This is a genomic window from Vibrio sp. Vf1514 (assembly GCF_052076135.1).
Lineage (GTDB): Bacteria > Pseudomonadota > Gammaproteobacteria > Enterobacterales > Vibrionaceae > Vibrio > Vibrio furnissii.
Map to the genome: position 1 here is coordinate 1,267,701 of NZ_CP197268.1, position 57,671 is coordinate 1,325,371.

The 57,671-nt window shown below is 50.3% G+C and carries 51 protein-coding genes and 1 pseudogene (2 of these 52 cut by a window edge); 22 read left to right on the forward strand and 30 right to left on the reverse strand.

The window, feature by feature from the left end:
- Window positions 1-28, reverse strand: the beginning of a protein-coding gene (ectA, locus tag ACS18Q_RS20595; protein ID WP_041943219.1) for a diaminobutyrate acetyltransferase. It extends 539 nt beyond the left edge of the window; the window shows 28 of its 567 coding nt (coding positions 1-28); it begins with the start codon at window positions 26-28; the stop codon falls past the left edge of the window.
- Window positions 29-630: 602 nt separating this feature from the next.
- Between ectA and ACS18Q_RS20600 the strand changes: the two genes are divergently transcribed.
- Window positions 631-1,530 (forward strand): AraC family transcriptional regulator, encoded by a 900-nt coding sequence (locus tag ACS18Q_RS20600; protein ID WP_014257625.1) that lies wholly within the window; start codon window positions 631-633, stop codon window positions 1,528-1,530.
- A 100-nt stretch (window positions 1,531-1,630) separates the two neighbouring features.
- Here ACS18Q_RS20600 and ACS18Q_RS20605 read toward each other — a convergent pair whose 3' ends face one another.
- Both ACS18Q_RS20605 and ACS18Q_RS20610 read right to left on the reverse strand, forming a co-directional pair.
- Complete coding sequence (locus ACS18Q_RS20605; RefSeq protein ID WP_004727080.1) at window positions 1,631-2,398, reverse strand: TerC family protein; 768 nt, start codon at window positions 2,396-2,398, stop codon at window positions 1,631-1,633.
- A gap of 197 nt (window positions 2,399-2,595) precedes the next feature.
- Window positions 2,596-3,453: an AraC family transcriptional regulator gene (locus tag ACS18Q_RS20610; protein ID WP_158141724.1), complete on the reverse strand. Its 858-nt coding sequence runs from the start codon at window positions 3,451-3,453 to the stop codon at window positions 2,596-2,598.
- 97 nt (window positions 3,454-3,550) lie between these two features.
- Between ACS18Q_RS20610 and ACS18Q_RS20615 the strand changes: the two genes are divergently transcribed.
- Entirely contained in the window at window positions 3,551-4,954 is a 1,404-nt protein-coding gene (locus ACS18Q_RS20615) for an MATE family efflux transporter (RefSeq protein WP_441257798.1), read from the forward strand.
- Window positions 4,955-5,074: 120 nt separating this feature from the next.
- Here the strand turns inward: ACS18Q_RS20615 and ACS18Q_RS20620 are convergent, their stop codons facing one another.
- Entirely contained in the window at window positions 5,075-5,419 is a 345-nt protein-coding gene (locus ACS18Q_RS20620) for a 4a-hydroxytetrahydrobiopterin dehydratase (protein ID WP_014257629.1), read from the reverse strand.
- Window positions 5,412-6,203, reverse strand: coding sequence for a phenylalanine 4-monooxygenase (phhA, locus tag ACS18Q_RS20625; protein ID WP_158141722.1), 792 nt, complete (start codon window positions 6,201-6,203; stop codon window positions 5,412-5,414). The genes ACS18Q_RS20620 and phhA overlap by 8 nt, the downstream gene beginning before the upstream one ends.
- Before the next feature lie 229 nt (window positions 6,204-6,432).
- Between phhA and ACS18Q_RS20630 the strand changes: the two genes are divergently transcribed.
- Together ACS18Q_RS20630 and ACS18Q_RS20635 are read left to right on the forward strand one after the other, a co-directional pair.
- Window positions 6,433-8,418 carry an acetoacetate--CoA ligase gene (locus ACS18Q_RS20630; protein ID WP_441257799.1) on the forward strand — a complete coding sequence of 662 codons (1,986 nt, stop codon included), beginning with the start codon at window positions 6,433-6,435 and terminating at the stop codon, window positions 8,416-8,418.
- 117 nt (window positions 8,419-8,535) lie between these two features.
- Window positions 8,536-9,459, forward strand: coding sequence for a LysR family transcriptional regulator (locus ACS18Q_RS20635; RefSeq protein ID WP_014257632.1), 924 nt, complete (start codon window positions 8,536-8,538; stop codon window positions 9,457-9,459).
- 248 nt (window positions 9,460-9,707) lie between these two features.
- Here ACS18Q_RS20635 and ACS18Q_RS20640 read toward each other — a convergent pair whose 3' ends face one another.
- The 8 genes from ACS18Q_RS20640 to ACS18Q_RS20675 all read right to left on the reverse strand — a co-directional run bounded on the left by ACS18Q_RS20640 (window position 9,708) and on the right by ACS18Q_RS20675 (window position 16,845).
- On the reverse strand, window positions 9,708-11,126 hold the full coding sequence (locus ACS18Q_RS20640) for an ATP-binding protein (protein ID WP_441257800.1): 1,419 nt from the start codon (window positions 11,124-11,126) through the stop codon (window positions 9,708-9,710).
- Complete coding sequence (locus tag ACS18Q_RS20645; protein WP_395212447.1) at window positions 11,116-11,772, reverse strand: response regulator; 657 nt, start codon at window positions 11,770-11,772, stop codon at window positions 11,116-11,118. Before ACS18Q_RS20645 ends, ACS18Q_RS20640 begins: the two co-directional genes overlap by 11 nt.
- Before the next feature lie 2 nt (window positions 11,773-11,774).
- Window positions 11,775-12,410 carry a tetratricopeptide repeat protein gene (locus tag ACS18Q_RS20650; RefSeq protein WP_014257634.1) on the reverse strand — a complete coding sequence of 212 codons (636 nt, stop codon included), beginning with the start codon at window positions 12,408-12,410 and terminating at the stop codon, window positions 11,775-11,777.
- Complete coding sequence (locus ACS18Q_RS20655; protein ID WP_014257635.1) at window positions 12,407-13,252, reverse strand: SDR family oxidoreductase; 846 nt, start codon at window positions 13,250-13,252, stop codon at window positions 12,407-12,409. Before ACS18Q_RS20655 ends, ACS18Q_RS20650 begins: the two co-directional genes overlap by 4 nt.
- Before the next feature lie 10 nt (window positions 13,253-13,262).
- Window positions 13,263-13,946 carry a TenA family transcriptional regulator gene (locus ACS18Q_RS20660; RefSeq protein WP_441257801.1) on the reverse strand — a complete coding sequence of 228 codons (684 nt, stop codon included), beginning with the start codon at window positions 13,944-13,946 and terminating at the stop codon, window positions 13,263-13,265.
- A gap of 48 nt (window positions 13,947-13,994) precedes the next feature.
- On the reverse strand, window positions 13,995-15,518 hold the full coding sequence (locus ACS18Q_RS20665) for an AMP-binding protein (RefSeq protein ID WP_441257802.1): 1,524 nt from the start codon (window positions 15,516-15,518) through the stop codon (window positions 13,995-13,997).
- Window positions 15,518-16,135: a thermostable hemolysin gene (locus ACS18Q_RS20670; protein ID WP_004727093.1), complete on the reverse strand. Its 618-nt coding sequence runs from the start codon at window positions 16,133-16,135 to the stop codon at window positions 15,518-15,520. The genes ACS18Q_RS20665 and ACS18Q_RS20670 overlap by 1 nt, the downstream gene beginning before the upstream one ends.
- A gap of 128 nt (window positions 16,136-16,263) precedes the next feature.
- Window positions 16,264-16,845: a class I SAM-dependent DNA methyltransferase gene (locus tag ACS18Q_RS20675; protein ID WP_004727094.1), complete on the reverse strand. Its 582-nt coding sequence runs from the start codon at window positions 16,843-16,845 to the stop codon at window positions 16,264-16,266.
- Window positions 16,846-17,125: 280 nt separating this feature from the next.
- Here ACS18Q_RS20675 and ACS18Q_RS20680 point away from each other — a divergent pair, with 280 nt between their 5' ends.
- The 3 genes from ACS18Q_RS20680 (at window position 17,126) to ACS18Q_RS20690 (ending at window position 20,189) form a co-directional block, all read left to right on the forward strand.
- Window positions 17,126-18,004: a LysR family transcriptional regulator gene (locus ACS18Q_RS20680; protein ID WP_004727095.1), complete on the forward strand. Its 879-nt coding sequence runs from the start codon at window positions 17,126-17,128 to the stop codon at window positions 18,002-18,004.
- A gap of 202 nt (window positions 18,005-18,206) precedes the next feature.
- Window positions 18,207-19,106 (forward strand): cation diffusion facilitator family transporter, encoded by a 900-nt coding sequence (locus tag ACS18Q_RS20685; RefSeq protein ID WP_038151678.1) that lies wholly within the window; start codon window positions 18,207-18,209, stop codon window positions 19,104-19,106.
- Window positions 19,107-19,664: 558 nt separating this feature from the next.
- Window positions 19,665-20,189: an SHOCT domain-containing protein gene (locus tag ACS18Q_RS20690; protein ID WP_202983425.1), complete on the forward strand. Its 525-nt coding sequence runs from the start codon at window positions 19,665-19,667 to the stop codon at window positions 20,187-20,189.
- 164 nt (window positions 20,190-20,353) lie between these two features.
- Here ACS18Q_RS20690 and ACS18Q_RS20695 read toward each other — a convergent pair whose 3' ends face one another.
- Window positions 20,354-21,397 carry a GMP reductase gene (locus tag ACS18Q_RS20695; RefSeq protein ID WP_004727097.1) on the reverse strand — a complete coding sequence of 348 codons (1,044 nt, stop codon included), beginning with the start codon at window positions 21,395-21,397 and terminating at the stop codon, window positions 20,354-20,356.
- A 566-nt stretch (window positions 21,398-21,963) separates the two neighbouring features.
- Between ACS18Q_RS20695 and ACS18Q_RS20700 the strand changes: the two genes are divergently transcribed.
- Both ACS18Q_RS20700 and ACS18Q_RS20705 read left to right on the forward strand, forming a co-directional pair.
- The gene (locus ACS18Q_RS20700) at window positions 21,964-22,521 is read left to right on the forward strand and encodes an outer membrane beta-barrel protein (protein ID WP_038151681.1); all 558 of its coding nucleotides are present in this window, start codon (window positions 21,964-21,966) and stop codon (window positions 22,519-22,521) included.
- A gap of 144 nt (window positions 22,522-22,665) precedes the next feature.
- Complete coding sequence (locus ACS18Q_RS20705; RefSeq protein ID WP_004727099.1) at window positions 22,666-23,661, forward strand: 2-hydroxyacid dehydrogenase; 996 nt, start codon at window positions 22,666-22,668, stop codon at window positions 23,659-23,661.
- Here the strand turns inward: ACS18Q_RS20705 and ACS18Q_RS20710 are convergent.
- The gene (locus ACS18Q_RS20710) at window positions 23,650-25,122 is read right to left on the reverse strand and encodes an NAD(P)H-hydrate dehydratase (protein WP_441257803.1); all 1,473 of its coding nucleotides are present in this window, start codon (window positions 25,120-25,122) and stop codon (window positions 23,650-23,652) included. The genes ACS18Q_RS20705 and ACS18Q_RS20710 overlap by 12 nt on opposite strands.
- Before the next feature lie 216 nt (window positions 25,123-25,338).
- Window positions 25,339-26,013 (reverse strand): response regulator transcription factor, encoded by a 675-nt coding sequence (locus ACS18Q_RS20715; RefSeq protein WP_014257641.1) that lies wholly within the window; start codon window positions 26,011-26,013, stop codon window positions 25,339-25,341.
- A 578-nt stretch (window positions 26,014-26,591) separates the two neighbouring features.
- On the opposite strand from ACS18Q_RS20715, the gene ACS18Q_RS20720 reads away from it, so the two are divergent.
- Both ACS18Q_RS20720 and ACS18Q_RS20725 read left to right on the forward strand, forming a co-directional pair.
- Window positions 26,592-27,215 (forward strand): response regulator transcription factor, encoded by a 624-nt coding sequence (locus ACS18Q_RS20720; protein WP_014257642.1) that lies wholly within the window; start codon window positions 26,592-26,594, stop codon window positions 27,213-27,215.
- Window positions 27,216-27,218: 3 nt separating this feature from the next.
- On the forward strand, window positions 27,219-30,791 hold the full coding sequence (locus tag ACS18Q_RS20725; RefSeq protein WP_441257804.1) for an ATP-binding protein: 3,573 nt from the start codon (window positions 27,219-27,221) through the stop codon (window positions 30,789-30,791).
- Window positions 30,792-30,848: 57 nt separating this feature from the next.
- Here the strand turns inward: ACS18Q_RS20725 and ACS18Q_RS20730 are convergent, their stop codons facing one another.
- From ACS18Q_RS20730 to ACS18Q_RS20750, 5 genes are all read right to left on the reverse strand, one after another.
- Complete coding sequence (locus ACS18Q_RS20730) at window positions 30,849-32,021, reverse strand: EAL domain-containing protein (RefSeq protein WP_014257644.1); 1,173 nt, start codon at window positions 32,019-32,021, stop codon at window positions 30,849-30,851.
- Window positions 32,022-32,228: 207 nt separating this feature from the next.
- Entirely contained in the window at window positions 32,229-32,669 is a 441-nt protein-coding gene (locus ACS18Q_RS20735; RefSeq protein WP_004727104.1) for a PAS domain-containing protein, read from the reverse strand.
- Window positions 32,669-33,673, reverse strand: a complete 1,005-nt coding sequence (locus ACS18Q_RS20740; RefSeq protein ID WP_004727105.1) for a response regulator — start codon at window positions 33,671-33,673, stop codon at window positions 32,669-32,671. Before ACS18Q_RS20740 ends, ACS18Q_RS20735 begins: the two co-directional genes overlap by 1 nt.
- Window positions 33,674-33,785: 112 nt before the next feature.
- Window positions 33,786-34,025, reverse strand: coding sequence for a hypothetical protein (locus ACS18Q_RS20745; RefSeq protein WP_055465582.1), 240 nt, complete (start codon window positions 34,023-34,025; stop codon window positions 33,786-33,788).
- A 184-nt stretch (window positions 34,026-34,209) separates the two neighbouring features.
- Window positions 34,210-34,566 (reverse strand): hypothetical protein, encoded by a 357-nt coding sequence (locus tag ACS18Q_RS20750; RefSeq protein ID WP_004727107.1) that lies wholly within the window; start codon window positions 34,564-34,566, stop codon window positions 34,210-34,212.
- A 491-nt stretch (window positions 34,567-35,057) separates the two neighbouring features.
- Between ACS18Q_RS20750 and ACS18Q_RS20755 the strand changes: the two genes are divergently transcribed.
- A complete protein-coding gene (locus ACS18Q_RS20755) occupies window positions 35,058-36,221 on the forward strand; it encodes a threonine/serine exporter family protein (RefSeq protein ID WP_004727108.1) in 1,164 nt (387 codons plus the stop codon).
- Between the two features lie 149 nt (window positions 36,222-36,370).
- On the opposite strand, the pseudogene ACS18Q_RS20760 reads toward ACS18Q_RS20755, so the two are convergent.
- A pseudogene (locus ACS18Q_RS20760) lies at window positions 36,371-36,568 on the reverse strand (alternative ribosome-rescue factor A); the annotation flags it as partial.
- A 408-nt stretch (window positions 36,569-36,976) separates the two neighbouring features.
- On the opposite strand from ACS18Q_RS20760, the gene ACS18Q_RS20765 reads away from it, so the two are divergent.
- From ACS18Q_RS20765 to ACS18Q_RS20775, 3 genes are all read left to right on the forward strand, one after another.
- The gene (locus ACS18Q_RS20765) at window positions 36,977-37,186 is read left to right on the forward strand and encodes a cold-shock protein (protein WP_004727110.1); all 210 of its coding nucleotides are present in this window, start codon (window positions 36,977-36,979) and stop codon (window positions 37,184-37,186) included.
- A gap of 114 nt (window positions 37,187-37,300) precedes the next feature.
- A complete protein-coding gene (locus ACS18Q_RS20770; RefSeq protein ID WP_004727111.1) occupies window positions 37,301-37,843 on the forward strand; it encodes a YaeQ family protein in 543 nt (180 codons plus the stop codon).
- Window positions 37,844-38,041: 198 nt separating this feature from the next.
- Entirely contained in the window at window positions 38,042-39,106 is a 1,065-nt protein-coding gene (locus ACS18Q_RS20775; protein WP_441257805.1) for a GGDEF domain-containing protein, read from the forward strand.
- Between the two features lie 157 nt (window positions 39,107-39,263).
- On the opposite strand, the gene hmpA is transcribed toward ACS18Q_RS20775, so the two are convergent.
- Entirely contained in the window at window positions 39,264-40,448 is a 1,185-nt protein-coding gene (hmpA, locus tag ACS18Q_RS20780; protein WP_441257806.1) for an NO-inducible flavohemoprotein, read from the reverse strand.
- A 242-nt stretch (window positions 40,449-40,690) separates the two neighbouring features.
- Here hmpA and norR point away from each other — a divergent pair, with 242 nt between their 5' ends.
- Window positions 40,691-42,277, forward strand: a complete 1,587-nt coding sequence (norR, locus tag ACS18Q_RS20785) for a nitric oxide reductase transcriptional regulator NorR (protein ID WP_441257807.1) — start codon at window positions 40,691-40,693, stop codon at window positions 42,275-42,277.
- Window positions 42,278-42,337: 60 nt separating this feature from the next.
- Here norR and ACS18Q_RS20790 read toward each other — a convergent pair whose 3' ends face one another.
- The 5 genes from ACS18Q_RS20790 to ACS18Q_RS20810 form a co-directional block, all read right to left on the reverse strand.
- Window positions 42,338-43,207 carry a mechanosensitive ion channel family protein gene (locus ACS18Q_RS20790; RefSeq protein ID WP_004727115.1) on the reverse strand — a complete coding sequence of 290 codons (870 nt, stop codon included), beginning with the start codon at window positions 43,205-43,207 and terminating at the stop codon, window positions 42,338-42,340.
- 277 nt (window positions 43,208-43,484) lie between these two features.
- Window positions 43,485-44,720 (reverse strand): peptidase T, encoded by a 1,236-nt coding sequence (gene pepT / locus ACS18Q_RS20795; RefSeq protein WP_004727116.1) that lies wholly within the window; start codon window positions 44,718-44,720, stop codon window positions 43,485-43,487.
- Window positions 44,721-44,933: 213 nt separating this feature from the next.
- A complete protein-coding gene (locus tag ACS18Q_RS20800) occupies window positions 44,934-46,142 on the reverse strand; it encodes a NupC/NupG family nucleoside CNT transporter (protein WP_014257652.1) in 1,209 nt (402 codons plus the stop codon).
- Window positions 46,143-46,771: 629 nt separating this feature from the next.
- Complete coding sequence (locus tag ACS18Q_RS20805) at window positions 46,772-47,731, reverse strand: DUF4382 domain-containing protein (protein WP_441257808.1); 960 nt, start codon at window positions 47,729-47,731, stop codon at window positions 46,772-46,774.
- Between the two features lie 240 nt (window positions 47,732-47,971).
- On the reverse strand, window positions 47,972-49,345 hold the full coding sequence (locus tag ACS18Q_RS20810; protein WP_441257809.1) for an alpha-amylase family glycosyl hydrolase: 1,374 nt from the start codon (window positions 49,343-49,345) through the stop codon (window positions 47,972-47,974).
- Window positions 49,346-49,660: 315 nt separating this feature from the next.
- Here ACS18Q_RS20810 and ACS18Q_RS20815 point away from each other — a divergent pair, with 315 nt between their 5' ends.
- Window positions 49,661-50,314: a DsbA family oxidoreductase gene (locus ACS18Q_RS20815; protein ID WP_004727121.1), complete on the forward strand. Its 654-nt coding sequence runs from the start codon at window positions 49,661-49,663 to the stop codon at window positions 50,312-50,314.
- Between the two features lie 93 nt (window positions 50,315-50,407).
- On the opposite strand, the gene ACS18Q_RS20820 is transcribed toward ACS18Q_RS20815, so the two are convergent.
- Complete coding sequence (locus ACS18Q_RS20820) at window positions 50,408-50,608, reverse strand: restriction endonuclease subunit S (RefSeq protein WP_004727123.1); 201 nt, start codon at window positions 50,606-50,608, stop codon at window positions 50,408-50,410.
- Window positions 50,609-50,670: 62 nt separating this feature from the next.
- Entirely contained in the window at window positions 50,671-52,587 is a 1,917-nt protein-coding gene (locus ACS18Q_RS20825; RefSeq protein WP_014257655.1) for a methyl-accepting chemotaxis protein, read from the reverse strand.
- A 301-nt stretch (window positions 52,588-52,888) separates the two neighbouring features.
- Here ACS18Q_RS20825 and ACS18Q_RS20830 point away from each other — a divergent pair, with 301 nt between their 5' ends.
- The 5 genes in view from ACS18Q_RS20830 to ACS18Q_RS20850 are tightly spaced (at most 9 nt apart) and all read left to right on the forward strand, a layout consistent with a single transcriptional unit that may run on beyond the window.
- Entirely contained in the window at window positions 52,889-53,845 is a 957-nt protein-coding gene (locus tag ACS18Q_RS20830; RefSeq protein WP_014257656.1) for an AAA family ATPase, read from the forward strand.
- A 9-nt stretch (window positions 53,846-53,854) separates the two neighbouring features.
- Entirely contained in the window at window positions 53,855-54,778 is a 924-nt protein-coding gene (locus ACS18Q_RS20835; RefSeq protein WP_206980854.1) for a DUF58 domain-containing protein, read from the forward strand.
- 7 nt (window positions 54,779-54,785) lie between these two features.
- Window positions 54,786-55,271: a DUF4381 domain-containing protein gene (locus ACS18Q_RS20840; RefSeq protein WP_014257658.1), complete on the forward strand. Its 486-nt coding sequence runs from the start codon at window positions 54,786-54,788 to the stop codon at window positions 55,269-55,271.
- Window positions 55,258-56,226, forward strand: a complete 969-nt coding sequence (locus ACS18Q_RS20845; protein ID WP_004727128.1) for a vWA domain-containing protein — start codon at window positions 55,258-55,260, stop codon at window positions 56,224-56,226. The genes ACS18Q_RS20840 and ACS18Q_RS20845 overlap by 14 nt, the downstream gene beginning before the upstream one ends.
- Window positions 56,219-57,671, forward strand: the 5' portion of a protein-coding gene (locus tag ACS18Q_RS20850; protein WP_441257810.1) for a VWA domain-containing protein. It continues 479 nt past the right edge of the window; the window shows 1,453 of its 1,932 coding nt (coding positions 1-1,453); the start codon lies at window positions 56,219-56,221; its stop codon lies off the right edge, out of view. Before ACS18Q_RS20845 ends, ACS18Q_RS20850 begins: the two co-directional genes overlap by 8 nt.

The following is a 57,671-nucleotide window of genomic DNA, read 5'->3' on the forward strand; positions in this document are numbered from 1 at the left end:
GTGCTGCTGTAATCATTGTCTGCCACATATCAATTCAATTAGAACTCTAAACAAATTCCTTTTATAAACTAACAGCTCAAATGATTATTTCAACCCCACGATATAAAAAATAACAATGAATCATTCAATAAAACCACCCTAATCAATCGATTAGCCCATATGATTTAATATATCGGACACAACAAAAATAGTTAGACATGTAATCAAAATGACAATCACATAACAATACGATGTCAAAGTGATTAAGTTACATTGCTATCACTAGCAATTTGAACGCAATTCGCATTTTGCATTCGCATAATGCAATTGATTGAACAAAAATAGGGCTTGAATCGACCAAAATCGTTCAATATATAGTCAAAACAGTGCTCTGAAAGTTGGCACATATACTGCATTATATTAGTCGACCCTTATTAAGCCGAGGGTCACCTAGCCAACTGACGTTGTTAGTGAATACATTTTGTTCACACTATATATCAGCCAATCGTGCTCATTACGATTGGCTATTTTTTTGCCTGCAATTCGCGATTGAGATCGTGGCTGAGAGCTTTGGCACACTTCTTAACACAGCGCTTTACCTCCTCAATTTCCACAGTAAAGTAAACACGTCAATGATCATCAGAATTGCCCATGAAAACGGACTATCAAAAACGCTTACTGCCCGTCATTCGCTTTCTCGAAACGAACTTCGATCAGCCCTTTAATTTGGAAGCGGTCGCGCGTATGGCGTGTCTCTCCCCTTATCATTTTCATCGTATTTTTAAGGCGGTGGTTGGCGAAACGCTCAACGACTATCTGCGCCGTTTGAGAATGGAAAAAGCCGCCAACCAGCTATTTTATAAAAAGAAAACGGTGGTTGAAGTGGCTTTGTCTATGGGCTTTTCCAGCTCGCAGGCGTTTGCCAAAGCGTTCAAACAACATTTTGGCCTGACCGCCAGCCAGGTGCGTGAATGCAACAATTTGGAGGCGTTTACCCTGTTGCTGAAAAATAGCAAGATAGGACACACATTGCGCAAGGATGGACACGCTTTCGATGCGCCGGGCACGTATCATGACCAAACATTGAACACAAGGAGTCAGCACATGGAGCTACACACTTTTGAACCCAGCGGATTGGCATTCGTGCGCGTGACCGGGCCGTATGGCGAAAACTACGATCCCGCCATTGGCACGCTGTATGGTTGGGCAGGCCCGGCCGGATTGGCGCACCACACATCAATTTTCATTTATCACGATAACCCAGAGCTCACGCCCGCCGACAAATGTCGTACCGACATCTGCCTGCAAGTGCCCGCAGGCACCGACGTGCCAGCGCATATCGAATACACTGAGTTTACGGGTGGGAAGTACGCGACGATTCGCCGCACCGTGACGGACAAATCTCAATATGTGCAGTATTGGAATGAGTTGATGGAGAACGTGGTTGAACAAGGCCTCGATTGCGACGATCGGCCGTGCTTTGAGCTGTATCACGACTGCAACTTAGAAACGGGCGTCGCCGATGTGAGTTTCTGTACCGCCATTCGCTAGCTTCATCCATCGCGCTGTTTAGAAACCATCAGGGGAAGCCAACGCTTCCCCTTTTTTGACGTTTGTTCTGTCGAATGAATTGCCATTGATGTTGACGGGCTTAACGCAGCAACATCTGACGCCCGTCCATGCGCAGTGGTCGCACGCGCTGAATGCTCAGTGCCTGTTTTTTCTTCCACTGAATGTGGCACAGCTCCATCACCAGACCAAACGCCATGGCAAAGTAAACGTAGCCTTTGTTGATATGCAGTTCAAACCCTTCAGCCATCAACAGGCCGCCCAGCAATACCAAGAACAGCAGTGCCAAAGTTTTGAAACCGGGGTAACGGCTAACCAAAGCGTTAATCTTGGCAGCGGTTAACATCATGATCACCGCAGAGACCAGAATCGCCGCCACCATCACCGGAATATCGTTGGTCAAACCGACGGCCGTGATCACCGAGTCCATCGAGAACACCGCATCCACCGCCACAATTTGCAGCAGCACCACCGTCAACCCAGCGCTCACGTTGGCACGGGCGTGCTGCTCGACTTCAGTCAGCCAAGACCACAGCTCTTTCGCTGCCTTGACAAGCAGAAAGGCGCCACCGCCAATCAAAATGAAATCACGGCCAGAGAACGCGTTCCCCAAAACCGTCACGATAGGGCTGGTCAAAGACATCACCCAACTGATCGAAAACACCAAACCGATTCGCGCGGTCACGGCCAGCGCAATACCTAAATTGCGCGCCAGTGCTCGCTGATGCAGCGGCAAGCGTTCACACAGTACGGAAATAAACACCACGTTATCGACACCCAATACCACTTCCAATGCCAGTAGTGTGGCGAAGATGGCCCAGGTTTCAGGTTGGAGAAACAGTTCTAACACGCGGCCTCCTGAGAAAAGGAAGCGGAGTTAAGGGAAAAAAGAAGTGAAGTTGGTCGCCTTAAGGGGTCGTCCATTCGTTGTTATAACCTCTATGACTTAGGAGGCATCAGTAAATCATTGCGCCCTTTTTTGAGCAAGATCTCCATTTGTAACAAGCTGTAAAACAGCCTATTTTCGGCATACTGCGACGTGGAAAATTATAGTTTGGCGCCGTTTTGATACTCATAACGATGTTGGCGGGGCGTTTTTCCGCTCCAGCGTTTAAAGCGTGTACTGAAGTTGGCGCTGTTGGGGTAACCCACCATTTCGCCGATATGTTGCACCGACCAATCGGAGCGCGCGAGCAAACGAGCAGCATACTCCATGCGCAGCCGCGTCAAGTGCGCTTTGGGGCTGTGATGATAGTAAGTTTGACTCAAACGATGCAGGTGCGGCACGGAACACGGCACCAAGGCCGCCAGTTGTTCCACGCTCCATTCACGATGCAGTTGCTTTTGCACCTGCTCAAACGCGCGATTCAATCGCACTGCCATGCGTGGCTGAGGATGGGGCGTCGGGGAATTCAACAACACATTGATTTGTGCAACCGCGTATTGAGCGATAGTTTTGCCGAGTTCGGCTGGCAACGACAGGGTACGCACCAAGGTTTGCGTACAGGAAAACATCACATCGGTCACGGGCGTCAGATCGTAGCGAATTGTCGCATCAACCACACAAGGCCAATCGCGCTGGGGTGACAAAAACAGCCACGCCAATTGCCAATCTTCTTCTTCAATACCAAAGCCATTCTCAACGCCCGCAGGCACCACGATCATCGAACCAGGCTCCAACACGTAACGCTCTTGCCCGCTTTGCAACCAACCTTTGCCCTTCACGGTAAACAGCAACATGTGTTGCCCGGGTGACTTCCGATACACGCTAAAAGACTCGCGACACGTGGCTAACCCACACTGAACAATGCCGCTCTGCTCAAGGTGCAACGCATGCTCCTGATCGATCACCTGATGGGTGGTTTGATCGGAAATTCGATAATGTTCTTGCGTGTCCTGAATCATGAGAGTTTGGCAAATATTTGGGATGGAATTGAACAATACAAAGGAACGCGCAGCCCCTACACTGACAGCGTTCATTTCTTCGAGTGAGATCGCACCCATGTTGGCCTCTTTTCATCATCTGGATCGCCCGTTCTGGCAAAAACTGATCAGCATTGGCGTGCCCGTGTCCATGCAATCCATGCTGTTTTCACTGCTGGGTGTGGTGGATATTTTTATGGTCAGCCAACTGGGTGAAGCCGCCACCGCCGCCGTTGGGGTGGGTAACCGAATCTTCTTTTTCAACTTGATCGTCATTGTCGGTGCGAGCGGCGCAGTAAGCGTGTTGGCGTCGCAATACTTTGGCGCGGGTAATCTCGATGGTGTGCGCCGCACACTCGCCCAATCTTGGGTGGTCGCCCTTGGATTCACACTGCCATTTATGGCGCTGTATCTGATATCACCACAATCGGTGGTGTCGATGATTGCCTCAGACCCCGAATACGTCGCTCTAGCAACCGATTACTTGTGGGTCACCGGGGCCAGTTTGTTCTGCACTGCCTTGGTGGTGCCGGTCGAGGGCGTGTTACGTTCGGTTGGCGAAGCCAAACTGCCGACCCGCGTCAGCATCATTGCCATCATCATCAATGCGATCCTCAACACGCTGCTGATCTTCGGCCTGTTCGGTTTCCCTGAACTGGGCGTTTTGGGCGCGGGAATTGGAACCTCGATTTCTCGCGTGTGCCAGACCGCCATGTTGTTTTATGCCTTGCACAGCCGTTACCCGCATCTGCTGCCTACACGAACACATTGGCAGCAAGCGAAGCTGCGCCTACACCGCGTACGCTACTACAAAGTTGCGTGGCCGATGATTGTGCACGACACGGGTTGGGCCGCGGGCATTCTGGCGTATAACGTGATTGTCGGTCAGTTGGGCGTATCAGAACTGGCGATCATCTCATTGCTTTCACCGATAGAAAGCGTGTTGATATCGGCGTTTATGGGATTTGCGGTCGCTGCCTCAATCATTTTGGGCAATGAAATTGGCGCTCAGAATTATCAACGCGTCGAGAACACCGCGTGGTGGTACGTGATTACGAGCTGCGTGCTGGCGTTGCTATTGGCGCTACTTTGCTATCTCGCCAAACCGGCGCTGGCATGGCTCATCAGCCATAGTCCGTTGGAAGATTCAGCCATGGCATTGAATGTGTGTTTGGTGATGGCATTTGGCATGGTGCTGCGCGTGTTCAACATGGTTGGCATTGGCGGCGTGCTGAAAAGCGGCGGCGATATTCGCTACAGCATCTTTATTGATCTGTTCGGCCAATGGGCCATTGGGATTCCGCTCGCTTACTTCACCGGTTTGGTACTCGGGTGGCCGCTGGACTGGGTGTTGATGGCAATTTGGCTGGAAGAGGTCGCCAAGATTTTCCTGACCACGCAGCGCATTCACTCCAAACGCTGGATCAACAACCTGATTGGCGACAGTGAATCGCCATCGCTCATCGCGCAGCAAGCGAAATGAAAACAGCCTGACGCGCAACAACGTTCGCGCGTCAGGCGTAACTGAGCATGGCTGAGGTCTGATTGGCATCGACTGTGATTAGAACCGATGCCGTGCAATCGCCACGCAATCGCAGTCCGATTATGACGACACGGACGCAGTCACGCGGTCGCATTTGGCAGCGCAAATGAAATCATTTTTGTGCAGCCCTTTGATTGAATGACTCCACCAAGTCACGGTCACTTTTCCCCACTCAAGCACGATGCTGGGATGGTGGAATTCGTCTTCAGCAAGCTGAGCAATCTGATTGGCGAATGCCCAAGCCAGCTTGAAATTCTTAAAGCGATACGCTTTTTCCAATTGTGGAATGCCGTCGCGGTGGATCAGCGCCCAGCCTTCAAGTTCGCTTAACAGCGTTTGCTGTTCGTCCTGAGTTAACGCCATCGCATCGGCGCTACACGCTTCGCAACGTAATTCATCAAGCATGTGTTTCTTCCTTCGGGGTAAATAATGGGGGCAGCAGTCCTGCCGCCATGGCCTGTTCAACATGGCCCATCAGATCGGTCTGACTGAGCTGATACAACTGGCGAATATCGTCCAAGACGTAGTACACCGGCTGCATGATATCAATGCGGTACGGAGTGCGCAGGACGTTGTGCACGTTGAAACGCTCCCGTGTCGGAATGGGGCTATCGAGCGAATAGATTGTTTCGCCCGGCGACGAAAGAATCCCGCCTCCATAGATTTTGGTGTGATTTCCCTCGTTCACCAACCCAAACTCCACCGTGAACCAGTAGAGACGCGCCAGATAAGCCCGCTGCTGCGGTGTGGCGTTTTTGCCCAGTTGCCCATAAGTATGGGTGAACGCGGCAAAATCGGGATGCGTTAACATGGCGCAATGGCCGAAGATCTCATGGAAGAAATCCGGTTCTTGCAAGTAGTCAAACTCCTCACGGCGGCGCAAAAACGTCGCGACGGGGAATTGCTTCTCTGCCAGCAGCGCAAAGAAGCGATCAAAATTGATCAGTGCTGGCACAGGTGACACTTGCCATCCCGTTTCTCGCAGCAGCACGCGATTAATTTCCGGCAATTGCGGCACGTGGTCGAGGGGAAGATTGAGCATCTCCAACCCGTCAAGGTAAGCCTGACAAGCACGCGAACGAATGACCGATTGTTGGCGCACAACCAAGTCGTGCCAAATGGCATCTTCCTCGGGATCCCAATCGACAAATCCTTTGTGATTCACTGGTTTGGAATGATACGTGGTCATCACCCCGCCTCCTTAACAACCTCGTTACATTAAGCCTATCGCCTTCGATTTTGGCTGCCAATGATCCGCTCTGAATACCCGCACAAGGCGGTGTAACATTTTATTTACATCCGCTATATTTTTGCTTATATATCAGCGATCTGATTATTGGCCGCAGGTTTGACTTTACGGAAAAATGGTCAAAACTTGATGCATTGCAGAAAAAAGAAAACCAATCATCGAGGATGTTATGTCAAACGCCACGCCCCTTTGGACGCCCAGTCAGGACCGAATCAACGCTTCCAACCTGCAGCAGTTTCTTCGTCACATCAACATGCAAGGCGAAGCGTTTGAGAGTTATGACCAATTGCACCGGTGGTCGGTGGCCGACAAGAAAAAATTCTGGCTCGAGGTGTGGCAATTTTGCGATGTAATTGGGTATTGCGGCGACTGCATTCATGGCGAAGGGATCGCGCGCTGGGATGAGTTTGAACCCGCCAGAGACACCATTTGGTTTCCTCAGGCGCAGCTCAATTACGCAGAGAATTTACTCTCTTATGCCTATCAGCAACCCGATGGGGTGGCCATTTGGTTTAAAAACGAAAACGGCCAAAGCCGCAAGCTGACTTGGCAGCAAGTGTGCGATCAAGTCTCCATCGTTCAGCAATGGTTAACCCAAAACGGCGTGGGCCGCGGCGATGTGGTCGCTGGCTATCTGCCCTATCTGCCCGAAAGCGTGATTGCCATGTTGGCGACCACCAGCCTAGGTGCAATTTGGACGTCAACCTCGCCTGATTTTGGCGTCGAAAGCGTGGTGGAACGCTTTGGTCAGGTGCAACCGAAAATTCTGTTTTGCTGTAATGGCTACCGCTTCGGCGGCAAAAACCATGTGATGGAAGAACGCAACGCCAGCATTGTCGCGGCGATCCCGTCGATCGAAAATACCTGTCAAATCGAATACCTTCAGCAGCGCAGTTACAGCCAAGATTTCAACGATAGTTTTTCTGACTGGCCAGCGATCCTCGCCAGCTATTTGCCGCGCGGCATTGAGTTTGAACGCGTGGGTTTTAACGATCCGCTGTTTATCCTCTACTCCTCCGGCACCACTGGCCAACCCAAATGCATCGCGCATTCCGTCGGCGGCACGGTGCTGAACCACCTCAAAGAGCATCAACTGCACTGCGATATTCAACCGGGCGATCGGGTCTTTTATTACACCACATGCGGCTGGATGATGTGGAATTGGCACGTGTCCGCGCTGGCAAGTGGCGCAACCTTAGTGATTTATGACGGCAGCCCGATGTACCCACAGCCGGGCGTGTTGTGGGAGCTGGCTCAAGAAACCCAAATGACGCTGTTTGGCACATCAGCCAAATACATTGAAGCGTTGCAAAAAAGTCACTTCTCGCCCAGTGACTTCTACGATTTAAGCGCGCTGAAAACAATTTGCTCGACGGGCTCGGTGCTCTACCCCGAGCAATTTGAGTACGTCTACGCCGACATTAAAGCCGATTTACACTTGGCATCTATTTCGGGTGGTACCGATATTTGTGGCTGCTTTGTGTTGGGAAATCCAATCTCGCCGGTCTACCGCGGTGAATGTCAGGGCGCAGGGCTTGGCCTTGACGTGTCGGTGTACAACGATACCGGCATTGCCGTGAGCCAACAGCGCGGCGAACTGGTATGTCGCAACAGTTTTCCCAACCAACCGATTGGCTTTTGGCATGATGATGGCGAACGCTATCACCACGCGTATTGGGACAAGTACCCCGGTGTTTGGCATCATGGCGATGAAATTGAATGGACAGCGCAACACGGTTATCGCTTTTATGGACGCAGTGACACCACGCTCAATCCGGGCGGCGTTCGGATCGGCACGGCGGAAATTTATCAGCAAGTCAATCAGTTAGATGAAATTGTCGATTCGATTGCGGTCGGTCAAAAACAGGGCAATGACGAAGCCATCGTGCTGTTTGTGCAGTTGGATAGCAAAACCTTTTTAACCGATGAGCTGAAAGAGAAGATTCGTAAAACCCTGCGCACCCACTGCTCGCCACGCCACGTGCCAGCGTCCATTTATCCCATCAGTGAGGTGCCGCGCACCAAATCGGGCAAGTTGGTTGAGCTGGCGGTCAAGCAAACTTTGCAAGGCCAACCGGTGAAGAATATTGGCGCCATTGCCAACCCGATGGTGTTACAAGAAATAGAGCAGCTGTTTGAAAAGCATGAGGTTTAGCCACCAACATGCACATAAACATGAACGATACTTCATGCTGGCGTGAGCAATTTTCATTACTGTATTTTTCTTCAATAATGCTATGCTTGCGCCACCGTATTCTGCTTTATTTATTTTATGGATTATATTCATCTATCGAGATTCAGTTTAAAGCACCTGACGGCACTGCACGTGATGCTCAGCACACGCAGTGTGACGCAGACCGCCGCCCGCCTGTGCGTGAGCCCGTCCAGCATCAGTAAGATTCTGGCCCAGTTACGTGAGTTACTCGATGATGACCTGTTCTATCGTGATAGCAACCAGTTGATTCCAACCCCTTACGCGTTGCAAATGGGCCCGGCTGTTCACAGTATTCTATCCAGCATGAATGGCCTGTTGCATCAGGCAAACTTCGACCCCAAACAGTACAGTGGGCACTATCGGCTGGCGATGCGCGAAAGTACGTTGGAGCTGTTTGCAGAAGACATTGCCAACATCATTTCCGAATGCTCACCCAATCTTTCATTAACCATTCATTCCAAAGAGTATTACGGATTTGAAGCGCTGCAGCGCGGCGTGATTGATTTCATGATTCTGCCGCACGACATCAGCCAACCGCCGACATACGCGCAGGACTTGGTGTGGCATGTGATCACCGACGATGAGATGGTGTGTTTAATGCGGCCAACGCATCCGCTGGCAGATAAAGAGATGACCACGGAAGATTATCTCTCATACAAACACATCGCGATTTTGGATAAGGAACTCAGCGAACCCTTCTTTGAGAAGAACCTCGCCCAACGGCATAAATCGCGTCAGGTGAGTGTGACGACCGCCGATTTCGGCGCGGCCGCCATCATGTGTCAGCACACCGATTTGCTGTTTACCTGTTCAAAACATTGGGCAGAGCGCGCGCACCAAGCGCAAGGCTTAGTCTGCAAGCCGCTACCGTTCGATTACGGCACCGTGGCGTACAGTTTGGTGTGGAACAAACCGAGCATGAACGATCAGGCGATGAAGTGGCTGTGCAAGCAACTGACCAAAGGTCAGTGCGGCTGCTAAGTGAAATAGGGCAAACAGAAAAGTAAAAAGGTCAGCAAACGCTGACCTTTTTACTTTTCTGTTTTTGATTTTATTTATGTCAAACCCTAGCCATGAGTTGTTAGTCAATAAACAGATTTCGATGATGAAATCAGCCAAACGATAAGTTTCGCTACTAATTTCATATCTGCAGTGTATGTATTCTGAGGGATTTCCGACAGTGAAATTACGTAAATAGTCAATTTACGTTTTGGAAAAACCTTGCAGGACTAGGCTTTAGGCAGGACTACCCAGAAAGTATTACGCTCATTTTCTCTTGGCATCAAGGTGATCGTGCCGTGATGCAGCTTAGCAATGTCCTTAGTAATGGACATACCCAGACCGGCCCCATCCCCTTTTTCGGTGTTGGCTCGGTAGAAGTTTTCAAACAGTTTCTCACGGGTCTCTTCGCTCAGCGCTTCCCCCGTGTCGCTGACCCACACATTCACAACCTGACCTTCCTCTTGGACCTCAACTTTGATCTGGCTGCCTGCCCCCGAGTAACGAATGGCGTTATCCACCAAGTTGGTAAACAGAATCCGCAGCAGGGATTCATCTCCCAACACAAAAATATCATCGCCATCGAGAGAGAGCTCTTGTTGATTGCGCAGCGCAAGCGGCACCAGTTCGGCAATCACACCTTGCACCAGCTTCGTCAGGTTGATGCTGGAGAATGTTAAATCATGGATGCTTTCCACCCGCGCCAACATCAGCAACTGTTGAATAAGGCGATCCGTGCGCTCAATGCCGCGCAGAATGTTGCTTAAATCAGATTTCAACTGCGCTTCATTTTGGCTCAGCAGGGCGTTTTCCGCATTCAGTCGCAACACCGTCAACGGCGTTTTCAATTCATGAGCAGCCATGCGGGTAAAGCGTCGTTCACGCTGCCACGCCTGATCCAACTCGGTCAGCAATCTATTTAACGAGTCCACCAGCGGAGAGAGTTCCTGCGTAGGGTTCGACACGTAAATGCTATCAAGCTTGTTGGCACTACGCTGGGTAATGGCGCGTTTGAGCTCAGAAATCGGTTCAAAATGTTTGCCAATCAGCAAGGCCATCACCAAAGCCAGACAAGGGATCAAAATCAGTTGCGGCAAGGCGGTTGAGAGCGCCAATTCGCGGCTCATCTCGTCTCGAATCGACTGTTTCTCCGCCACAATCACGTATTCTGGCTGAGTATGATATTGCGTCGGCAGCGGTAATTGAAAAAAGCGCCATGGCTTGCCCTCAATATCCAGATAGCCAAACCCGGCGTAGCGCGGATCGTGTGCAACCCGGCTGATCGCGGGAATGGAACTCCACACCAGCTCCCCACTGAGGTAAAACTGAATCAGAATATTGCGCTCGTAAGGGTGGCCGAAAGTGGTGGGCGAATCGCCGCCCTTAGATTGCTTGGCAATCCGCGCCATCCAAGTATCAAGAATCTCGCTGGCGCGGCGTGCTTCCAGCCCGTCTTCTTTGACGGGCATCCCCAGCAACAGCATTTTAGCCGACTGCCCTAAACGGGCATCATACACTTCTTCAATCTCGTGCTGCGACGCGGTAAAGCTGAAAAACAGTGACACAAGGATCAGCACCGTCGACAGCAAGACCACGGCGATGGTGAGACGTTTCTTGATTGAAAATGCGTATTCCGCACTATTTTTCAATGATGTACCCTACACCACGAATGTTTTTGATCACGTGATTTGACACCTTTTTCCGCAGATTATGAATATGCACCTCGATGGCATTGTCGCTCGCCCCTTCATCCCAGCCGTGCAGGGATTGTTGCAGTTGCTCTTTGCTCAGGACACGACCCGCGTGCGTCATCAACGACGCCAACAATTTGAACTCGTTATTGGTGAGTTTCAGGCGGTTGCCCTGAAAATCGACCGATTGTTCAGACAGCGACAACGATAACTCCCCCACGTCGATGCGCGTGTCACAGTAACCCGATTGACGACGAATCAGCACCCGCAGGCGCGCCATCAACTCTTCCAGCGCGAACGGTTTGATCAGGTAGTCATCGGCGCCGCCATCCAACCCTTTCACGCGATCGTCAATGTCATCGCGCGCGGTCAGAATCAATATCGGCAGCGTAAAACCAGCGCGGCGAATGTGACGCAGCACCAACAACCCATCAATATCCGGCAGGGTGAGATCGAGGATCACCGCCATAAACTGCTCGGTTTTGAGCACGGTCTCGACGCCCGAGCCGCGCTCGACCCAATCGACGGTGTAACCGTGGCGACTCAACGAGGTCACCATTGAGCGGCCTAATAAAACATCATCTTCGACAAGCAGCAAACGCATTTCTAATTCAACGCTCCCAGTTTCTTCGCGATCTCTTGTTGTCGCCCTTGATCAGCCAGCGGACGCGCTGGACGTGGTTTGGCCTGCTGGGCTTTGGTCAAATACTGAATCGCTTCGGCTTTGCGGCCGTCCTGCGCCAGAAAATCACCATAAAAATAGTTCGGATCGATGCCATCAGGATTGATTTCCAACGCTTTTTTTAGCATCGCTTCCGCTTTGTCATCGTCGCCAAAGCCAATTGGCCAACCCGGTACTTGATAGTATAGCGAACCTAAACTGGTATACGCGGAGCCATCTAACGTTTCTGGCGCTGTTTCAATCACTTGTTCCAGTAACACTTTGGCCTCTTTCACCAACGACAAGGCGCCCAAACCGCCATCCGCCCCAGCAAGAGACGATTTATTGATCGCCAGCCACACTTTCAGTTCCTGACGTTCTGGCGCGGCTTTTAATGCCTCTTCGTTCCGTTGGATCAGATTTTCCAAGCAATACACCTGATGATCTTTGTCCTTCGATTGATACTGACACACGGCCCATTTTTTCTGAATGGTTTGCAGCGGGTCAGCACCGGCGGCTGCGACAGACATGGTTGCACCTAAAGTTAAAGCTGCGATGCTCAGCGTGATCGTCCGTTTCATCGTTCGTCCCTCATGATGTGCGGTGAGCGAGGCGGCTGCACCGCTCCCGGTGTGATGTAGTGATGAATGGTGTCTTGTTGTTTGCGAATCGAGGCAGACACCACCGTGGGAATGAGCTGGTTTAAGCGCGCAAACAACTTTTCCGGCCACCCAATCCACATTGACGCGCGCTCTTTTTCCAAGATAGACACCACATGACGTGCGACGACACTTGGCGCATCGCTGCGGTTGCCCAAATCGCGATTCATTTGCGTGACACGGTCATCATTGAGATCGGTGTTGGTCGCCCTTGGCGCCAAATACAACACGCGAATTCCCGCGCCATCTAACTCGCGATCCAACGCCTCGCTGAATCGCTGTACGCCCGCTTTCGCGGCGCAGTAGCTGGTGTAACCCGGAAAGCCAATCGAACCGAAGGTCGAGCCGATGTTCAGGATGATGCCCGGACGTTGCAGCCAACTCAACGCCGACTGACTGGTCAACATCGGTGTCATCAGATTCAGGTGGATCTCTTCGCGCAGTGATTTAGCGCTGCGCTGAGCCAGAAAACTAAACTGGTTATTGCCCGCATTGTTAATCAGCACATCGATGCGCTGATCGCGGTGAACCTGTTCAAGCGCGAAGGCTTTGAGCACATCTTCGCTATCAGGATGTTGGAAATCGATGGCCAGAACGTGATGACGCTCTGGACACTCAAGGCTGTTTTTCAGCGCTTCCAGTTTATTGCGGCTTCGCGCCACTAAGATTAGAGCGGCACCTTTCGCTTCCAGCGCTTGGGCGATTTCTCGGCCAATGCCGCCCGAGGCACCAGTTAACAGCACCCGTTTACCTTGTAAATTCATCGCCTTATCCTCACGCCGCGTGTTGGAATGCATGCGGTGTCAGCTCACGAAGCATCTCGCCGTAGAGTCGAAACACCATGTTGGCTGAATCGATGATCGCTTGCTGATCGACCGGATCGGTAATTTGGTTCATCAACCTTTCAAACAGTTGAATGTGGTCTTGATCCAGCACGCTGTGCGACGTCAGATAACTCATGGCATTCTCCGGCAAATTTAGCGTCTGTTTCACCAAGGCGGCGACCTCACCGCCCACCCCGACACTGGTGCCTTCCAGCACCCAAACCATGCCAAACAAAGCGATGGGATTGACACGATCAATTTGGTGATAGAGATAAGCCACCATCAATTCAATCGGCGCGCCCACTCGGCCCTGAGCCTGATTGGCTCGTACCAAGTCAGCGTCAGCACCACACGCGGTGATGTCGTTGAGGATCCATTCGTGATGCCCACTCTCCTCGTCGATGTATTCCCCAACAGCTTGGCGCAGCCATTCATATTTCTCAGGCAAGCGTCCACCACACGCCATCAACAGCGGCACCGTGTGTTTGACGTGATGAAACGCCTGCGTCAAAAATGCCACGTAGGTTGCGCGGTCAATGTTGCCACGCGCACATTGGGCGAAAATCGGCGCCTGTAATAGGGTTTGCTGCGCAGCTTGCGTTTGGTGTTTCAGTGTTTGGAAGAATTCACTCATGCTGTTTTCCTCTTTCCATTCGGGTCAATGGCGTTTGAGTCCCACGACTCAACTCCACGATTCATGCGGTGACGTTGTGTGATTTAAGTTGCTGGTGTCATTCAAGTTGGTCGTGATCGTGTGCTGCCCGCCAACAGGAAGCTGCGCCAGCCAATGTTCAAATTGTGCCCGCACTGGGCGCCCATTGGCGGTGTATAACCCAGGCTGCTGTTTGAGCCCTGCCAGCGTCACCACTTTGCCAATGCGGGCATAGTCCGGCAGCGCCGCATTGAGCTTGCGTAGGCTGACCGCCACAATTTCGGGCTGATTGCTGTCGACCACCGCCGTGAGGGTCGATTGTCCTTCCCCTACCACCACCATGCTATGCAGCGCGGGCAACACTTGCGCTTCCGATTCCAGCCACTCCGGCGACACGTTGCGCCCAAACGCGGTGATGATTTGATTTTTCTTGCGGCCATTGATGGTCAGAAAACCCTGCGCATCCAGATGTCCCAAATCGCCAGTGGCCAACCATGTTTGCGTAAACGCTTCGCCGATATAACCCAGTGCCACGTTACCGCGCACCAGCACTTCACCATCATCAGCAATTTTCACCTCGACATGCGGCAGCACGCGGCCACTGGTCCCCGGTTTGTGAGCGCTGGGCGTGTTCAAACTCACCACGGAAGCACATTCCGATAAGCCGTATCCTTCAAATGCAGGAATGCCCAATGCGCGTGCTTTGTTTAGCAAGGCTGGCGTGACACGAGCGCCTCCGACCGCGACAAACTCAAGCGAGCGCGCCAACGTTGGGTTCAACGTAACAATATGAATCAGCGCCATCAGCAATGCGGGGGTTAACACCAAACTGCTGGGTTGATACTGACTGAGCGCGACCGCAAACTGATTGGGATTGAACTGACTTGAGCCAGACAGCCCCACATTTTCCCCTGGCACCACCACCGACGTAGCGCCGAGCAACATCGGTACGTAAACGCCGGTAATGTTCTCCAGCAAAGTGGACAGAGGCAGTAAAATCAGGTGCGTTTTGCAGCGCGTTTCCGTCGCGATCGCATCGGCCAATGCGCCACTGACTTGCGCCAGTTGTTCATCGCTCAAGCAGACGCCTTTGGGTTGACCAGTCGAGCCTGAAGTGAACGTGATTTTGCTGCTGTCAGGTAACCAATGAGCGCCATGAGCATGTGAATTGCGCCACAATGGCAAGCCTTCCAATTGCCCCAGCAGTTCCGGTTGTAAGCTGTGCCATTCACCAATCAATACATCGGCGCCTGAACGCTCCAAGGTGTGCACGATTTGAGTCTCACTAAAAAACATCGGTACGGGCACCACCGGAATGCGCGCCTGCATCGCGGCCAAATCGGTAATCACCCACCCCAAACTATTTTCAGCGCGCAATGCGATGCAACGCGCTTCAAGCTGAGTGAGCAGCGCCGCCGCTTCTTTGACACGCACCCACAACGTCAGATAACTGATGGACTCGACCTGTTGTGTGCGCTCGCTGTAACCTTGAAATGCAATCGCATCGGGCTTCGTTTCCGCGCGTTGGGCCAATGCCTGTAAAATGGTGTTCATCAGAAACCTCCGCTTAAACGATGTTTGCGGTCGGAAAACAGCGCCTGCAAATGCACCAAAGCGCCTTTCAGATTGCCGGCGACAATGCGCGGCTGATAGTGGTAGTAGCTACCCCAAATCGTGTGGGCATCTGGAATCCGAGTGGGATCGGCTTCAGCCAAGATGGTCGGGTCCAACCCCAAACGACACATCATGGCGTAGAGCGGGTCGGTGGCGGTAAAAATGCACCATTCAAAGCCCTGTTCGACCAGCTTTTGCGTCATCAGCAGAAAATGCAGGGAGGAAAACCCTTTGGAAAACGAAGCCAATTGGCCAAATTCAATCAATTGAGTGCGCTCGACGGGACGCTTGAACGTGTTGGCAAGTAAGGCGTCCGCCGGGTGATCTAAATATTGCTCAAGAAACAGCGCCTCGTCGCTGGCAACACGGTAACCACACAAGGACTTAATGTGGTCATCATCCATCAACGCCATGAAGGTCGGCATAAAGCAATTGAGACGCGCATCAAACGCCAATGAATAACGTTGCGCGATATAGTGTTCGACTTCATCCCGCTTGGGATGGTTACGATCAATGATCGCCAGTTCAAGCGCGTGATCGTGGAAAAAGTCTTTCATTCAGAAGCCCTCTCTGTGCCCGACACCATGAGCTTATGGCGGCAAGCTTAAGAGACACTTAAGAATCTTAAGAAAACAAAAAAGCCGCGACAGAAATCCTGTCGCGGCTTAATTTAGTCAATAAATTGTTATTTTCGGCCGACGCCCATCACCACGGGCATCACGCCTTGTGGCGTTTTCACGTCAAACACTTTGCTCACTTCAACCGTCGCAAAGCCCGCTTGCGTTAGCATGGCGTGCGCATCACGTTCGCTTAAACCGAAGTCCGGATCGTTGTCGTCCACCAGCCAATCCCAGTGCACAAATAAACCGCCTTCGTCGAGCAAGGTGTAGATGATTTCAGCCATTTCTTCATGGTTCGGCACAAAACCGCACACTGAAGAGGCAACCACCACATCAAACTGCTTGCGAAACGCCGGATGCTGCGCAACCAAGCCACGCGTTAAGTGGTCCACTACCGGCTCCACATTCACCAGCTCTTTCTTGTCCAACTCTTCAATCATGGCTTCGGACGCATCCAAAGCCACAATGTCTTTTGCCACTGGTGACATCAGTTGACTTAGCAAACCCGTGCCGCAACCAAAATCAAGCACGTGCTTGCCCTCAAGCGAAATGAGCTTATTCAGTTGCTGAAAAACGTTCTGCGCAAAAACGGTTGTCGCTTCGTCTTTTTCCCAATCCGCTGCGTATTCGTCCCAGTCGTGTGCCATCATGGCCTCCGTGTTACTTCTTGTATTCGGGCAAATGTGCCCAAGTGACCTCAAATTGGCAGGCTCATTTCCTGAATGCACAAGCATTTAGGTTAAACCCGTAAGTTTGAGACTACTCGAACACACCAAGATTAAACCAAAACGGAGTAAAGTTCATAGAGTTACAACGCAATCTTGCGCAAGAAAATCTGAATTTGAGTCAATTGGCGAATATTAGAGCAGATAGGCAGCCTGACGAAAATTGTTTATGATTCGGCAACTTCTATCCAATGAGTCTGCTATGAACCTGTCCCAAATTGAAGCTTTCTGCACCATCGCCAATACAGGCTCGGTTTCCGAGGCTGCCCGCCAGCTTGAGTGTAACCGCACCAAACTGAGCATGGCGATCAAAGCATTTGAAACCGAGCTGGGTGTCGAACTGTTTACGCGCACCGGAAACAACCTCACGTTGTCTGAGGCGGGGAAAGCCATCTACAAAGATTGCGAGAACATGCTCATCACATCGACCCGCATTCGCCGCACCTGTTCGCAAGTTTCTGATGAGTTTGCCGCCGAGATGTGGATTGCTCGTGATGACTCGCTGCCGGACTCGTTGTGGCAAGATCTGGCGCACTCACTCAATAAGCTCTTTCCCAACACCTCGTTTAACATCGTATTGGCATCCAGCGGTGACTTGGCAAACTTGGTCTCGACCCAACAAGTCGACTTTGCTTTTGGGGTTGACTACGAACGTCTCGATGACCCACGCATCGGTTATCAGCCACTCGGTAAAATCCGAATGATGTCGGTGTGCAGCACCACACACCCGCTCACCAAAATCAAACGCGTGACCGATGAAGACCTGCGTAAATCGATGCAAGCGGTGATGGTGTATCTCAACGAACGTGACAACTCCAGCCTAGAGCCCTTTTCTCGCCGCTACATCGGCTTTTCAAGCTTTGAATACATGTTGAGTACCATCCTGACCGAAAGTGCCTGGGGCGTGCTGCCAGAGCCGTTGATTCGTCACCATTTACGCGAACAGCGATTGGCCGTGATTCGCCACACTTACGGTTTGACTCAGGAAGACTATTGTATGTTTAGCGTCGCCGGCAGTTCAGAAAACCCGGCCATGGTTTGGCTTGCCGACAAGCTCAGTGACTATCTATTTGACTTCTAATCACTGTTTATTTTGCACTCGACTGGCGAAAGGCCAGTCAGTGTCAATATTATTGACAGAAATTTAAACTCATAACTCATTGATATTTAAAAATTAAATCTAAAACCCTTCAAAACCACCTGTTCAAAAAAGCAAATCACCATTGTAAAGCTCGGCCGATCAGCCAAAATAACCTCAGTTATCCAACAGGTATAAAAATAAAATGAGTGCTCCAAAAAGTTTTAACGAAAACCGTGTTCTGACCCTCTCAGCCCTTTTCGCATCTATGTTTGCTGTAGCTGGTCTTGTTGTCGGTCTGCTTGTAGGCTCTCTGGTTATCGTGTTCGACGGTGTTTATTCTCTCGTCAGCCTACTGTTAACAATCTTGTCGCTAGTGGCGGCACGCTACATCAGAAAACCTTCTGATTCTGAGTTCCCATTCGGACGAGCATTGTTTGAACCAGCCGTGATTGCGGTCAAAGGTACCGTCATTCTGATGCTCGTCTGTTACTCACTGTACTCTGCGATCGGTTCTATGTTTACCGGTGGTCGTGAAGTCGATGCGTCTATCGCAACTGTATTTGGTGCTATCAACGTGATTGGTTGTGCCATCGCTTGGTGGTACATGGTGTCACTGAGCAAGAAACACTCTTCTGGCCTTATCGGCGCTGAAGTAAAACAGTGGCAGATGGATACACTGCTGAGTTTAGCGGTAACAGTCGGCTTCGTGGTTGCATGGTTGATGACTCTGACACCGATGGCAAATTACGCGGTCTACGCTGACCCAGTGATGATGCTTGCTATGTCGTTCTACTTCATCAAAGTTCCGTTTGACATGCTACGCTCAGCAATGCGTGAAATCTTCCTGATGTCACCAAGCGAAGAGATTTGCCAAACCGTTGACCAAAGTGTGGTTGTGGCCTGTGAAGAGTCCGATCAGGAAATTGAATTGGTCGGTGTAACGAAAGTTGGTCATGAGCTTTGGGTTGACGTTGATATCTACCCAGAAGACAACTGTGACACGATTCTGGTTGAAGACATCGAACAAACACGTCAAACCATCGAAAAGCATCTCGAAAAATTGCCGCTGAAACTGCAAATTACCGTAAACATCGCAAGTTAACGACAATTGATAAGAACCCGCCAAACGGCGGGTTTTTTATTTCCACCACATCTAGAAAACCCAAGTATTTTTTGCAGCATGAGGATATTGCCGCCGTTCATCATCAAGTGGCTGGCGAACATATGGCGCAGAACGTGGAACCTCCCTTTTACTCTTCCGTTTCGCCCCATCGTGCACCTATGGCTGCAGTCGAACACCTACTTTTTTATGCTCATTATCCGCACACTGAACAACATGGGCTGACATGCACATTGGTACGCAATGGTGGTGATAAAGCCTAAACCGAACACACCATAAGACTCTCTCATTTGATATTGTGGGTACGTTTCATTTGTCAGTTGTTGGAATTCTAAAACCAACTGAAAAATATAGGCGACTTAAATAACTTCCTAATATATTTTCCACTGGAATTATATATAAAAAGTTCATTTAAAATCGACTAATATGCTTTTATATGAATGGTTAAAAATTACAGTCGAATATTGCTTAAAGTCAAAACATGTTAAGCAAAAATTGATATTGTTACCGCGGTACAAATTCAAATCAAATGAGGTAAATATGTTAGGTGGGATTTTTTTCTGGTTTTTATTGGCAATCGCTGTTGGTTTTTTAGCTTCCAATTACAATCGTAGCAGCTTTCTGTGGTTCTTGTTAGCTTGCATCATTTCTCCTATTATTGCGGCCATTTTCCTACTTATTATGGGGAAAAACAACGAAGCAGAGGTTCTTGAGAACCTAGCTAGAGTTCAAAAATCTCAACAAGATTTTATTGAACTATATTGTGCCAACGAAACAGTAGTAAAGAAAAACCCAATATTAGAAAATACCTTCAAAGAGCTATCAAATGCCAAAGCTTCTAGCACATCCCAGATCACTGTCGAAGACATCGATAAAAAAATTAATATGCTGTTAATGGAAGTTGCAAGAGCTGAAACACCGAAGCAAGAGCACGTTGAAACACACACTGAAGAAACAAGTGATCACTTTTCACAGTTAGAAAAATTAAAAAAATTACTAGATATCAATGCTATCACCAGTGAAGAGTTTGAAGCGAAAAAAGCAGAGATACTGAGTCGCCTATAAATACCACGAGCATAACAAACTGTTAATAGGGTATCGCCCACTGCCTGTTTTTGTAGTTGAGGGTGTTTTTATTTGGCGTGACATTAGTATCAAGCAAACATTGAGATAAAAAAGAGCCGCTAGCAGCGGCTCTCAATCGTTGGTATTTTCGAATAATTTTCCGATTACTCTTTACCGAAGACGTTGTTCTCTTGCTCTTGTACGCGGATGAACGTGGTACGCTTGGTTAGCTCTTTGAGCTTTGCTGCACCTACGTAGGTACAGGTTGAGCGTACGCCGCCGAGGATGTCTTGAATCGTGCCGTGCACGCTACCACGGTATGGTAATAGGACGGTTTTTCCTTCAGCTGCGCGGTAGCCCGCGACACCGCCAGAGTGTTTGTCCATCGCGCTCTTTGAAGACATGCCGTAGAACTTCATGAACTTCTCGCCATCTTTGTCGATGATCTCGCCGCCTGACTCTTCGTGACCAGCCAGCATGCCGCCCAACATCACGAAATCTGCGCCGCCACCGAACGCTTTTGACACATCGCCAGCGCATGAACAGCCGCCGTCACCGATGATTACGCCGCCAAGGCCGTGCGCTGCGTCGCCACATTCAATGATGGCAGACAGTTGTGGGTAACCCACACCGGTTTTCACGCGCGTGGTACATACGGAACCTGGGCCAATGCCTACTTTCACGATGTCTGCACCGGCCAGAATCAGCTCTTCACACATGTCGCCTGTGACCACGTTACCAGCCGAGATCACTTTGTCTGGGAAGGCTGCGCGCACGCGCTCTACGTATTCCACCAAGTGCTCTGAGTAGCCGTTCGCGATGTCGATACAGATGAAGATGAATTCATCAGACAGCGCCATGATGTCTTGCGTTTTTTGGAAATCAGCATCCGACGTTCCGGTTGAAACCATCACGTTGTTTAGCGTTGCTTTGTCTGCTGTTTTTGCAAACTCCGCCCAGTCCGCCACTGTGTAGTGTTTATGAACCGCGGTCATTACACCATGCTCAGCGAGGGCTTTCGCCATAGCAAAGCTGCCCACGGAATCCATGTTCGCCGCTATAACTGGCACGCCAGACCATTGACGGCCACTATGCTTGAAGGTAAACTCGCGGGTTAAATTTACTTGAGAACGGCTTTTCAGGGTTGAACGTTTCGGGCGAAACAGGACATCTTTAAAACCTAACTTAAGTTCTTGTTCGATACGCATTGTGTAATTCCTTGATTGATTCACAGTTTGTGTCTCTGTTTGCAGAGTGCGTTGTACTTCGGTTGGCAGACTTCAGTACTTTTCGGACACAAAAAAACCGGAGCGTTGGCAGACGCTCCGGTTTTCAGCATTATAGGTTGTGATTTCTTTCCGGCAAGTCTGATATTTGTATTTTTTTTATGTTACGCTGTCGAAGATTTCATACCCATTGCCATTTTCTACGCTTCCCCCAATACAACATTCCATTAAACCTCATCGTAATCAACGAGTTATTAACAAAACCCTTATTTACTTGATCACGTAAACGTTCACCGCAAACGTTCACTTCGATGACATCAAATATTAAATTGCGATATAGATCTCACTTCCATAGGCTGATTTTTGTTCAACCCTAAGTGTTCTTCCCTGCAATTTCTTTGTGGATCACACATTTTTTTCTTTCTCTCAAGAGAATCATAGAATCGGTTCGAATATTGCTAAGGTTTTACTGTTGCCAGCAACTTTGCCGTGTGGCAATGCCAAACACCGGTTTGGCTCACTTCATTTCATGGCAGTGGAGAACGAGAATGAAAAAACTAGGGATAACAGGGATCACGTTGGCCGCATTGTGTGCCGCAATGCCAACAATTGCCGCCACTAACGGCCAACATCAGTTTAGCGTCGATGCCGGGTACAGCACGCTCGACAACGGTCACAGCAGCGATCAAGTCTTTACCACGACCGTGGGATACAGCTATTACTTCTCCACATTCTTGGGTGCGGATTTAGGGTATACCGGCACGCTCTCAAGCAAAGCCAAGCTCAACGACGGCAACGGAAATGACATCGAGACCCAATACGACAGTTTCTATGGGGGTGTTCGTGTAGAAGCGCCGATCATGCAGTTTGCTACCGTGTATGCGCGTGGCGGCGTCTCTTATACCCAACTCGAGGAGACGAACGTCTCGTCTTCGCCCAGCACAACCTCAACGCATTCTGGGGTGAATCCATACCTGAGTGCCGGGGCGCGCGTACAATCTGCCTTCAACCCAAATCTCGAATTCAATGCGGAAGTGACCTATCAAGATCTCGACAAAGGCTACTCCAGCACCGCCTTCAGTTTGGGCGCTCGTTTTCGAATGTAACGATTTTTGCCACAATGTGAACAAACGGTAAGCGGCTTACGCCCAGCCTTTGTTCACATACAAAAGTTAGGGTTTATTTTTCTCACCATCCGTTTAACTATAGCGATAATTACTTCAAGTCAGGTCTTAATTAAGGAGACTGCTATGATCGATATCGCTTTCTTCAGCGCAAAAACATACGACGAAGCCTCATTCAAAAAAATCGTCGATAAAAACACTTTTACGCTGCAATTCCACGACTTTCGTCTGACCAAAAAAACCGCCAAAATGGCCAAAGGCAGCAAGGTGGTGTGTGCGTTTGTGAACGACGATTTGAGTGCGACCGTGTTGGAAGAACTGTATCAAGGGGGCACTCGCCTAATCGCCATGCGCTGCGCGGGCTTTGATAAAGTGGATTTAGACGCCGCAAAACGCATTGGCATGCAGGTGGTTCGCGTACCTGCGTATTCACCAGAAGCGGTGGCAGAGCACGCGGTCGGGTTGATGATGTGTCTGAACCGCCGTTACCACAAAGCGTATCAGCGCACACGTGAGGCCAACTTCTCGTTGGAAGGCTTGGTGGGCTTTAACTTCTATGGCAAAACCGTGGGTGTGATTGGTTCAGGCAAGATTGGCATTGCAGCGATGCGTATCCTCAAAGGCCTTGGCATGAACATTCTCTGCTTTGACCCGTATGAAAACCCATTGGCCATTGAAATCGGCGCGAAATACGTTCAATTGCCGGAGCTGTATGCAAACAGCGACATCATTACGCTGCACTGCCCGATGACCAAAGAAAACTACCACCTGCTGGATGAGCAAGCGTTCGCTCAAATGAAGGATGGTGTGATGATCATCAATACCAGCCGTGGCGAATTGCTTGATTCAGTCGCAGCCATTGAAGCGCTCAAACGTGGCCGTATTGGCGCGCTGGGCTTAGACGTATACGACAACGAAAAAGATCTGTTCTTCCAAGACAAGTCGAACGATGTGATTGTAGATGACGTGTTCCGCCGCCTGTCCGCCTGCCATAACGTGCTGTTTACCGGTCATCAGGCGTTTTTGACAGAAGATGCCCTGCACAATATCGCGCAAACCACGCTTAACAACGTGCTGGCGTTTGAGCAAGGCACCAAATCTGGAAACGAATTAGTTAACTAAACTGCGCAGATGGTGCAGTAAGTCACTGGCGAGCAAGCCTCGCTCGCCAAAGGCTTTCGCGTTCTGATCGGCCGCTAAACTGTGGATCAGAACGCCCATTTTTGCCGCCTCAAACACGTTCAGGCCCTGAGCCAACAACGACACAATAATGCCGGTCAACACATCCCCCATGCCGCCCGTTGCCATGCCCGGATTGCCCGCCAGACAGACAAATATTTCTTTGCCGTCACACACCAACGTCCCCGCACCTTTCAAGACCACCACGCCGCCATATTTCTTCTGCAACGCTTTAACCGCGCTATACCGGTCGGCTTCAATGTGCGCCACTTTGGTGTCGAGCAACTTAGCCGCTTCTGCCGGATGCGGGGTGATAATGCGTTGGTGATCAAAATTGGCAGACTGCGCCAGAAAGTGCAGCGCATCCGCATCCATCACTTTCGGCTTGGTTTGGTTTTGCACTTTGTGCATGATTTGACGTGCGGTATCGTTGCGGCCAAGCCCAGGGCCAATCGCGACCACGTCACACCACAAGAGGCGCTCCTCGATCAACGATTCACTGCTCCACCCCGCGGCCATGATTTCAGGGCAAACCGACAGCAGCGGCGTGGTATTGCTCGGATGCATCAAGCTTGCCGTTAAACCACTGCCAACGCGTGCACAGGCTTGAGCCGCCAGAATAATCGCACCGCCCATGCCTTCGTTTCCCCCGACAATCACCGCTTTGCCATGGCTGCCCTTGTGCGAACAGGGTTCCCGTTTCGGCAGCAGGTGTTTGATCACTTTGGGATCCAGCGATTGAACTGTCGGCGCATTCTGCTGGCTAAAACTCTCTTCCACTCCAAGGCCCGCGAAATGCAACTCACCGACGTAATTTCGCGCTTTGCCCGTCACCAAACCTTGTTTTAAACCAATGAAGCTGACCGTGTGCTGAGCATGAATGGCCGCCCCCAACACTGCACCGGTATTGGCACATAAGCCCGAAGGAATGTCGATGGCGACGATCGGCGCAGAACAGCGGTTGAGCGTGTCGATGAGTTGCTGCATTGGCTCACGAACCGTGCCCGATAACCCCGTCCCCAACAAGCCATCAATGACCAAATCTACATCATCCGGCACCCTATCATCGATGGGGTAAACATCGCCGCCGTGATCCAACCAATGGTAATAGGCCGAAAGCGCATCGCCCTTGAGTTGCTCTGGGTCACCCATTTGCCATACCGTGACTTGCACGCCAAGTGAGCGCGCTAGGCAAGCCACAATATACCCATCGCCACCATTATTACCGCCTCCGCAACACACCAGCCAGTGGTGCGTTGCCGGGTACTGAGCGTACGCCACGGTAAACACCGCTTGCCCCGCCCGCTCCATCAAGCTGAACATCTCCAGCCCTTTGGCTTTGGCGGCCATCACTTCACCTTGTTTGACTTGTTGCGCGGTATAAAAAAGACGTGGTAGTGGCATTTGGAACCTGTCCCTGTATAAATCTAAACTTATAGTTTATACCAAAAATGGCGCATCAATGATTTGCAAACCCTATTTGTGCAACAATCCATGCGGAAATAGATAGAAAACATCGTGCCTCTACATCATCAGTCGAACGAAATAATGTAGAGGGAAATATCGAATGAAACGGGGCAACAAGAAACGGCTGCGCATGAAATCGGACAAAATAATGCGTTAGAGCGTGTTCGCCTTTAAGCAATAGCCAATCCCGCGAACCGTTTTGATACTCACATCAGGGAATCGCTCGCGAAGACGAAATATATGAGTATCCAGCGTTCTCGTTTTCATGGACTCGGAATAACCCCAAACATTTCGTAAAATTTCATCTTTTGAACACACGCGGCCAGAGTTTTCTAGCAGAAAATACAAGAGATCAAATTCTTTGGTAGATAATCGGTATTCCTTACCGTGATAAATCGTTTCCCAAGAGACACGATTTAATGTAATTGGAATTCCAGGACATATTAAGGTGGTCATTTTACTTTTTAGCGGATAGAACTTTCGAATATGGGCTCGAATGCGCGCCAATAATTCTAAACCAGAACAAGGTATATCAACAAAGTCGATTGCTCCGGCATCCAAAGTTCGGACTTTTTCACCCGTGCTAAAATTAATTCCCAGCACAACAAGCGGTAGTCGCTTACATGCCATCATCCGAGCGATGAGTGGCAAATCCTTGGTGCTGTTCATTTTCCAGATCACTAAGTCTGCATCGACCCAAGCATCCGTCTGAGGGCGGCAGTTGACGTGAGTTAAACATTCACACCCAACCATTTCTAGCCCCATGACTATCGCTTCGGTTAACGCCTCATCGTCATTGATGATCAATATTCGTTTGTTTGAAAACATTTAAAACTTCAAAATAAGCGGCATTAAAAATAGTCATGACATGATGATTTTTAATGACTAACGTCTATTCCAATATCAACTCATCATTTCATTCATATTTTACTTGAGGTGAACGAAACCACCTTTCTTCTATTTTACCTTGTTACACATGACGCCCTTGTAGGAAATTTCCGATAAACAGGGAAGAATTGTCCCGCCTATCACAGGGAATGGTTTATCTTTTATTTGAGCATGTATATGATCAAAACAATTATCACAGCCAATCATTCACGGCATAAATTTAACAGCAACGAATTCAGCTGAGTGATGGCTAAAATTCATTTACTTAAATAATAGTATTGTGAGCATAAAAAACGGATTCAAAATAAACACATTTTTAACATTTTAGCAAAGATTATATAAATAAAAATAAATCGTAAACACGACACCCAACATAACAACCAATAGGAATAGACATAAATTGCGAACAAAACATCATATTTTTCAATTTTTTCGTGAATAGATACGCCCCAAATTGTATCCAAAGACACAGTATTTAACTTATCCACAAAAAATTCGTTATCTCAAAGAGATTACATATGAAAAATATATTAATTGTTGATGATCACCCAGCAATCAGAATGGCTGTCAAAATACTCTTAGAATCGGCAGGGTATGAGGACATTCGTGAAGCAACCAACGGGGTTGACGCGGTTAAAATGGCCCATACGGAGCGTTTTGACTTGGTGATTTTGGACATTGGCATTCCACAGCTTGATGGCATGGAAGTCATGAACCGTTTAAGAAAGCTACAACCCATTCCCAAGATCTTGGTGCTCACCACACAACCCAGCGAACACTTCGCAACACGCTGTTTACATATGGGGGCATCGGGTTTTGTCTCGAAAAGTGAAGATATCACAAACATTATCGACGCTAGTCGCGCGATCTTATCCGGCCATAGTTATTTCCCGGTCGCCTCATTTCACCATCAAAATGCAGCCCTTTCTGGTCAAGAAAGTGAAATGCTGAAACTCTTGTCTGACCGAGAAATGATGGTATTGCAGCAATTGTCCCAAGGCCTCACAAACAAAGAAATTGCTGACAAAATGATCCTTAGCAATAAAACCATTAGCACGTATAAAACCCGTCTAATGGAAAAACTAGGGAGTAGTTCGCTACTGGAGTTAATTGAGTTCGCCAAAAGGAACGGTGTCGTTTAATTTATGAAAAAAATACTCGTTTTTCTCATTGTCTTATTCTCTGGCCATCTCGTTTATGCCAACGAGCACTATCAAGAACTCAAATTGTACGGTCGTGAAGAAAATCGAGTACAGTCCATTCCATTGACCAAGGAGCAGCGCGATTGGCTACGGCAAAAAAACGAAATCGTTTTAGGCACGTCAAACCCTGACCATGCTCCTTTTGACATCACCACCAGCGGCGTCGATTTTGAAGGCATTACGGCCGACTACTTAGCCTTGATCGCAAGCATGCTCGAGGTGAAAGCGACGGTCAGAGTGTATCCCAACCGAGAGCAAGCCATCCAAGCCCTCAACACTGGGGAGATCGACTTGATTGCCGGCGCCAACGCATTTGAAGTGCATCAGCAGCCGTTCTCTCTCACTCATCATTACGTTCCCGACCGCTCCGCGTTTTTTACCAAAGATCATCGCCTCACGTTTTCCAACAGCGATGACATCGATCAGCAATCGATCAGTGTCGCCAATGACTATTTGCCGAAAGAATTTCTCACCACGCTCTACCCCAACGTGGCATGGAAATTCTACCCGTCCATCAACGCCGCGCTGAGCGCATTAGCGTTTAATGAGGTCGATTACTTCTTGGGCGATCTGGTCACCACGAACTACTCGATCAACCAACAGCTTCTCAATGGGATTAAGCCCCATCGATTTATTGAGATGGCTCCCACCGGGTTTGGATTTGCCTACCGAACGTCAGATGCACTGTTGGGGGATGCCATCAATATCGCGCTGGATCACGTCACGAAAAACCAGAATCGAAGCATTCTTAAGCGCTGGAGCGCGGGCTCAAGCAGCTACTTGTACAACGACCCCATTTCACTGACCGCCGAAGAAAAGCAATGGATCAAGGAAAATCCGGTCATTAACTTCGTCACCGTCGACACCATTGCGCCGCTCTCATTCCTCGACCAAAACCAAAATTTCCAAGGTGTCTCCAAAGACATTTTGAGCATCATTAGCTACCGAACGGGTTTGAGTTTCAACGTCACCATGGCCGACTCCGTGTCCGAAGCCAATCAACAGATCATCAACGGCGAGTCCGATCTCACCATCCTCACGCCCAGTGAGAGTCGGGGGAAGGACATGCTGTTTACGCGTCCGTTTATGCAATCCAATTTGGTGTTGGTGACGCGGCATAAAAGTGCCATAAGTCGCATGTCTGACTTGGAGGGAAGGACCCTTGTCTTGGATAAGGGCAATATCATCATCGAGAAAATCAAGCGCGATTATCCAGGCATCAACATCATGATTGCGGATAACACGCTAGATTCGATGCGAGTACTCAATAGCGCAGGCGCGGATGGCACGATTACACAACAGAAAGTCGCACAATACTATGTGAATCGACTTTATGAAAAAAAACTCAAGATCGTCGATATTATCTACCCGTCGATCAATGTCAGCTTTGCGGTCTCGATGGCCAATCACCCGTTAAAGTCCATCGTAGAAAAATCCATCATGACGCTCTCCCCCGATGAGCTGTCAATTATTGCCAATAAATGGTGGAACAACGCTTATTTTAGCTCTCAAAGTTGGCGCGACTATCAGAGCCAAATTTATCTCATTGCCGCATTTCTACTGTCTTTAGGCATCATTTCCACATTTTGGAATCGACGCCTCGCCCAACAAGTGAAAGAGCGACAGGCCGCCGAAAACTCACTCAGCGCGCAGTTACAATTCATGCAATCGCTGATTAATGGCATTCCGCATCCAATCTACGTCAGAGACAATCAACTCAAACTGGTCACTTGCAACAGCCAATACTATCAAGTGTTCGGCCTCGACCGAGCTTCGGCCATTGGCAAGACGCCACAAGAAGTGAAGAAGAATTTACAAGAAGCCGTCAAGTTTGAATCGGATTATCAGCAAGTCATTCGAACCGGAGAGCCGATTCTTGTTGACCGAACCTTGCATGTTGCAGGCACTGAGCTGAGCATTTATCACTGGATTGAGCCGTATAAAGACACGGCTGGGCATTGCCTTGGGGTGATTTGTGGCTGGATCGACGTCAGCGATCGCCGCGACCTTATCGAACAGCTCACGCAAGCCAGCAAAGCAAAAACCACCTTCTTGGCGACCATGAGCCACGAAATCCGCACGCCGATGAATGCCATCATTGGTTTACTAGAGATTGCGATTAAGAAATCCCATCAAGGCCATTTCGATGTGCCCGCGTTGGAAGTCGCTTACGACTCTGCACATAATCTTCAGGTGTTAATTGGCGATATTTTGGATATTGTTCGCATCGAATCAGGCCATATCAGCATTGCCCCTCAGCGAGTCAACCTGCGGGATCTGGTGGAATCAATTACGCGTGTCTTTGATGGATTGGCGCGCCAAAAGTACATTCAGCTCGACGTGCATATCGACCCGACCATCACCCAAGATGTGTATGTTGACCCCACACGGCTCAAACAAATCCTCTCCAACTTACTGAGCAATGCAATTAAGTTTACCGATCAAGGTGGCGTCACCGTGACCGTCACCAATCATGGGCCTAGCGAGACAACGTTCACTGAACCAGAACAACAAGGCTCCATTGCCGAACGCTATAGCTTTGTGGTGAAAGACACGGGCACTGGCATCAGCGAGGAGGCGCAGCAACGCTTATTTGCACCTTTTGTACAAGTGCACAGCGATGTGGACAGACGGGGCGCAGGCCTTGGGCTGTCGATCGTTCAGTCCTTATGTAACATGATGGGTGGCACGATTGCGCTATGCAGTGAAGTGGGGGTCGGCACGCAAATTGAAGTGTCGCTCCTATTGCCCGTGCTGGAGCCTGAAGTAGCCAAGGTCACTGCCTCATTGCCGAATTTGGCGCCACAAACCCACCTGATCTCGAAAAAAGTATTGATCGTCGACGATCATGCCGCAAACCGATTATTACTCGGCGAGCAGCTCAAATTCATTGGCTATCAAGTGATCGTCGCTGACAATGGCTTTCAAGGTTTTCAAAAGTGGAAAGCACAACCGGAAATTGAAATTGTGATCACGGACTGCAACATGCCCGGAATTAACGGCTATCAATTAACTCAAAAAATACGCCAAGCCGAAGCCAAGTCAGAGCGCTATCACACACATATCATTGGTTTTACCGCCAATGCTCAGCTCGAACAGCGGCAGCGCTGTTTAGATGCCGGCATGAACGATTGCCTCTTTAAGCCACTCATCATCAACGACTTAAAAGAAGCGCTCGCTAAAATAGCCAAGCAAGTCCCCGCCTCGCCCACACTCAATGACAGTGCTTTAGGTGACGACATTCGCCAACGGATTGTCAACGAAGTGGTAAAAGAGAACGTGAATGACAAGCAACGCCTGCTGGCATCATTGGCAAATCATGATTATCAAACGCTGGGCGATATTGCGCACAAAGTGTGTGGTGCCGCTAAAATCATCAGCGAACACGACCTTGCCACCGCTTGTAAACAACTGGAACAGTTAGTGAAAACTGAGGGGGACATCGTTCATCACGATGTGCAAATGGCCGTCAATCGAATGGGTGAATTGATGGATGCGTTAGCCAAAGAGAAATAAAAATATGGTGGCTTATATCGCTATTAAGCCACCACACTTATATTGCAATCATCATCGTTATTCACTCTGGCATAATACGTTTAATATATCGCTTGAACCTTTGGGTTTCGAATAATAAAAACCTTGCGCTAAACTGCAGCCGATGTCTTTCATGAGGTTGACATGGCTGATATCTTCCACGCCTTCGACCACCAAACTCAAATGCATGTCGTTGGCCAGTGAGAGCACACTGTTGATCGCCAATTTACTGTTTGGGTTGTCATGGATACTGCGGATAAATTTAGCATCCAGTTTTATCTCGGAAAATGGAAAACTCAATAAGCGACTCAGCGATGAATGGGACACGCCGAAATCATCAATGGACAATTTAATGCCTGCGTTCGCGAGTCGAATAATATTTTCCATCACGAGCGGCGATTCAATCACATCCGACGTTTCCGTCAATTCGAGCGTGACGCAGCTGTAATCTAACGTATAGGCGTTGATTTTCTGGATCACCGTCGTCGCGAAGTTTTCGTTCAATAGCTGACGAATATCGATGTTATACGACACTTGAATCAGCTTCCCGAGTTCCATCAAGCTTTTTTGAAACGCCAGCCCGTGGGCAAAAATACTCTCAAAGAAATCATCCAATAAATCATTGTTGATGATGTCATCCATGAATAATGCGGCACTGAGTACGCCACTTTTGTGGTTGTTCCAGCGCGCCAACGCTTCCAAACCAATCAAATTGCCGGTGTTGATATTGTATTGCGGTTGATAGTGATACACGAAGTCGCCATTGAGCAGTGCAGCTCTCAACTCTTCCAACGTAAAATAGATTTCCTTCGTGCTTTGGTTGTAGACCGTTTTACCAACGGCGCCGTTGATAATTTTATCTTTGATCTGTTTCAGCGGGGAATGGACACTGATATCGCCAGAAAAACTGAAGTCAAGCAGGGAAACAAAACTGGCGATAGAACTGCACAAGGCTTCTCGCGATTCACCAATGTTGTACACGCATTTTAACGTGCAGTTGTACTTATTGATTTTGCGTAAAAATGATAACCCTTCCGCTGTTTCGGCAAGTAAATCAATAAATAGGGTGTAGATTTTCCCGTCAGACAGGATTCTGTCCAAAGCGTTATGCTCTTCTTCGATCACCACGGATCGGAAAATGCCAATTTCTTTGAGCTTTCGTCCCAACCCGAGATTATCGTCAGTTCGCCTACCCACAATGAGCGCATGCATAGTTGTATTCCTAGTTGTACAGGTAGCTACAGAATACTGCGCGGTTCACGCTAACGTTATCAGCTCCGACTGAGGGCGACTTCTCACCTTCCTATCGCTGTGTAGGATTTTTCTTATTCACCAATGTCCTTATCCACGAACAAGGAATAGTGAAAAGACGTCATGTGAACATGAGTTCACGTCCAGCATGACGACGCTCGTTGAGTGTTATTGGGATTGCTTCACGACCAGCGCTTCTGCAGTGGCATCCTGAATCGATAAAAACAGTGAGTTCACTTTGCCCGTTGGCGTGCGCATCGGGTTCAGTGTGATGTTCTGATACATAAATTCCGCTTGCTGCGTCACGGGGCGCACATTGCGACATTTAAAAAGGTAAGGACGCTGCTGCCAGGTGATAAAACTGCGGCACCCCAAATCGTAAACGGGTTTGGTTTTGAGTTTGAACCACTCTTGATGAATTTCAGGGAACAAGGTAAACAACGACTGACCAATGGCTTCGTGCGCTAACTTGCCGCTATGGTGGGTCATAAACCCGTTCCACACTTGCACGTTGTAGTCACGATCAAGCACGATCAAGCCCATATCGACGTTTTGTACCATGTCCACCATCCAGTGGAACTGTTCAAATTCTGCAGGAAGCGACAACATCAGAAATCCTCCATCAGGTACGCAAGTTTACTGTCCAGCAGTGGCAGCGATTCGTCGACAAACATAAACAATAGATCACAGCGAATGGACGTGCCTTCGATGTTGTAGCTGACTTCAAACGTCATGGTTTTCTTAAACGAGCCTGCTGTCGACTGAATCACCGAATCAATCGGAATGTGCTGCCCGAGCAACACGGGTGAACTTTGGAAAAAACGCACTTCGGCTTGTTCGCCCAGCCCGTTAAGGAACGAGCCGACCAAAATGTTGGACACATCCATCAAAAGCTCAAGCTCTTCCAACTCTTCACTGTCGGTTGGGACTTTCATCAGTTTCTTCAAATCTGCAACGCTGGAATCTGTGAGCAGCACTAACGCCTCTCCCGCAATCCCTTCGCCGCTAAACCCCTGACACACCCCCGAAACGTGAACGTTATCGGCCAAATCACGCAGTGCCATGTGTAATTCGCTCACTTCAAAGATATTGACGTTGGGTAGGGGCAATTGCACAAACACATCAAAATGACGCGCCAACGCATCAGCCGCACGACCAATCGACACGTTCGCCACTTCCATGTAGATGTCGCGGCGACGCAAAATTGGCAGCTCGATGGATACCGGGGTCACAATACGCGGCTGAGCGGCAGGCTCGACCAACGTACGAATAACCGCATTGAGGTCATCTTTGTTGATCGGTTTTTGAATGAAGGCTTTGGCCCCCAGCGCCATCACCCGTTCTTTGGCTTTGGGTTGGATATCGCCAGAAACCACCACCACTGGCGTGGTATGGCCTTTGTCACGCATCGCTTCCAACGTACCAAACCCATCGAGTTCTGGCATCGTCAAATCAAGGAACATGAGCTGGAAGTCTTGCTGTTCAAGGGTGCTCAGCGCTTCCAGGCCATGCACAGCAAAGGTGATCTCTGCATTTAACGATGCAGGAAGAGAGCGGGCCATCTGCTTTCGGGCCAACGCCGAGTCATCGCAGATGAGTACTGAATACGACATATCATCACCTTCTCGTTCTCATTTTGGGTTTACCCTAAAGTGTATACCTAATTTCGTGAGAGAGGCTAGAATACAGCGCTTAATTATTGATAAATAGGATGATTCCTACTTGCTAGTAATTTGGCCAAATCATCAACAGAATGATTCTCAGCACGAAGGCACACACCATCATCGCAATGCCCAGTCGATACCATTTGTATTCAGCAATCGTCATGGGAATGCGTTTATAAAACATCGTCGCCACACCTTTCCAGTCGTGACTGCGTTTCCCGTACTGAGTAATGCCAGTGAGCACAAACAAAATGCCGCCAATCAGCAGGCCTTTTTCAATCAAAAACAGTGCGGTTTCCATCGTTCATCGTCCTTTATTTACTGCATCAAAGAGAGTGTATAAATAAACGCGGACGCTGACTGTAGAACTATAGTCGAAGAAAGCGCCAAGGGTTGCACGCCATGCCCCGGTTGCCAGCCCAAGATCATCGACGTAAAAAAGAGGCCTTGCGGCCTCTTTTTAATGATTGATTGGTGCGATCGGATTAATGATGCAATGTGGGTTTTGGCACCACCGTGATGCTGTCTCGATAGCTGAACCACAAGTAGCTCACCACAATCGAGAAGAACAAATACGACAGCGCAAAAATAATGGGCGACGTAATCAGTTGTGCAGAGAGCCCCCAAGCCACGCCTAGGACCGTCACACCTACTTTGGCTAACAGGCCACAAACCAGCAGAAAAACGGCCAGTTCAGGAAATCGCGTGCTGCGGAAGGCAAACCAGTAACAGCTACCAACCGCCAAGGCGGCAACAGACAAGCCAAGCATGAAAGAGTGGAAATGTTCAGCGGAGGCGACCCCTGCCGAGACTGATGCCATCATGATCAATAACAGTTTCATAATCTGCCTACCTTAGTTACAGAAAGCATCCTTTCAAATTTGGAATCTCACTTTTTGTCTATTTTCTCGCATCAAATAATTATTTCAAGGTCAAAAAAGCAACAAAAAATAAACAGAATGTTGAGACGAAGTGTTTGTTAAATAGACGTTAAAACAAACCAAACTCCACTTATCGATTTACCAGTCACTTCGGGACTAATGATTTGCAAAACTTGACATTTTGAAACAAAAAATTAACCACAAATTTTTTATGATTAATGTTTTCAAATTGTGACAAAGGCACAGTTTGCGCTCGAAGAAAAACTTCAGATTGCAAAAATGGAAAAACTCAGTGGGCACGCCGCCTGCAAACCGTGCGTGGTAAAACACCATAACAGTTGAGTCCATCACACTTCTCACCTATTGATGAATCGAACAGCACGCGATTTCTCGTCTTCATTCGAACACTCTGATACGTTTGCGCCACCGAACGTTAACCCCATAATGACTTCATGCCGTCACAGTATCGAATCAACAAAATTGTTGAGATTGGCGACACACTCCACCGCAGCGGATGCGCCCCTTACAAAGTCGAGAAATACACTCAATTTTATGCCCAAAAGCATGGCGTGGATGTCATGATTCAAGCCACGCCAACCACCATCAACTATCAATTTCCCGATGACAACAACACGGTGGTGATGAAGCGACTCAAACCTGCATCCATTAACTTGAGCTTGCTGGCCAATACCATCATTCGCATCAACCAACCCAGTCACGAGCCGGTTCCTGAGCCCATCGGCTATTCAAAATGGATTATCGCGCTGGCCAACATGGGCATTCCGCCCGCCTACTTGATGCTGGTCGGCAGCACCTTAGAAGCAGTGATGATTTCAGTGGTGTTGGGCTTGCTGGTGTGGGTCAGTCAGTTGGTGTGCCATTCAAGACGTGCCATCGCGGTTGAATTTGTGGCCGCGCTCATCACAGGCATCTTAGTCGCGTTTTTAGCCAGCACTGGCTTACCCATCCCGGTGTGGGCGCTGTGCGTGGCCGCCGTGATCTTGTTTGTGCCCGGCTTGTCCATTGCGAACTCATTGGAGTGTTTGGCCTTTAACGACTTGGTTTCAGGCACCAGCTTATTTGGCCAGAGTGCCTTAACGCTGATTAAGCTGTTTGTCGGTATTGTGATTGGCTTAAATATCGGTGAAGCGATTTGGGGACAAGCCCCCGCAACCACCTATCGCAACGAAGTGCCATTGGCATTGCACATCTGTGGCCTCTTCTTGCTCTCCGTGTCGATTGGTGTGTTGTTTAATGCGCGTCCCAAAGACATTTTGCTCGGTTTACCCGTGGCCGTACTGGGGATGTGGGGGCCGTTTTATCTCGGTTTTGATGCTGGCTGGGTGGTTGGGACTTGGGTCACGACGGTGTTGATTACGCTGTATGGCACATGGCTGGCAAAGAAAATGGAGCTCACTGGCTCCATCTATATCGTGCAGGGGATCATCATTTTGGTACCGGGCAGCCGCGTCTTGATCAGCGCCAGTCAGTCGGTGTTTGAACAATCGATTCTGCCGATCCCAAGCATTGGCCTGTCAGCTCTGTTTATGTTCTCGGCAATTGTGGCGGGCCAAGTCACCGCCTATTCGATATATTCACCCAAAGTCGAACGTTGATATTACCAAACGTGGATATTGCCGAACGTGAACGCTGATCGTTCGTCTTTAGCGGTCATCGGCTGCCTCTTTGGTCGCTGCGTTTCAGCCACACGTTTCAGCCACACAATGAAAGAAAGAGCCCTAGTCGAAAGTTACTGTTAAGCAGCTTTTGAATAGGGCTCTTTGCCTCTATGTTTCATTTTACGGCTGAAACTACCTTTGCCTTTTTTCGCTTTCTCTACGCGTTGCTTGAACAGTTGACTGGTGACAACCGCTTTCAAGGCGTTGTCTTTAATCGTGCCTCGACCAAACTCGGTGTCCATCACCGGGTTGTCACGAGACGTCTTTGATGACTGGCTCATCATGGCCTCCTTTAGATTGGTTTGACTACAGATGACACCGTTGGTGACACTGTCGTTGGATGACATTATTCCGATGCATATTTTGCGCTGAATTATTGGCGTGTCAATGGTTCAGCCGCCTCTCCGAGCACCATTTTTAATACTGAGTACATGCTTAATTACATAGAAATGAAGCATGGAGCAAAAATTTGCACAAAATCCAAAAAAGCTTTTCGAGTGAAGTCAAGATTCGATTGACAACCCTACGGATTGCTCTAGACTCATTAGCAGCTAGAAATGAAGTTCTTTGTATACACATTCGTTGGATTACTTGTAACTCCCGTCGTGTCGTACGCAATAGCAATCTACTTTTCCACGCTATCCGCGCCGTAATCGGCCACATATTTAAATATATTTTTTAGGATACACACTATGTCAACTCCAGTTACTGGTACCGTTAAATGGTTCAACGAAACTAAAGGCTTCGGTTTCATCAAACAAGAAAATGGTCCTGACGTTTTTGCTCACTTCAGCGCAATCCAAGGCGACGGTTTCCGTACTCTTGCTGAAGGTCAAAAAGTTGAGTTCGTAATCACTCAAGGCCAAAAAGGTCCTCAAGCAGAAAGCATCAAACTTCTGTAATTGACTTTCCGAATTTTAATAGCCAGCTTATAGCTGGCTATTTTCGTTATTGGGCCATCCTTTTTCGGTTCCAACTCCTACTTTTTCTTCTCAGTTTTAGCGTGAGCCGTATTCATGGCATTGAAACCAACCATTTATAAATTCCGTATCGCTCTGACGGACATGAACCGTGATCATTACGATACACTTAACCTGACCGTTGCCCTGCATCCTTCGGAGACTGAAGAACGCATGATGGCACGCGTATTGGCCTACTGCCTGAACGCCCATCCGCAATTGCAGTTTACAAAAGGCATTTCCACCGCCAACGAACCCGATATCTGGCAACAGGATTTATCCGGTCATCATGAACTGTGGATTGAATTGGGTGAACCGGATGTGGAGCGAGTGAAAAAAGCCACCCGTCTCGCTGACACCGTGAAAGTGTACACCTATCAAAATCGCTCAGACATCTGGTGGCAACAAAACAAAGGCAAGCTTGGCTACCTCAAGGCCGAGATTGTTCGCTTCGACCCAGAAGCGATCAGCGCCATGGCGCAACATCCTAAACGCACCGTGGACCTGTCGGTCATGGTGACAGGTCACACGCTGTTTGTGGAAGGTGATTTAGAGAGCCACGAGATCAACTTCGACCTACTGCAATCGCTACCGGACTAAACGGTCACTGTTTTCTGATCGGTCATTGTTTCGCAGACATCAAACTTTTGGAATGGCCGGAACGATCATCACTAGCGATAGTGATGATTTTCCGGCAACATAAGGCGCAAAAATTAGTCTTCAAAATAAACAGATCAGCAATATGTCACTCATTTGTTGATCCATAAAAGTCAGTTTTCCCCGGCTTTGGGACTCCAAATGATTGCACGGCTTATCAACCAAAATCTTCAGTTAACCCACGATGATGAACAGTATCGGCGTATCTATCTCAATTGCGCATCAGCGTTACTGCTCGCAGCAAACAACGTCTTCTTTCTGTTCTACAACACCGTGATCGACTTCTATCCCCCTTTGATCTATGCCCACCTGGTCACGTTTGCAGTAGTGTGCCTCAGTCAATACCTGTTGTTCGTCAAACGCAAAACGCGTACGTCCGCCTTGTTACTCACCTGTGTGATCGCCCTACTGACCCATTTCTACATGTTTGATGAGGGCAACCGAGAATACGCATTGATTTTTGGCCTCATCACGCCCGTGGTCGCCATTGCTTTATTGCCCCGCAAAATCTCGCTGCCGTTTATTGCTGTCCAGTTTGCCGTCTTTAATGGCTTGATACTCTCCAACATGCAGACCTGGCAACCCATCGAAGACAACGTTGCCAGTTACATTAATCTGGTGGTGGTCTGGATAACGTTGGCGCTCATCATTTGGTATTTTGATGCCAGCCGTCTGCACGCATATCGCAAAATGAATGAAGCGAATCTCAAGCTGGAAAAGCTCGCGATGACCGATTCACTTACAGGTGTCTTCAACCGTCATTACATCGAAAGACGCATTGCTCACAGCACGCGTCCATTTCATGTGGCGATGATTGATGTCGACAACTTTAAGTTGGTTAACGACCAGTTCGGTCATGTCGCAGGCGATGGCGTGCTTAAAGGCATCGCCGATGTGCTGAAGCAATCCTTTGCCAATATTGGCATCGTGGGACGTTGGGGCGGCGAAGAATTCATCGTATTGTTGACTGAGGGCAGTGATGAGGACATCTATCGTTTAACGGAGCAAGCACGCGCCAAAGTAGCCACCACTCCGTTTGGGATTCAAGCCCCCGTGTCCATCAGTATTGGTTTGGCGCACCATGATCTCGGGGATTACGAAGCCACATTACGTAAAGTTGACAAAGCGCTTTATAGCGCCAAATCGGAAGGCAAAAACCGCATTGTGTCGATGCTCCAATACGAAGATATCCAACACCAAGGTTAACGCTTCCTCAAGCGTTCTCCTGCCAGCAGGTGTTAGACGCCCTCCCGAGCACGCATCACACAGACGTCACGAGCACAAAAGGCCCATACGGGCCTTTTTCATCGCTTGAGTCGTTGGTATTGAATGGCGCGCTGGACACGACAACCGACCTTACGCATTAAGCGTTAAGCGTAGCGTGGGGGCCAAACACTTCGTAGTGTATACGCTCGCCACTCACGCCCAAGGACATCAGTTGTTTGACGATGCTTTCCATGAACGCCAATGGACCACATAGGTAAAAATCGGCCTCAGCCAGCGGTAAATCCACGGCGTTGAGATCCATCGCACCCCGGCGCGATTTTCCCTGTTGACCGTCGAGGTACCAAATGTGCTGCTGCCACTTTTGGGCTGCAATCAGGGTCGCCGTTTCATCCACAAACGAATGTTGCGCAGGAGAATTGCAAGCATGCAAATACGTCACAGACGGCTTATCGCCCTGCGCCAGCGTTTGTAGCATCGCTTGTACGGGCGTTGCGCCTACACCAGCGGAGATCAACACCACAGGCCGCTCACGTTCAACGTAGAAGAAATCCCCCGCGGGTGCGTACAAAAATACGCTGTCACCTGTCTGCACATGATCGTGCAGGTAGTTCGATACCAGCCCTTCCACCTCACTGCCTACGCCTTCGCGTTTCACTGAAATGCGGTAATCCTTGCCATTCGCGGCCTGCGACAGTGAGTACTGACGAATCTCTTTGTATGCGCTGTCCGTCGGTGTCACCTCTATCCCGATGTACTGCCCCGGTTGGTAGTCCAGCACCGGCTGACCATCTTTCGGCACCAGCATGAAACTGGTGACCAACTCAGATTCCACGCGTTTGTCGGCCACGATAAATTCACGTGCGTTTGCCCAGCCGCCCGCCGCGTGTTTACGCTGTAGGTACAACTCCCCTTCGCGGTCGATAAACACTTGGGCGAGAAACAGATACGCCGCCGTCCACGCCTCTTCAACCTCGCGTGTAAACGCTTCGGGAGCCAGCTCACGCAGAGTTTCAATCAGGTGATGCCCCACAATTTGGTAATGCTCTGGCTGAATGTTAAAACTGGTGTGTTTGTGCGCGATTCGCTCTACCGCCGCGGTTAATGCCGCCAAATTTTCAATGTGTTTGGCGTACGCAGCAATCGCTTCAAACAGCGCGACACTTTGACGCCCCGTTTTCTGGTGCGTCATATTGAAGATGTCTTTCAGTTCCGGATTGTGATGAAACATACGCTGATAAAAATGCTGTGTCAGAGCCGGGCCGGCCGACTCCAGCAATGGAATGGTGCTTTTAATTACAGCAATCGTGTGGTTGTTGAGCATAAATCCAAATCTCCTCACTCTCGGATAATGGTATTAAAGGTGGCTACAGCCACTCTGTTTGAGGTCAAGCATGACTTTCTCAATCTGACATTGCACTATCCGTACCAACAAGCATAAAAAAATATCTTATTGATTTTAATTAATTTATCTAAATACCTACCTCTTTATTCGTGTCAAATTAACCCTTTTCAATCAGGTCACTTTGACACTAAACTATCCAAAACGAACAGTTGGACGCAACGATGCAAGATTTCTCTATTTCAACCTTAGTCGACATGACCATTGGTTTGGCGAGCGGGCTCAATGATGAAGACCGTTTCAACCGCCTGCTCGATGCGGTACGAAAAACCATTCAGTGCGATTGCGTGGCGCTGATGTCCCTGCAAGGCGACACCTTGGTGCCACTGGCCATGCAAGGGCTCACGCGGGATACGCTCGGCCGTCGCTTTTTGATTCACGAACACCCGCGCCTTGATCAAATCTGCGCCTCCACCACGCCGGTGCGCTTTGACGCAGACAGCCCACTACCCGACCCGTTTGATGGCCTGTTGATGGATCACGATGATGACCTGCCGATGCACTCGTGTATGGGATTACCCTTGATCTTCGGTGACACGCTGCTGGGCGTACTCACGCTCGATAGCCTCATGCCCAATGCGTTTGAGCACATTCCATTGCGCAGCTTAGAAGTGCTCGCGGCCATCGCGGCCTCAACCCTCAAAATGGCGCTGACGTTTTCTCAGTTAGAAACGCAAGCCAAGCAAACGCAGCAACGCTTGGAAGAGCTCAATGAAGAGGCATGGGTGCGAGATGGCGGCGAAATCATCGGCTCCAGTGAAGCCATGCAAGTGATGAAAGCAGACTTGGAAGTGGTAGCACCGTCGAATTTTAATATTCTGATCCACGGTGAAACAGGCGTGGGGAAAGAGCTGGTTGCCCGCACGATTCATCATCTCTCTCCCCGCAAACGTCAGCCGCTGATTTACGTCAACTGCGCCGCAATTCCCGAGAATCTGGTGGAAAGCGAACTGTTTGGCCACGTGAAAGGCGCCTTTACCGGCGCGGATCGCAATCGCCTGGGTAAGTTTGCCTTGGCCGATGGCGGCACGCTGTTTTTGGATGAAATTGGCGAACTGCCACTGGCGGCGCAAAGCAAAATTTTGCGGGCGCTGCAAAACAACGAAATTCAGCCTGTGGGTCAGGATCAGGTCCAAACCATCAATGTGCGAATTCTGGCCGCCACCAACCGCGATTTAAAACAAGAAGTCGACGCCGGACGCTTTCGCGCCGACCTGTATCACCGCCTCAGTGTCTACCCGATTCACGTGCCGCCGCTGCGCGAGCGCAATGGCGACGTGACGTTGCTGGCGGGCTACTTTCTGGAAGTCGCGCGGCGCAAACTGGGGATCGTACAACTGAAGATTCATCAGCAAGCGTTGAGTCATCTGATTTACTACACTTGGCCGGGCAACGTGCGAGAGTTGGAACATGTCATCAATCGCGCGGCTTTGAAAGCACGTGCCAAGCACCCGATGCAAACGCTCATCACCGTGAGCGCCGAAGACATTGGCGTGTTGGAAGGTGATGCACACACCCCCGCCAAAGCGGTGCCATCTGCCCAAACTGAGTCGGTGATTGATTTGTCGAAAGGGTTACGTGACGCCACCGATGACTTTCAGCGCCGCCTTGTCAGTGAAGCGCTGACGCAAGCCGAATTCAACTGGGCAAAAGCCGGGCGATTGCTGCAAGTCGACCGAGCCAACTTAACACGCTTGGCAAAACGCTTGGGCATCAACGTCACCAAAACCCATAAGATTGAACCCCGTTAACTCGGGCGCACAAAAAAGGGATAACTGCGGTTATCCCTTTAAGCGATCGACGCGTCGAACTTACGCCGCTGCGGATGATTCGGCCACCACCGGCTGACGCGGAAACGCCTTCTCGTACTCTTCCATAAACGCGCAGCGAATCAGTTGTTCCAAATGCGTGGCACGCTCCGTCGGGCAGAAAATCATAAAATGCACAATCTGCTCGCCCGCTGGCGCGCTGGAGATCTCGATGTGCGGTTCAGCGTTCGGCAAATCGACGCCCGCGTGCTTTTCAATCATGCTGTTGTAACGGCGCGCGACATCGATAAAGTGCGAAAAGTGCTCTTCAATACGTTCATGCATCACCGGCAACAACGGGTATAGATTCACAAACTCGGGCACCACAACATGAAAGTTGTGGAATACGTAACGCTTCATGAAGTTGAGATTTTTGACCGGATAAGTGAAAAACATGCTGTTGGGCAGCGTCGCCGTTTTGCCGGTGTAGTGGTATTGGCCGTGTTGCAGGTCAATCTCTTGAATCACCGTCGCCATCATATTGTGTTCAATCACTTCACCACTGAGTTTGCCCACTTCAATCCAATCGCCAATGCGAAATGAACGCGAACTGGCACGTTGAATCGAGCCGGTAAAACACAAAATGATCTCTTTTGATGCAACCACAATGGCAACCGCAATCGCCGTAACCGATAAGGCGAACTGGCTGATCTCTGGCTGCCACAGGACAAACATGACCAACAAGGTGGCCGCAAACGTGCCGTTTTTGGTGCTCGACATCCATTTACGCTGATGCTCGGTTAAAAACGCCGCGTCACCACGGATCTGAGACAGCACCATGCGACGCATCATCACCGCAAACAGCAATATCAATAAGGTAAAAATCAGTTTATGCGTTAGCAGATAATCGATGACCGCGTTGAGCTTCTCCATTACCCTCTCCTACTTCGTGATGTACAGCAACTTGCCTATTCATCTCTGCGGATGATGAAACGCTGTGATTCAGTCAAATGTGCGACATTGTAACCAAGCATCGCGGGAGTGTCGGTACAGGCTGCTCGTTCTATGCGCCCTGTCAAAAGTTTCTGCCTCTGCCGCCTAAGTTGTGTACACCCACGGGCGAGCCGCTTGCGCCAGAATGTCATTGGCACAAAAAAGCCGCCATGCGTGAGCACAGCGGCGTTGAATCAAACTCGAAGATGGCGGTGAATTAGGCGTTGTGATAATGGCGCGCAGTCTGCTCCGCCAATTTCACGATCACTTGTACGGCCTGTTCCATGCCTTCGATGGTGATGAACTCATGTATACCGTGGAAATTGTAGCCACCGGTAAAGAGGTTCGGACATGGCAAGCCCATGAACGAAAGACGCGCACCATCGGTGCCGCCACGAATCGGTTTGATCAGCGGTTGAACATCGCACGCTTCCATCGCAGATTTCGCCAGCTCGATGATGTGCGGATGCGGTTCAATCATCTCTTTCATGTTGGCGTAGTTGTCATTGATCACCAGCTCAACATGGCCTTTTTTCAGCTGACGATTCAACTCATCAACGGTTTTTTGCAGGAATGCTTTGCGCGCTTGCAAGCCGTCGCGCTCAAAATCGCGGATCAGGTAATCCAGTTGCGTCTTCGCCACACCCATTTTGGCCGATTTCAGATGGTAGAACCCTTCGTAGCCATCAGTGCATTCCGGTGTCTCTTCTTCCGGCATCATCAGGGCAAAACGCGCGGCGATGTGCATCGCATTGACCATCTTGCCTTTGGCCGTGCCCGGGTGAACGTTCACCCCATGGCAGATCACTTCTGCGCTGGCGGCGTGGAAGTTTTCGTATTCCAGCTCTCCCACAGGACCACCATCAACGGTGTAAGCCCACTGCGCGCCAAATTTTTTCACATCAAAATGATTCGCGCCGCGGCCAATCTCTTCATCCGGTGTAAAGGCAATACAGATGTCGCCATGCGGGATCGACGGATCCGCAATCAACATCTCAACAGCAGTCATGATTTCCGCAATGCCGGCTTTGTCATCTGCGCCCAGTAAGGTGTTGCCATCGGTGGTGATAAGGTTGTGGCCGTGCAGTTGGTGCAGATCCGGGTATTGAATCGGAGACAGTACTTCATCGCCTTTGCCCAGCGCAATGTCGCCGCCCTGATAATCTTCAACGATCTGAGGCTTTACATTCTTGCCTGAGGCATCGGGTGCGGTGTCCATGTGTGAAATAAAGCCGATCGGCGGCACCGCGTAATTCACATTGGACGGCAGTTTCGCCATGACATAACCATGTTCGTCCACACTGACGTCGCTCAAGCCGAGTTCCAGCAGCTCATCATGCAGTGCTTGAGCAAAGACCTTCTGCCCCGTCGAACTTGGGCAGTGGTGGTTTTTCGGCTTCGATTGAGTGTCGTAGGTTACGTAGCGCAAAAAGCGCCCAACAAGATTATCCATAGCAAGTCTCACTGTCTGTCAAAACGCAGTTGAGCTTCTCCTCAACTGAAAGAAAACGCGGTCTATCCCTGTTGGCAAGACGCCGAAACAGAGATACGCAGTCAATTGCAATCCATAGTACGGATTCTTCAGAGTGATGATTTGCTATAAATCAGTTTTTGGTGGATTAAAAAGAGAAACGCCCTACTCACAAATGAGCAGGGCGTGTCAGCATTACAGCGAGATAAAGATGCCTGCCAAGCAAGCGCTCATCAGGTTGGCAAGGGTGCCTGCCAGCACCGCTTTGATGCCCAGATTCGCCACTTCCGAGCGGCGCTCCGGTGCAATCACCCCAATGGAACCCAACTGAATTGCGATCGAACCGATGTTGGCGAACCCGCACAGCGCAAAGGTCACAATCACTTGCGAGTGCTCGGTCAACAGTGCGCGGTGGTCGACAAAGTCAATGAAGGCCACGAACTCGTTCATGACAATTTTCTGGCCAATGTAAGACCCCGCCAGCAACACATCACTGCTTGGCACACCAATCACCCACGCCAGTGGTGAGAACAGGTAACCAAACAGCGCTTGCAGCGTGATACCGCTAAAGCCCAGCACTTCGCCCAAACTTTCTAAGCCTGTGTTCACCATGGCAATCACGCTGACAAACGCGATCAGCATCGTGCCCACAGCCACCGCCACTTTCATCCCGTTCATGGCACCGCTCGCCAACGCGTCAATCACGTTGCTGTCGTTCGCGCTGTCCATTTCGATGTCGCTTTGATCGACGGGTGTATCGCGCTCCGGCACGATGATTTTTGCCATCATCAAACTACCCGGCGCCGCCATAAAGCTCGCCGCAATCAGGTATTTCAAATCAACCCCTAAACCGGCGTAGCCACCCAGCACACTGCCAGCGACTGATGCCATCCCGCCAGCCATCACCGCAAACAGTTCAGAGCGCGTCATACGTGACAAGAATGGACGCACCAACAAAGGCGATTCGCCCTGCGACAGGAAAATATTCCCGGTGGCCACCAGCGATTCCGCTTTACTGGTGCCAAGGAACTTTTGAATGCCGCCACCGATGAACTCAATCACCTTTTGCATGATGCCCAGATAGTACAGGGCTGAAATCAGCGCGCTGAAGAAAATGATGATTGGCAACACGCGAATGGCGAAGATAAAGCCTGAATTGGCAAGGTCACCGAACAGGAAGCTAATGCCCGCATCAGCAAAGCCCAGCAGGCTTGATACGCCGCTACTTAGCGATGCCAGCGCGCTCTGCCCCCAAGGGAAATAGAGCACCAGCGCGGCAAAACCCACTTGCAGCAACAGCGCGCGCGAGACGGTTTTCCAATTGATTGATTGACGGCTTTCAGACAGCGCGAAAGCGCACAGCACCAGCACCAGGACACCGATGAATCCAAATAAAATTGTCATTGTTTTACCCAGTTAAAAGTTTGTAATAAAAGGAAAAACCAAAAACTTGGTAAAGGAGGAAACATGCACGTCATCGGCACGGTCAGCAGACAGCGCACCGTGAAGTGTGAACAGTGTGTTCATAGAGAGATCACCTTATACAAGCGTTGGATGGATCGTAGCTGGTCCCAGTGGGGTCATTCACAGTTCCATGTGACGGCTTGTATTGGCTGAGCACCGGCTCATAGCCGGGCGGAAAGTATAGCGATCGAAAATAGAACTTCATCACATTTTTTGACGCAAACGTTCAAGCGTTCAATGTATGAACAATCGATCAACAAATTAAGTAATGGGAGAACCCATCACGCAGCGTGATACCACCGAAGTGCCACCTTGCTTCCAGAAGTGAACAAAAAAGACGCGATCGCCACACGGACATTTGCAGTCTGGCTGATCGCGTCTACGCTTATCGGAGTCTCTCTAAATCCCTTAGATACTAAAACGCTAACAACGTCATTGCCTCTTGTGATCTGGCTTCAGGTCCTTGAGGCGTTTTTATATGTCGGCATCACGCCTGCACTCTAATTTAAGTGCCCCACTTTTAGCGATTCAACTTTAGCGCCTCAATGTAAGCACTTCAGTCTCAGCGCTTAGATCACCGGGGAGAAATCCACGGTTTCCGCACCGCTCGACAACGTCACTTCCGCAACTTGGTCTGCTGGTAGTGGCAGCGTTAACCCATCGTACTGCACCGGATCATCGTCATCCCCGTTGCACGTAAAAGCCACGGTGTAATCGCCCAGTGGCAGGTAACCAAACGCATAACTGCCATCATCCCCCACCGCAGTGGAGGCATACGGCGTCACCACGCCATCGGGCACCGGAACATCCGTGTCAAAACTCGCATCGCTTTCATCCACCAAGTCGCCCAGCGTTGACGCCGCGACGCTGCCTTCATACAAATACACGTAATTGCCAGTATCCACGGTGCAGCCCGTACCTTCGGTAAACAGGGTTTGGTCCACCGTACCAGACAAGCTGGCGACATCGCTGTTGTTCAGAATCGATACGCCATGAGGTTTGAGAATGTAGCCATTGCTCGACCCGCTGTTCCCGCGCATCACCAGCGCATAGCGGAGGTCAAACTCGATGGTAAATGCCTGCGTCGATTCGTTGCTGACGGTAAAGCTACCCAAACGCAGCTTGTTGCTCGGCTGTTTGAGCGCCTGCGTGCCATCACCATCCACCACAAAATTGACGTTCGATTCGGTACTGACATGCAAAATCAGGTTCTGATACGTCCCGACCGGAATCGACTGGTTGCTGATAATCAGCGCAGCATCGCTTCCCTGATACGCCATCAAGTCAATCTGCTCATAATCCATGCTCGGATCCGACGGATTCACATCGAGGAAAATCGACGAACCGTCAGACTGCACCAACTCGACCTGTGTAAAGCCGACCGTGACAGAACTCGCGCTGTCAACCGGCGCATCCGACACCGAAAAAGAGACTTTAGACGTTTGTGTGGACGTGTCGCCATCACCGCCACCACAACCGACCAAGAGAAGTGCGGCACTGCTGAGTGCCATCCAAGGTAAAGTTTTCATGTTCGCACCACTTATTGACATACAGCTCAATTATAGAACAGTAATTTTGTGATTCATGAAAACAATAAATAAACTGGCAGGAGCCTGACAAATTGACGCTTTTTAACAGAACGCTGTCACTAATAAAGCACAAACCATTTTTCAGACGAATAAAATCAATCACCTATCCTCGCTGATAAGGATATGACCTCCCTGTCTTTTCGATCGTTGTCGAAATTTAAGCCGCAGCCACCGCCGCGGCTATTTTTTTGTCTGCGCGTCCGGCGCAACCCACAACATGCGACTCGTCATGGGCGCGGTGTCGATCTGCACGTGTGTGCCGTTCGATGAGAACACGTCATCACTCAACACATCAGTTAATGCCTGTGGCCAATTCAATTCAACCGTCTGGCTACGGGACGATTTATTAATGATCACCACCCCTTGCTCACCTCGGCAGAACACCAACAGATCATCATTGGCTTCAAGATTAACCATCGGCAGCCCGTGCATGCGGTTATGAAACGCAATTCGCGCCACCATGTGCTCCTCGTGCCAGCTCTGTTGCCAGCGCGGCTCACCTTGTGCATTGCGAATGCCGCTCGGATCCAGATCGGTGTAGATCAACGGCACCCCGCCATCTCGCCCCAACACATAGCTGTAAGCCAACGCTTCGCGTTCCGGAGACATCACCAAATTGGCGAACACGTCATTGTTGGGAATGTCATGGGTAATCGCAAACGTGATCGCCCGCTCTTTCGACAACGCATCCCCGAAACAATACGGATCAATCAACCCTTTTAAGCTACCGCTCGGTTGCAGGGCATTAAACAGCGTCTGAAACAGCGGAAAGTCATACGCCCCCAAGCGCGTTTCGGCCAAATATGGCTGCAAGAACAGTTGATACTCTTCTTTGGTCGCCCCACCGTCGGTGATGATTTCGCCGAAAATATGCACATCGTGCGCAATCGCGTCGGTCCAAACCTTCTTCAAATGCGCAATGGTCATGTGTTTTGCGGCATCAATGCGAAAGCCTTTGACGCCCAGCTTTTTCAATGCCACCAAGTAGTTTTGTTGCTGTGCGACCACATGGTCGTTATCACGCAGCGTTGGCAGACCTTGGTCATGCGGGCCGCCCGTGATCCGTCCGTTTTGCACCTGCCATTTGTCTTTCCAATCGTTGATGCCAAAGGCTTCGACGAAGTCGTCTTCTTCAAACAGCGGCTGAGACAAATCGCCAAACAGGCACTGTTTTTGGTAGTAATCCGGCCGCTGGCGATAGGCCGCCATGTCCGCGTCACTCGGGTATTGCAGATCCAAACGCTGTTTGGATTCGTTGGCCATGTGGTTAAACACCACATCAGCGTACACCCACAAGTCGCGCGCGCGCAGCGCATCCACCATGTGAATGAAGTCTTGCGTGTCACCCAACTGATTGTCGATAACGCGATAATCCTGTGGCTGATAGCGCTGCCACCACGGTGTGCCCGATGGGTGTTGGTAAGATTTCATCGGCGGTGACACCAGCACGGCTTTATAGCCCGCCTGTTCAATCGTCTCGGCACGTTCTGCAATCAGAGAATATGGCCAGTCGAACGCATGCAAAATGACATCCGTTGGATGAGAACTGATCATGATTTATGCTCCTTCTACGTCAGCAAGCGAAGAATACGGAAAATAATGAGTGCAGCTTGCTAATATTGTTGCTGATTATAAATCGACCAATCGCGGCGCAATCCCCCTTGCACAAATAATTTGTGGGTGAGCGACAGGGCGTAGACTCACTCGATTGCACCGATTTGGTTAAACTTTGACTCACTCCCAAGTAACGCATGATGCAAAAGCTATACTGAGTTGCAAGCTTCTAACCCTTTCTGGCTGCCAATTCTGCTCATCATTGAGTCAATTCAAGCGGTTAGGGTTTCATTCATGGTTACGACGGAGATGACTATGCGTACACTTCGAATTGACATCGTCTCCGATGTTGTTTGCCCTTGGTGCATCATCGGTTACAAAAGGCTGCAAGCCGCACTCAGCATCCTGTCAAACGAAGTTCAGGCCGAAATTTATTGGCATCCTTTTGAACTCAACCCGACACTGGCGCCGGGCGGCGAAAATCTGCGCGAGCATCTGGCGCGCAAATACGACACCACACCGCAAGCGAGCCAGCAGGCGCGCGACTCGCTCATCCGTTTTGGGCAAGAAGTCGGCTTTACCTTTCACTTTCACGATGACATGCGCATCTACAATACCCGCAAAGCACACCAATTATTGATGTGGGCCAACCGGCATTATAAGCAAGCCGCCTTAGAAATGGCCTTATTTGAAGCCTATTTCTGCCACGGGCTGGCAATGGATGAGGACGACGTGCTACTCAGCCTTGCCGAGCAAGTCGGCCTCAGCCGTAGTGAATGCGCGCAAGTGCTGGCCGATGAATCGTGGGCCACCGCAGTGGCCAACACCGAGCAGCAGTGGTTACAAGCCGGGATTCACGCCGTGCCCGCGATCATCATTGAGCAGCGGCACATTGTCTCTGGCGCGCAAACGACCGAGAGTTTACTCAAGCTGCTGCGCGAAATCCTGAGCAAGTCCCCCACGCATTAAGGTTGATTCGCGCTCGCGCACACCAAGCCCCTGCGCTAAAAAAAAGAAAAAGGCACCGCGAGGTGCCTTTTCAATTCAAACGTGCCACTTCGCTTAGTGAACTGGTCGGTCTGATTTTGCGAAGAACTGACCGAAGTACTGTTCCATCACTTCCGGGGTCAGTTTGCCTTCGGCTTCCAGCTTTTTCAGCTCAGCCGCAATCGCTTTCTGTTCTTCCAGGCTTGGCAGCGCCACTTCCGGCTCATCACCCATTTCCTGAGACATCAGCTCCAGTTCTTTCTCAAAATCGCTCATTGTACTTACCTAATCATTCAAAAATCACTGAGGGGGAGTTTACCCAACTCCCCCGCCGGATTCTAGAGCTTAAAGCTACCAACCATCTTATCCAGACGCGCAGACAGGTCACGCAGCTCTTGGCTCGCTTCCGCCAACTCCTCCGCCGTGCTGGTGGTGACTTCGTTGATGGCATTAATTTCTTCGATGTTCTGGTTGATGGTGTGAACCACCGTTGATTGCTCCTCGGTCGCGGTGGCCACTTGCGTGTTGCGATCCGAAATGTCGTGAATGCGATCCGAAATGCTCACCAGCACCTGCACCGCTTCATCCGATGAGGAAACGCCCTCGGACGTCACCGCAATCCCCGCCGACATCGCCGACACCGCATCTTTGGCATCGCTTTGCAGCTGGTTGATCATCTTTTGAATCTCTTCGGTCGATGAGGCAGTACGACTGGCCAGATTGCGCACTTCATCCGCCACCACCGCAAAACCGCGCCCTTGTTCACCGGCGCGCGCCGCTTCAATCGCTGCGTTGAGCGCCAACAAGTTGGTTTGGTCTGAAATGTCGCGAATCACGTCCAGAATTGAGCCAATATCTTGCGTGGTTGACGCCAGTTGCTGTACAACCTGACCGGTGCTTTCAATGTCAGCCGCCAATCGGCTGATCGCATCTTTGGCTTTGTTCACCACCACGCGGCCTTCGTCCGTGTTGCCCGACGCCTGATTTGCGGTTTCTGCCGCCGTCGCCGCATTGGATGCAATTTCAGAAATCGTCGCGCCCATTTGGTTAATCGCCGTCACCACCTGAATGGTTTGGTCACGCTGCTGCTGACTGTTGTCGTGTGTGGTATTGGCTTTGTGCGACACCGTTTCTGCCGCCACTTGCAGCGAATGACTGGTCGATGCCACCTCTCTCATCGATTGATGGATCTTCTCAATAAAACCGTTAAAACCCAGCGAGAGCTGCGCAATTTCATCTTTGCCGTCGATCGCAATGCGCTGCGACAGATCACCGTCACCTTTGCCGAGATCCGTAAAGCGCTGCGCGATTTGGCGAATCGGGTTGGCAATGCTGTTGGCCAGCACAATCCCCATCACGATGAAGATCGCCGCAACCACGATGGTGATGATCAGCATACGCTGCGCCATTTGATCGAGGTCGGCAAACACTTCATTGACTGGCACGGTGCCAATCACGAACCAGTCCATTGATTTGATGTACAGACTGGCGACAAACACTTGCTCGCCTTGGTAGTCGGTGGTGATCAAGTTAAAGCCAGATTTGTTCAGCAATTGGTTGGACGCTGCGCCATACAAGCTGTTCAACGACGCTTTGGCCTGACTCTTTTGACGGTGAATTTGGATGTTGCCTTTGGCATCGGTCAGAAACACAAAGCCGCTGTCTTCAATCTTAAAGCCGTTTAGAAGCTTCACCATGTCATCCATCGATTTCGACAAGCCCGACATGCTGACGCCGTTCACCACCTGATAGTTGGCAAACATTTTCACTTCGCCCGTTGCCTCTTGGAACATGCTGACCATGGTCGCATTGCCCGACGACGTAAAGCCAAAGAACCAGCCATCCTGCTGCTGATTCAGCTTGCGTAGGAAACCATTCTGGTTCCAGTAATTCGCGGTGTTACGGTTCGCCACAGACGCGTCATTCAACTTGTATTGGCTACGCACGTTGTTGAGCTGTTGAATCAGCACCGCTTGCTGCGTCGGGTCGATGGACTCGTTGGTGATCGCTTGTTTGATGAATTCGTTGTTCGCGATCTGTTCCGACGCCTGTAGCAGCGTGCTCACTTCACGATCGATTTGCGCGCTGATCTGCTCCAACATCGACGGCAGCTCAATGTCTACCAAACGATGTTCAAGCACATCACGCGCCTGACGTTGCGCCATCACCCCTAAAATGATGGTCGAGGCGAGCACGGCAAGGGTAATCCCGAGCACCACCTTTTGTTTAATGGTCATTGTGTTGAATTTGAACATCTTCTCCGCCTTCTACTCTGGCTCATGCTGTTAACGAACAACTTGTCGGCCACTTGAATGAAATCTTGAGAGTTATATCTGATTTTTATGTAAGAATTTTCTTATGTTTCACAAATTTGCAGGTATGGCATGACGAAATTTCTCATCCGTCCCCACTAAGCATGGTCGATGTACGTCATAAACGGCTAACTTTTCGCCAAACGATATCTGCGTCGAAGTTTTTCGGAACTTTTTCAGACAAAACACTCACTAAATGCCCAGAGTAAGCAGGGTAGATAAGCTCCAAGGAGAGTTGGGTTTCATGCAGTCACAGACTTTTCAAACATTACAGACCTATCTAAATCAACAAGTCATCGGCCAAGCATCGCTGGTGGAACAACTGCTCGTCGCGCTGTTGGCCGACGGCCACATTTTGGTGGAAGGGCCTCCGGGGCTGGCAAAAACACGCGCCGTGAAATCCCTTGCCGATTGCATTGAAGGGGATTTTCACCGCATTCAGTTCACCCCCGATTTGCTGCCCGCCGATTTAACCGGCACCGACATTTACCGCCCAGAAACCGGTGAATTTACCTTTCAATCCGGGCCGATTTTTAACTCGCTGATCCTCGCCGATGAGATCAACCGCGCACCTGCCAAAGTACAGGCCGCCATGCTTGAAGCGATGGCGGAGAAGCAGATCACTGCGGGGCGCCAAACCTACCCGTTGCCCGAGCTGTTTTTGGTGATGGCGACACAAAACCCGATTGAGCAAGAAGGCACTTACCCGCTGCCAGAAGCGCAGCTTGACCGTTTTCTGCTGCATCTGGATGTGGATTACCCCAGCGCCGAACACGAGCTGGCGATTTTGCGCCTTAATCGCGGCGAAGCCCAAGGCAGTGCAACAGCGACGCCGCCAGTCGTGACGCAAGCACAGATTTTTGCTGCGCGTCAGGAAGTATTGGCGATCCACATGTCAGAAGCGATTGAGCATTACGTGATTCGTTTGGTAATGGCCACGCGTCATCCCGCGCAATACGACAGCAAACTTGCCGAGTGGATTGAACTGGGCGTCAGCCCCCGCGCCACCATTGCGCTCGATCGCTGCGCCCGCGCCCATGCGTGGTTAAACGGGCGTGATTTTGTCAGCCCCGACGATGTGCAAGCGATGCTGTTCCCAGTGATGCGCCATCGCCTGCTGCTGACCTATCAAGCGCAGGCCGAAGGCGTGCATCCCAATCAGGTGATTGCGCATCTGCTCTCGTTGGTTGGCAGCGCGTAAGGTCGACCCATGGCTACCTCCCCTCAACAATTGCCCCCGCACGCCAACGGCGTGACACTGTGCCTTGAAGAACTGCTGCCCTATCAACAGCAGAGTGTGCGCTGGCTGCCGCCGGCGCGCAGCCTGTGGACGCAGATGGCTGGTCAGCACCAAAGCCGCAGCTTGGGCCGCGGCATGGACTTTGCGGAAGTGCGCCAGTATCAACCCGGCGACGACATTCGTACCATCGATTGGCGCGTCACGGCACGCACCGGCAAACCGCACACCAAGCTGTTTACCGAAGAGCGCGAAAAACCGGTGGTGCTATACATCGACTTAAGCGCATCGATGCAATTTGGTTCGCAACTGATGCTCAAATCGGTGCAAGCGGCGCATGTCGCCAGCCTGATCAGTTGGCTCTCCGTGGCGCAAAATGATCGCGTCGGTGCGGTGATCGATTTGGGGCATCGACAGATTGAACTCAAACCGACCAGTCGCCGCCAAGGGCCATTACAGTTAATGGCACAGTTAGTCACCGCGCAGCAAGAAGCGCTCAGCGGTCACCCGCCGGAACAAGCGCCGCTGCACAACGCACTGCAAGTGCTCAACCGCCTGTGCCCCAAAGGCAGCGAAGTCATTTTGATCAGTGATTTCGTTCGCTACGACGACTCACTTAAACCCTTATTCAACCAACTGCGTAAGCACAACCGCGTCCGCTTGGTGCATATTTATGACCCGCTGGAGCAAGGGAACACCGCATTTCGCGGTGTCGAACGCGTCACAGATAACCAACAAACGCGTTGGCTCAACTTTTCGATAAATAGTACGCGTTCAGGTATCAAAAAAGCCTTTGAATCTCAAAAAGAAAAACTAAAATCATTGAGCCAATCTATGGAGATGGATTATCGCTCACTGACTTGTGAGATCCCTTTGCTGCAACAACTGTCCGGATAATAAATATATGAAGGAAACATCGTCGACACCGCTTGAATTGAATGCACTGCATCTGCCTGACGCACCCACTTGGTGGCCTTTGGCCTGGGGATGGTGGGCTGGTGCGGCAAGCATTGTTTTGGTTGTCGTAATTATCATGTTGGTGATTCGCTGGAAACGTAAACGCATGGCACCGAAGAAAACGGCGCTGCGTCTGCTCAACCCGCATCTGAAGCAAACGCCGTCGTCGGCGATTGAACTGCTCAGACAAGCGGCGCTTTGTTATTTTCCACGTGAAGAAATCGCTCATCTGACGGGCAACGCGTGGTACACCTTCCTCGATACGCAGGTGGGTCGCCCCCTGTTTGTGCCGAATGAAACTGTGTGGCAGCAAGCCTTGTATCAAAAGCAGAAAATCGCCGACGCCGACGCGTTGGTCGCAGACTGCTATCAATGGGTGAATGATGCGTTGCCGCCAAAGAAAAGGAGACCCGTAAGCGTTGGCAAACATTGAATTTGTATGGTGGTGGCTGTTTGTTCTGTTGCCACTGCCGCTGATTGTGTATCGTTTTTTACCGCCGGTAAAAGAAAGGGCAGCCATTCAACTGCCCTACCTTCCTCAACAACATCAAACCATCGCGCCGCGACAATGGTTCACCAAAGGCTTGGTGATCGCACTTTGGATCGGTTTAGTGACCGCGGCGGCGCGCCCGGTGTGGTACGGCGACCCTGTCACCACCTCGCCCAAACACCGCGACATGATGTTGGTGGTCGATTTGTCATACTCCATGAGCCAGCAGGACATGAAATCCGGCGATCAATTCATCGATCGTCTCAGCGCCGTCAAACAGGTGCTGTCTGATTTTATTGCCAAGCGCCAAGGCGACCGTCTCGGGTTGATTTTCTTTGCCGACCACGCGTATCTGCAAACGCCGCTGACACTCGATCGTCAAACCATCGCTCAGCAGCTCAACCAAGCTGTCCTGCGCTTAATCGGCACCCAAACCGCGATTGGCGAAGGCATTGGTTTGGCCACCAAAACGTTTATCGACAGCGATGCGCCGCAACGCGTGATGATTCTACTCAGTGACGGCAGCAACACCTCAGGCGTGCTTGATCCGATGGAAGCGGCCAAAATCGCCAAGAAATATCACACCACCATTTACACCGTCGGCGTCGGTGCGGGCGAGATGATGGTCAAAGAGTTCTTCATGACCCGTAAAATCAACACCGCCGAAGATCTGGATGAAAAAACCTTGCAAGCCATTGCCGATGAAACCGGCGGCCAATACTTCCGCGCGCGCAATCAGCAAGATTTGCAACACATTTACGACACCATCAACCAGCTTGAACCGATCAGCAAAGCCAGCCAAACCTGGCGCCCGCAAAGCGAATGGTTTGGTTATCCATTGGCGTTCTCACTGTTGCTGTCGGTGGTGCTGATTCTGGTGAGGAGAAACCATGTCTGATTTCGTCTTCCTCTCGCCGCAGTGGTTCTGGGCCCTAATTCCCTTGGGCGGACTGGCGCTGTGGTTAAGCCGCCGAGCGAAAAACCAAACGCTGATTGCGCCGCACCTGGCCACAGCGTTGGGCCTGGCCAGCCCCAAAAACCAACGCGGCGCGTTGCACCTCATCGCGCTCGGCTGGCTGATTGCCGTGACGGCATTGGCAGGCCCGAGTTTTGAGACCCAGCCACGCCCGAGTTACAGCGCCAACAACGCGCGTGTGGTGGTGATGGACATGTCGTTGTCACTGCACGCGACCGACATCAAACCCAATCGATTGGCACAAGCGCGCTACAAAGTGCTGGATCTCCTCAAAGGCTGGCCAGAAGGCAGCACAGGCTTGGTGGCCTACGCGGGTGATGCCTACACCGTCAGCCCGTTGACCAGCGACAGCGCAACGATTGCCAATTTGGTGCCCAACCTATCGCCGGAAATCATGCCGTTTCCCGGCGCCAATGCGGCAACGGGCGTCCAACGGGCAATTGAGATGCTCAAAAACGCCGGACTCAATCGCGGCGACATCATTCTGCTGGCTGACGATCTCGATGCAAGCGAAAGTAAAGCCATTCGCGCGCTGCTTGAAGGCACCCAGTGGAAACTGATGATTGTCGGCATTGGCACCCAAGCGGGCGCGCCGATCCTGCTGGATGACGGCTCGCTACTCAAAACCGATGCGGGCCAAACCGTCGTCGCCCGAACCGACTTTGCCACCATGCAGTCGCTGGCGTCAGCGGTGAATGGCGTGTTTACCCCTTATCGTGCGGACGGTTCGGATGTTGAACGCATTCTTGCCGAAACGCGCAGCGAACATCCGGTCACTGGCAGCAAAAATGCACAAACCATCCGCGATCATGTCAATCAAGGCTATTGGCTGGTCCTCATTCTGCTGGTGCCTGCTCTGCTACTCTTTCGCCGTGGCTTTGTGTTCGTCGCGCTGCTTGGCGTGACGTTCGGATTACACGCCCCAACGGCTGAAGCGTCGCCTTGGCTCAACCGCGATCAACAAGCCATGCAAGCCTTTGAGCAGAAAGATTATCAGCATGCCGCCGAGCAATTTACGGACCCGCAATGGCAGGGCATTGCTCGCTATGAAGCTAAAGATTATCAAGGTGCGATTGACGCGTTTTCGCAAGTCGCGACACCCGACAGCCGCACCCAATACAATCTGGCCAATGCCTACGCCCAAGCCGGTCAACTGGAACAAGCGCGCGACCGCTACCAACAGTTACTCCAAACCGACCCTGACAACGCGGATGCCAAACACAATCTGCAAGTGGTTGAGCAGGCGCTGAAGCAGCAACAGCAACAGCAACAGCAACAGCAACAGCAACAGCAACAGCAACAGCAACAGCAACAGCAACAGCAACAAAAATCGTCGCAGGGTTCTGAGCAAAAGCCAAATCCATCGT

Bases quoted from the DNA above. Each gene is read 5' to 3' on its own strand.
- ACS18Q_RS20600 (WP_014257625.1), top strand. From the start codon at position 631: ATGAAAACGGACTATCAAAAACGCTTACTGCCCGTCATTCGCTTTCTC.
- ACS18Q_RS20610 (WP_158141724.1), bottom strand. From the start codon at position 3,453: ATGATTCAGGACACGCAAGAACATTATCGAATTTCCGATCAAACCACC.
- ACS18Q_RS20615 (WP_441257798.1), top strand. From the start codon at position 3,551: ATGTTGGCCTCTTTTCATCATCTGGATCGCCCGTTCTGGCAAAAACTG.
- ACS18Q_RS20620 (WP_014257629.1), bottom strand. From the start codon at position 5,419: ATGCTTGATGAATTACGTTGCGAAGCGTGTAGCGCCGATGCGATGGCG.
- phhA (WP_158141722.1), bottom strand. From the start codon at position 6,203: ATGACCACGTATCATTCCAAACCAGTGAATCACAAAGGATTTGTCGAT.
- ACS18Q_RS20630 (WP_441257799.1), top strand. From the start codon at position 6,433: ATGTCAAACGCCACGCCCCTTTGGACGCCCAGTCAGGACCGAATCAAC.
- ACS18Q_RS20635 (WP_014257632.1), top strand. From the start codon at position 8,536: ATGGATTATATTCATCTATCGAGATTCAGTTTAAAGCACCTGACGGCA.
- ACS18Q_RS20645 (WP_395212447.1), bottom strand. From the start codon at position 11,772: ATGCGTTTGCTGCTTGTCGAAGATGATGTTTTATTAGGCCGCTCAATG.
- ACS18Q_RS20650 (WP_014257634.1), bottom strand. From the start codon at position 12,410: ATGAAACGGACGATCACGCTGAGCATCGCAGCTTTAACTTTAGGTGCA.
- ACS18Q_RS20655 (WP_014257635.1), bottom strand. From the start codon at position 13,252: ATGAATTTACAAGGTAAACGGGTGCTGTTAACTGGTGCCTCGGGCGGC.
- ACS18Q_RS20660 (WP_441257801.1), bottom strand. From the start codon at position 13,946: ATGAGTGAATTCTTCCAAACACTGAAACACCAAACGCAAGCTGCGCAG.
- ACS18Q_RS20665 (WP_441257802.1), bottom strand. From the start codon at position 15,518: ATGAACACCATTTTACAGGCATTGGCCCAACGCGCGGAAACGAAGCCC.
- ACS18Q_RS20670 (WP_004727093.1), bottom strand. From the start codon at position 16,135: ATGAAAGACTTTTTCCACGATCACGCGCTTGAACTGGCGATCATTGAT.
- ACS18Q_RS20675 (WP_004727094.1), bottom strand. From the start codon at position 16,845: ATGGCACACGACTGGGACGAATACGCAGCGGATTGGGAAAAAGACGAA.
- ACS18Q_RS20680 (WP_004727095.1), top strand. From the start codon at position 17,126: ATGAACCTGTCCCAAATTGAAGCTTTCTGCACCATCGCCAATACAGGC.
- ACS18Q_RS20685 (WP_038151678.1), top strand. From the start codon at position 18,207: ATGAGTGCTCCAAAAAGTTTTAACGAAAACCGTGTTCTGACCCTCTCA.
- ACS18Q_RS20690 (WP_202983425.1), top strand. From the start codon at position 19,665: ATGTTAGGTGGGATTTTTTTCTGGTTTTTATTGGCAATCGCTGTTGGT.
- ACS18Q_RS20695 (WP_004727097.1), bottom strand. From the start codon at position 21,397: ATGCGTATCGAACAAGAACTTAAGTTAGGTTTTAAAGATGTCCTGTTT.
- ACS18Q_RS20700 (WP_038151681.1), top strand. From the start codon at position 21,964: ATGAAAAAACTAGGGATAACAGGGATCACGTTGGCCGCATTGTGTGCC.
- ACS18Q_RS20705 (WP_004727099.1), top strand. From the start codon at position 22,666: ATGATCGATATCGCTTTCTTCAGCGCAAAAACATACGACGAAGCCTCA.
- ACS18Q_RS20710 (WP_441257803.1), bottom strand. From the start codon at position 25,122: ATGCCACTACCACGTCTTTTTTATACCGCGCAACAAGTCAAACAAGGT.
- ACS18Q_RS20715 (WP_014257641.1), bottom strand. From the start codon at position 26,013: ATGTTTTCAAACAAACGAATATTGATCATCAATGACGATGAGGCGTTA.
- ACS18Q_RS20720 (WP_014257642.1), top strand. From the start codon at position 26,592: ATGAAAAATATATTAATTGTTGATGATCACCCAGCAATCAGAATGGCT.
- ACS18Q_RS20725 (WP_441257804.1), top strand. From the start codon at position 27,219: ATGAAAAAAATACTCGTTTTTCTCATTGTCTTATTCTCTGGCCATCTC.
- ACS18Q_RS20730 (WP_014257644.1), bottom strand. From the start codon at position 32,021: ATGCATGCGCTCATTGTGGGTAGGCGAACTGACGATAATCTCGGGTTG.
- ACS18Q_RS20735 (WP_004727104.1), bottom strand. From the start codon at position 32,669: ATGTTGTCGCTTCCTGCAGAATTTGAACAGTTCCACTGGATGGTGGAC.
- ACS18Q_RS20740 (WP_004727105.1), bottom strand. From the start codon at position 33,673: ATGTCGTATTCAGTACTCATCTGCGATGACTCGGCGTTGGCCCGAAAG.
- ACS18Q_RS20745 (WP_055465582.1), bottom strand. From the start codon at position 34,025: ATGGAAACCGCACTGTTTTTGATTGAAAAAGGCCTGCTGATTGGCGGC.
- ACS18Q_RS20750 (WP_004727107.1), bottom strand. From the start codon at position 34,566: ATGAAACTGTTATTGATCATGATGGCATCAGTCTCGGCAGGGGTCGCC.
- ACS18Q_RS20755 (WP_004727108.1), top strand. From the start codon at position 35,058: ATGCCGTCACAGTATCGAATCAACAAAATTGTTGAGATTGGCGACACA.
- ACS18Q_RS20765 (WP_004727110.1), top strand. From the start codon at position 36,977: ATGTCAACTCCAGTTACTGGTACCGTTAAATGGTTCAACGAAACTAAA.
- ACS18Q_RS20770 (WP_004727111.1), top strand. From the start codon at position 37,301: ATGGCATTGAAACCAACCATTTATAAATTCCGTATCGCTCTGACGGAC.
- ACS18Q_RS20775 (WP_441257805.1), top strand. From the start codon at position 38,042: ATGATTGCACGGCTTATCAACCAAAATCTTCAGTTAACCCACGATGAT.
- hmpA (WP_441257806.1), bottom strand. From the start codon at position 40,448: ATGCTCAACAACCACACGATTGCTGTAATTAAAAGCACCATTCCATTG.
- norR (WP_441257807.1), top strand. From the start codon at position 40,691: ATGCAAGATTTCTCTATTTCAACCTTAGTCGACATGACCATTGGTTTG.
- ACS18Q_RS20790 (WP_004727115.1), bottom strand. From the start codon at position 43,207: ATGGAGAAGCTCAACGCGGTCATCGATTATCTGCTAACGCATAAACTG.
- pepT (WP_004727116.1), bottom strand. From the start codon at position 44,720: ATGGATAATCTTGTTGGGCGCTTTTTGCGCTACGTAACCTACGACACT.
- ACS18Q_RS20800 (WP_014257652.1), bottom strand. From the start codon at position 46,142: ATGACAATTTTATTTGGATTCATCGGTGTCCTGGTGCTGGTGCTGTGC.
- ACS18Q_RS20805 (WP_441257808.1), bottom strand. From the start codon at position 47,731: ATGAAAACTTTACCTTGGATGGCACTCAGCAGTGCCGCACTTCTCTTG.
- ACS18Q_RS20810 (WP_441257809.1), bottom strand. From the start codon at position 49,345: ATGATCAGTTCTCATCCAACGGATGTCATTTTGCATGCGTTCGACTGG.
- ACS18Q_RS20815 (WP_004727121.1), top strand. From the start codon at position 49,661: ATGCGTACACTTCGAATTGACATCGTCTCCGATGTTGTTTGCCCTTGG.
- ACS18Q_RS20820 (WP_004727123.1), bottom strand. From the start codon at position 50,608: ATGAGCGATTTTGAGAAAGAACTGGAGCTGATGTCTCAGGAAATGGGT.
- ACS18Q_RS20825 (WP_014257655.1), bottom strand. From the start codon at position 52,587: ATGTTCAAATTCAACACAATGACCATTAAACAAAAGGTGGTGCTCGGG.
- ACS18Q_RS20830 (WP_014257656.1), top strand. From the start codon at position 52,889: ATGCAGTCACAGACTTTTCAAACATTACAGACCTATCTAAATCAACAA.
- ACS18Q_RS20835 (WP_206980854.1), top strand. From the start codon at position 53,855: ATGGCTACCTCCCCTCAACAATTGCCCCCGCACGCCAACGGCGTGACA.
- ACS18Q_RS20840 (WP_014257658.1), top strand. From the start codon at position 54,786: ATGAAGGAAACATCGTCGACACCGCTTGAATTGAATGCACTGCATCTG.